This window comes from Bradyrhizobium sp. CCBAU 51745 (assembly GCF_028128715.1).
Classification (GTDB): Bacteria; Pseudomonadota; Alphaproteobacteria; order Rhizobiales; family Xanthobacteraceae; genus Bradyrhizobium; species Bradyrhizobium manausense.
Genome location: NZ_LBJP01000076.1, coordinates 57,672 through 99,990, shown reverse-complemented (window position 1 = coordinate 99,990; position 42,319 = coordinate 57,672). Strand labels below are relative to the sequence as shown.

Below are 42,319 nucleotides of genomic sequence, written 5' to 3'. Positions count from 1 at the left end.
ACCGGTGGCGCGTCGTCCACCGCCGCCGCCCCCGCCGCCGCGCCCGTCATCGACCTTCGAGCCGGCTGCGCCTCAACCCACCGCAGCTTCGCCTGCGTCCGAGCCGCCAGCCGAACAGCCGCAGGTGACGGTGCTGAAATCCGGCATCGTCGACGGCATGGCCTATTCGCTCTATTCCGACGGCTCGATCGAGGCGCAGATGCCCGAGGGCATGATGCGCTTTGCCTCGATCGACGAGTTGCGCGCCCATCTCGACCAGCGCGGTGGCTGAAGGTATCTCCCATTTCAAGTAAAGCCTCGCCGCTATTGTCGCCAGATCAGTAATCGGCTCATATTCGCCAGTCGTCGTATTTCGGCCAAACGTATTGTTGACAGAGAATACTTCATCGCCGCCAATGCAGCGCGACGGAGCCGGATTGGAGAGAGGTCGCGCCATGTCGGATGCCGCGGGCAAGAATTTCATCGAGCTGACGGCGAACATCGTCTCGGCCTATCTCAGCAACAACCCGACGCCGGCCGGCGAGATTCCGAACCTGATCAGCCAGGTGCACGGTGCGTTGACGCGGGTGTCGTCGGGCCGCGTCGAGGCGCCGCTCGAACCGGCAAAGCCCGCGGTGTCGCTGAAAAAGTCGATCGCGCCGGACTATCTGGTGTGTCTGGAAGACGGCAAGCGCTTCAAGTCGCTGAAGCGCCATCTGCGCACCCAGTACAGCATGACGCCGGAGCAATATCGCGAGAAATGGGGCCTGCCGGCCGACTATCCCATGGTCGCGCCGAACTACGCGGTGGCCCGTTCGCAACTGGCAAAGAAGATGGGTCTGGGACAGCAGCAGCGGAAGAAGGGGAAGTAGGGCAGCGCGCTGGATCTCGTAGGGTGGGCAAAGGCGCACTTGCGCCGTGCCCACGTATTCTCTCCGTCACACGCAAATGGTGGGCACGCTCCGCTTTGCCCACCCTACGGCAGCTAACCCGCCCTACGGGAGCCTCTTCAAGACGCCTCCGCCAACGCCTCTCTCGCATCGGTCTTGATCCGCTCCACCATCGAGCGCAGGCCGTTGGAGCGCTGCGGCGTCAGGTGATCGCGGAAGCCGAACTCATTGAACACGGAAATCGCATCGGTCTCGAGAATCTGCTGCGGCGTGCGGCCGGAATAAAGCGCGAGCACGATCGCGACGAGCCCGCGCACGATATGCGCGTCGCTGTCGCCGCGATACCGCAGGATCGGTGCACCACCGTCGCGTTCGACCAGCTTCTGGAGCCAGACCTGGCTGACGCAGCCCTGCACCTTGTTCTGGGCCGAATGTTCCGCCTCGGGCATCGGTTCCAGGGTGCGGCCGAGCTCGATGACGTACCGGTAACGGTCGTCCCAATCGTCCAGAAGCTCGAAATTCTCGCGGATATCGTCGATCGAAGTCATTGATGGCCTGTGGTTCCCGTTCAGGCCAATATAGGCACGCGAGGCGTCGAAATCGATAGGATTCGAGCCTAATTCGCCGTCGCCTCGGGGCCGCGCCATTCCAACGCAAGATCGTCCTGGGTCAGCGTGTCGCGAGGCGCCTCGCTCGCCATGGCATCGCCTTCGCCTGCCACCGCAATCGAGCCGGTATGGTCGGGCGCCTTCTTGTCGGTCTTCTCATTCTTGTCGTTGGTGATCTGCTCCTTCTTGTCGTTGATGATCTGGTAGATTTTCTTCGCGCCGTCCTGCGCCCGCTGGCCGATGATGGTTGCGGCCTGTCCGCCGACCTCGCAGGCCGCCGGCTGGCGCTTGCAGAACTGGCTCATGTCGGAGACGGCCGCGGTCGCAGCCTGCACCGCGTCGGCAGCGCCGATGTTCGGCAGCTTGCCCGATTCGGGCGTCTTGTCCCGCGGCAGGAGCACCAGCACCAGCCCGAGCCAGAATGTGATGCGAAGCAGAAAGCGCATCTTATCGACCTGTAGTTAGATCTGGCACGCGGCGATCTCCGCGCGGCGCCAGTGACCTAGCAACTCTCGATAAATCGCAAGTGATTGCCTTGAGCTTAATTCGCAGAAAATTTACGCAAAAAACTTCGCAGGGCGAGGTCGCGTCAATTTTCGATTGATCGGCCCGTCTGTGGTGTCCCGGACCTGCACGTCCACCAATTCGAAACCATGAAGGGCAAGGCGAAACCCTGTGTTCACCATCACCGATGATGACATCGCCAAATCGCCTAAAAATCTCAACGAAAATACGGCGTCCGGCCGCGCGCCGATCCGCCTTAGCACTCGTTTAAGGTCGCTCTGACACGGTGGCTCAACGACAAGGAGGCGTTCCGGCGCGTCTTTTGACGAGTGAGCCGAAGCGCGAGACCCGTGACAGTTTTGAGTATCATCCGCGATTGTCTCGATGCACTGCTGCATCCCTCCGCGCGCTACGATGCGCTGACGCGTGCGCGGCATCGGGCCTTCATGGCGCCGCGGCTTCTTGGAAGCCTGGCCGCTTTTGCCGCATTTCCCGTTTATCTTGTCCTGCGCGGCGCGCCGAGCGCGATCGAGGTCGCGGCCCTCGCCTGGCTGATCGCGCCGATTCTGCTGTCCTGGTTCCTGTCGCGCACCGGGCGCTATGAGGGCGCCCATGTGTTGTCGTCGCTGGCGCTTGCCGGGCTGATCATGGCCATCGCGGCCACGACCGGCGGTATCGAATCCTTCGCGGCGATCTGGCTGGTCGTGGTTCCCCTGGAGGCCGCCCTGTCGGCCTCGCGCCGTGTCGCGGCCTTCGCCTCGCTGCTCGCATTGTCCTGCGCGGCCGTCCTGATCCTGCTCAGCTTGCTCGGCTGGCTGCCTTCTGGGGAGCTCAGCGGAACCCAGCGCGGCGTGATGATGGCGCTCGGCGTTGCCTCGGCGACGCTTTATGCCGCGGGCCTTGCTTTCGGCGCCGAGTCGCTTGCGCGCACCAGCGTCACGCTGCTCTCGCGCGAGGAGGAGCGCTATCGCCTGCTCGCGCGCAACATGAGCGATGTGATCTCGCGGCATCAGCGCAACGGCGCGGTGCAGTTCATCTCGCCGGCCGCGGAAGCCATGCTCGGCATGCCGGTCGCGCAACTGCTCGGCCACGGCCTGTTCGATCGCGTCCATGTCGCCGATCGTCCGGCCTATCTCACCGCGCTGTCGGACGCCGCGCGTGGCGAGGTCCGCAGCGTCGAATTCCGGCTGCGGCGCGATCCCACCGGTTCCGAGCGCGGCCAGATCGACTTCATCTGGGTCGAGATGCGCTGCCGCCCGCTCGACCAGGATCAGCGCAGAAATCCTTACGGCGACCTCACCGCCGAGCTCGAGGTCGTCGCGGTGATGCGCGACGTCACCGATCGCAAGCTGTCGGAGCAGGCGCTCGATCAGGCTCGTAGCGCGGCGGAAGCCGCCGACGCCGCCAAGACGCGCTTCCTCGCCACCATGAGCCATGAGCTGCGCACGCCGCTCAACGCCATCATCGGCTTCTCCGAGATGATCGCGCAGGAGCAGACCCTGATGCTGGCCGCAGGCCAGCGCAAGGAATATGCCGAGCTGATCAACGCCTCCGGCCAGCATCTGCTGTCGGTGGTGAACGGCATCCTCGACATGTCGAAGATGGAATCGGGCAATTTCGAGATCGCCTCCGAGCCGTTCGCGCCGCGCGCCGCGCTGATGCATTGCTGCAATCTGCTCGCGCTCAAGGCGCGCGAGAGCGGCATCGACCTCATCACCGATGCGCCGCAGGATCTGCCCGTGATGACCGGCGATCCCCGCGCTTTCAAGCAGATCGTGCTCAATCTCGTCGCCAACGCCGTCAAGTTCACCGAGCGCGGCGGCCAGGTCACGGTATCGGCGTCGGCATCGGCTTCGCAGCTGACCCTGCGCATCAGCGACACCGGCGTCGGCATCGCGCCCGACGACCTCAAGCGCATCGGCGCGCCGTTCTTCCAGTGCGGCAAGACCTATGAGCGCCGGCACGAAGGCACTGGCCTTGGGCTTTCGATCGTGAAGAGCCTGGTGGCGTTGCATCTCGGCGAATTGACGGTACAAAGCAAGCTCGGCGAGGGCACCGCCGTCACGGTCAAGCTGCCGCTCGTCTACACGCCGCCGCAAGCAAAGCCGGTGGCGAGCAAGATCGCGACGTTGACGCCGGTGCTGCGTCATGACGTTCAGGACCAACCTGCTCTGGTGAAGAAAAGTGCCTAAGAAGTCTGCCAACGACGAAGCCGCTCCGCGCCGCCGTGGCGCCAAGGCCAAGGCTGCGGTCATCGATGTCGAGACCGAGCGCAACCTCGTCTTGCGCGTGCTCTTGCATAGTCCCAAGGACACGCTGGCCGGCCTCGTCGCCGCCGCCGCCATCAGCGCTATCGTCGCCAACGCGCTGTTCCTGCAGACCGGCCGGCATCCGGCGCCGATGTTCGGCACCGTGATCAATCTTCCTGCGCCGTCGCCGGCGTCGCTCTCGAGCCCCATGCCGCGGCCGCGCCCCGTCGGCGCCGATACCTCGCCGCTCGAGCCGAAGGCGACCGAGTTTCGCGTCGAGCCCAAACCGGCCGAGAAGCCGGCCGAGAAGCCTGCCGAGAGGGCGCCGGAGAAACCCGCCGAGACGACCGCCTCGACGCCGCGCTCGGGCGATCCCATGACCAATCTGGTGATCAAGGCCACGGCACCGACGCCGGCCCCGTCCTCGGTTGCCGTCGCGCGGCCGCCGGCGCCGATCCCGCAGCAGAGTCCGGCGGCGCGTCGCCTCGCCGGCGTGCAGCGCGCGCTGTCCGAATACGGCTATGGCAATTTGAAGATCACCGGCACGATGAGCGGCGAGACCCAGTCGGCGATCCAGACCTTCGAGCGCCAGCACAAGATGCCCGTCACCGGCCAGGTGTCGGACCGCCTGCTGCGCGAGCTCGCCGCCGCGATCGGTCATCCCGTCGAATAATCGTCATCGTTTCGCGAAGTTTGAAGGCTGGTGCCGCGCGCGGCACTCGCCTATCGTGCGTCCATGCGTTTGAAATCGAATATCTGGGTCTCAGCTTACTTGCGCCGGTGCCAGACCGAGGGCGTGTTCGGCGCGGTGCGCCATCGCGGCGCCGAGGAGGCGGGCGCGGTGTTCGTCAAGGTGTCGCTGCTGGACGGCAACGCGATGCTTTACGTGCCGGCTCCGCAGACCTCTTATGACGACGGCCGCCCGGTCGATCGCTTCTTCGTGCCGATTGCGCCACAGCCTGTGCCTGAGTCTGCCGTCGAAGAACGCCTGACCAAGGAGCTCCGCTTCGATCCGGATGCCTGGATCGTCGAGACCGAAGACCGCGCCGGGCGGCACTTTCTTGATCTGGCGAAGACCTGATCCATCCTCACCGTCATCGCGAGCGCAGCGAGGCAATCCAGAATCTTTCCGCGGAGGAATTCTGGATTGCTTCGTCGCAAGAGCTCCTCGCAATGACGTGGTTAGAGCGCGGTACGTTACCAAACGTCGGTGCCTGAAGAGGCAGGCGTTATCGCTCCGACGCCCCGCCTGAGCCCGTGCGCACCGCCGGGCTCGATCCCGGCTGCACGCTCGGCCGCGACGGGCTGGACGCGCCGCGTGCGCGCTGCCGGTCGCTGTCATGCAGCGACGGCTGATATTTCGTGCGCGTGACGGCGAGCGTCGAGCCGCGCCAGGCGGCGAGCATCACCAGCGCCGAGCGGTCGCTGATGCGGTCATAGAGCCGCGACAGCCGATAGACCTCGTTCACGGAAGTGCCGATCGCGGGCTTGAAGAACAGCAGGATACGCTGGAAGTTCGGGCTCGGCATGTCGAGCGCGCGCGCGGCAACCGCGAGCGCCTCGCCGCCGGCGTCCTCGACGATCTGGGTTGCGACGCGCGAGGGCAGGATCAGCGTGTCGCCGAGCTCGTAGGTGAAGCTGTCGACATCGCCCGCGATCGCCGCCATCTCCAGGACCTGGATCGCGCGCTTGGCATGCACGGTCGGAATCCGCGGCGCGGCCTTCAGCGGCGTCTGCGCCAGGTTTTGCAGCATCAGCGCGCGCTGGCTCGCATCGGCGCTGAAGAACGTGTCGTGGATCTCGGCCGCTTCCTTCGGCTGCATCGCCATGTTGGCGGCCATGTGCGCCTCCGTGTCCGTCGGCGCGCGGGCGGGCGAGGGGGCAAGCGTAGCTTCCGGGATTGTGCGCGCGAGCGGCACGCGGCGGCCTTCCTGCGCCGCGACCAGGCCGAGCTTTTGCAGCACGGGCACGGGCGTGTGCGGATAGATCGCAAGCTTCGCCTTGACGGCCGCGCGCGTCGCGTCGTCGACCTGATCGATCAGCCGCGTCGCAAGCTCGATGAATTGACGCTGCTCGTCCTCGGTGTGGGTGCTGGCCTGGACATAGAGATCGGTCAACACGCGCAGCAGGGTGGGGCGAACATCGACGCCCTCGCGGCGGGAGAGTGTCATCAGCCCGTCGAATCCGGGAAACAGCGACTTGGTCATGGAGGCGTACGCAACTTCGGAAGAACTGTCGTCTCAGCCTATCAAGGGTTCCTTTAAAGGTTGCTTAAGGAAAACGAAATGTGAAGCAAACCCGCTCAATTCAAGCTATCTCGTCTCGCTGCGGGACGGCGGCGAGGCAATGGTCCGTGCGGTTACGGTCCGAGAGCCGTGTTTACACCCCGTTAACCATAAACTGATCCTAATGACCCCCATGTTGCTGGGGCGCGTTCGGCCGCGCGGCAGTTGAGAGAGCTGACATGGGGACCATCATCGAATTTCCGGCCGGTCGCCGGGTGGGCTCGTCGGGGGACGTCACACCGCGCGCGGACATGGGAACGATCCTGATCCTTCCCGTCATCCGCATCGAGCGCGACAGCGACGAAACCAGCGGCGACCGTGGACCGGAGCAGGGCACCGCGCCGGGGCGCCGCCGCCGTCGCCGCTGAATTGCGGCTTTTGCAATGCCGGGCTCCATCCATCAGATCCGCACCATTCGATCGGCCATTCTGTTCGCAGCCCTGGGCACCGCGCTCGCTGGCTGCAGCGGCGGTGATTTCGGCCGCACCCGCGCCGACATGCGCAGCGACGATATGCACGGCTGGCTCGGCCTTGAGGCCACCGGGAGCCTCGGACTGAAGTCCTCCCAATTCCAGTTGACCGACGAGGAGCGCCAGCTTCGCGACCTCGCCTATCCCATGATCGAGCCGCCGCTGTCCCGGCCGGCCTGGAAGAGCGTGTTCGGCGATTACAAGGCCCTGCCGGCACCGTGGCGCCAGAAGGTCGTGTTCGACCGCACCATGTACGGCCGTACGCTGATCGACGAGCCGCATCGCTCGCACGCCTCGCGCTATGCGCAGCTGATCGAGGACGTGCGCAACGATATCACCCGCTTCGAGCCGTTCTTTGCCTGCGCGATCCGCGTCATCGATCTCGACAGGAAGCGGGACGCCAGCATGGCGCGCGTCTCCGCCCTGTCGCCACAGGAAAAGGCGGACGCCGTCGCGCGCATGCAGGAGAACTCGCTGATCGTCCAGTGGGTGCAGCAAAGCCTCGAGCAGCGCGTCTCGTCCTATCGCTGGGCGCTGGAGCGGCTGGTGATCCAGGCGCCGGACGGCATGGCCGCCGACGCCGACCGCCTGATCGGCGAACTCGCCGCGCAAACCGCCAATCCGCCTGTCATCTCGCAGCCGCCTTATGGCCGCGCGGTCGTCTCGAAGGGCTGAGCGCGGATCGCGGTCACCATCGCGGCCGGGGTGGCGTGACGCCCGCTGGTCGCGATCCTGCCGATCCCCTCATCGCCAAAGAAACGCATGAACGGACACAAGCCGATCTTTTTCTGCAACTCGCTGGATTTAAGAGATAAGGTGCAGGTCAGGGTCCTGCACAAGCATTCGAGCTTGTCGCAAGCGGCTCAAGGTGTCGAATGAACAGTTGACCAGCGTCGTTCGCTAGTCTGGCAGCTCGATTTCGGCCGTCGTCAAGGAAGCCGCCACTTTGAAATAGCGGATCGGCAGCCGCCGTTGCTAGCACACAACATCGGCACGGCAATTCGAGCCAGTGCAGTCGGAGTCAGGCCCCAAGCATGAAAATCGGTGTTGGCTTCGAAATGATCTACGACTTCGAGCAAGTCACACCGTTGATTGCTGTGGTCGGCACGCATTTTACCCGGGCATCCGACGTCATTGTGCCGGATTACCTCATCACCGAGCCTTCCGTACCGATCACGCCCTATCGCGACGGCTTCGGAAACTGGTGCAGTCGGCTCGTCGCGCCTGCCGGCCGCATGCGTCTTTCGGCCAACGGGACATTGCGCGACAGCGGGTTGCCTGACGTGATCGCGCCTTCCGCCACGCAATATCGGGTTGAGGATCTGCCACCTGATACCATCGTTTATCTGCTTGGCAGCCGCTATTGCGAAACCGATCGTCTTTCCGACATCGCATGGAAGCTGTTCGAGAAAGCCCCGCCGGGCTGGCCACGGGTCCAGGCGATCTGCAATTTCGTGCATAATCACGTCGCGTTCGGCTACGAGCACGCGCGCGCCACAAAGACGGCATGGGAAGCATTCAACGAGGGCAAAGGCGTCTGCCGCGACTATGCCCATCTTGCTGTTGCATTCTGCCGATGCATGAACATTCCGGCGCGCTATTGCACCGGCTATCTCGGCGACATCGGCATCCCGCCGCCCCACGCCCCCGGGGACTTCGCAGGCTGGTTCGAAGCTTATCTTGGCGGTCGCTGGTATACTTTCGATCCGCGCAACAACACTCCGCGAATTGGTCGCGTGCTGATCGCTCACGGCCGCGATGCGGCAGATGTTCCGATTACCCAGACTTTCGGACCCAGCACGCTCGTCAGCTTCAAGGTGTGGACTGATGAGCTTGCGTAAGGCGCTCGCCCCGCGGCGCCGATTGTTTGAGATTGATCTCGCTAGTTGGCGAGAAGACTGCTAGACAACTGGCATCACCGCGCGCTTCGTGGCTGTTATCGGTGACTGAGAGCGTTGCGCTCCCGCCTGAGCCCAAGAGGAGGCGGAGAGATGTCAAATCCCGACAAGTTCGACATTCGTGAGTGGCTTGTACCACCGTTGTTGGTGCCGATCTTTCTCGTATTGCTGATTGCCGTCGCGGCCAATCTATAGTGGCAAGTCCGTTCAATCAGCACACGTCGAAACAGCAGACCGGGGCGCCGGGGCCAGTTCCAGCCAGACGGGAGCCGACAATGGCAAACACCGCGATCATCAGGGATGCCTACGGGGTTCCGGCAATCTTTGTCGGCTCGAAAACGGGCCGAGAGGATGCGCCCTTTGTTTTCGTGCGGGTCGGAGGCGAAGAACGCCGGATGCGTTGGTCCGAGTGGGATGCTCTTCCGGCCTGGACCGGCGAGCATCCGTCCTGGGCCAGCAAGAGCAAATAGCGATAGGACTTCGGCGTGAAGAAAGTTCGACCAGCCACCTGGCTAGCGGCCCTCTTGCTTGTATCGGCTTCGGGCGAATCCGCGTTAGCGGCTTCCGCTGCGGAACCGAATTGCCGTGCGATCGAGAGCACCAGTGCGCGACTCTCCTGTTACGATGCGGCGTTTCCACCAAAGATCACGAAACCTGCCGAAAACGGTATCGCCGCGTCGTCGGGATACAAAGACCCCTTCCTTGTGGAAGAGGCCCGAACCGCCGCAAAGCTGAAGAACATATGCCGCGGTTGCTGAGGTTCGCCGCTCGCGGGAGCTATGATAGCGCATGGAACATCAGGGCATTGAATACACGGTCGTCCAGACGATCAATCCGTCAGGCTGGAAATGGTCGTTTGAGCGAGATGGTCGGTCCCCCAAAACCGGAATCGCCTTCGACCGAGCGGAGGCCATCACCGCAGCTCAACGCGCGATCGGCCAATTGCTCAGAGATCGGCAGCGCCAATAAGCACGCTCGGTTCGCAGCGGCTTTGCCCGACGCGATGAACTTTTGTACGTGACGTCGAGACCAACCTTCATCGGGATTTTACTCTCACCCTCCCGGGGCTGGTAACCCGCCGCCTGCGCTCTATTTAAGCGGGCGGCGTTTTTGTTTGCGGTGACGCTCCTGCAGCGATACCGCGGCTGACGAGAGCAATTTTTTGACTGCGTTTGGGAACGTTGTCGAAGAGGCGGCTTTGAGGGTCATCACCTTTTCGGACCCCGGGCTATTATCGGTGACTGAGAGCGATTGCTCCCGCCTCCAAGCTGCGGGATGCACGTGTGCAGTAGGTGCGATCAGATCGAGATTGAAATTGAACAGCTCCGTCGCCTGATATCGCCGGGAATGGAAGCACTCAGCTTGGTCATGATCCGATGTGCCATCGAATCGTTGGAAGCTGACAGGGAGGCAGTCAAGCACCACGGCAGCCCGCCTTCATGAAGCACATTCGAGAACAAGGTGTTGGGGGCGATTGTTGCCCTGCGGTAGACAGCTTCGGTATCCCAGGCCGCTGCCGTCCATTCTGGCACGTCCGCTTCGCTTTGCGAGATCCGCAGCAGCAACCAGCCCGATAACCCGCGGTCCGCCGGCACGGGTGCCCCAGGAACCTGTACCCGCCGCAGCCCTTGCCGTTCAGCATATGGTCGAACAGCCCTGATTGGCGCTTGTTCTCCCAAGCCATATCGATAGGATTGGGCTGTTATCTAAGTCATTTTGCACGAAGGTCTTTTGGGATGAGCAACAGTTCCGGGACGCTGCGTGACACCCGTCGAAATTCCACGCCTTCGCGAAAACTTCTGGTCCTTGCCCTCCTGCTGGGATCGACCGGGACGGCTGCCGCGCTGACCAAGGAGGCGGCAATCGAGAATTGCAGGATGACCGTCGGCAAGCCGATCGTGCAGGCCTGCATGCATGCGGGCGGCGGTGCCGATCGGGAAGCATGCCGCGCCAAGGCCTCGCCGCAGGTCAAAGCCTGCGTGATGGCGGCGCTCAATGCCGCCAACGGCCGCGCCAATGTCGCGGTCGAGGTACCGAAGGAAGAGGCGCCCAAGCTGGCGCCGGGGACTGCGCTGCCCAAGGATTTCATCGCGCCGCCGCGCACCATCTCCGACATCACCGCGATCCTCGACAGCGAAAAGCCGAACGAGAAGCTGATTGCGGAGCTGAAGGCGGACGCGGATTCGACGCCCACGGGCAAGGAGTCCCGCGAGGATCTCGCCCAGTTCTATTTCGATCGCGCCAATGCGCGCGCCCAGCTCGGACGGCTTGCCGAAGCCATCGCTGACGCCAACAAGGCCATCGAGGTCGGACGCGGCGCCATCAGCGCAAACATGATGGGTCGGCTGACACAGCTTGCCGCCCTGCAATATTCGAACGCCGGCGATCCGAAGCGCGCACTCGAGATCATGCAGAGGCAGTTGCGCGAGGTCGCCACCGCGCCGGGCGCAAAGGGGTATCTATTCAACGCCAATCGCTCGATCGCAGGCATTCTCATTCAAATGGGCGACATCCCGCAGGCCGAAGCCTATCTGCGCCGCAGCCTGGCCGGGATCCAGGAGGCTCGCACCAGCGGCCTCCCCGCATGGCGCGCCTCCTATGCGAAGATGGGGCAGAATTGGGAGGGAGAAATCGAGAGCACCCGCGCCATGATCTTCGAGGCGCGCGGGCAGTTCAAGGAAGCCGAAGCCTCCTATCGTCTGGCCGAGCAGCGCAAGCGCGCCGGCATGAAGGCCGTGATGGAGTCGGACAATCCTCCCGCTGAAACCGTCGTCTTGCAGACCATCGACTATCTGGTTCTGAGCCAGGCGCGCATGAAGGCGCGGCAGGGCAGGCTCGCCGAAGCCGAGGTCGACGCGCGCCGGGCGCTGTTGTCGCGCCTGAAGGACACCGGCAAGTACAATCCGGTGACGCCGCGTTATGTGATGGGATTGGCCGGCATCCTGGTCGACGAGGGCCGTTACGAGGAAGCGGAGCAGCTTGGCCGCGTCGCGCTGGAGATCAACAAGACGGTCGGCGTGCCGGAAGACTCGCAATCGACCGTGCAGCTGCTGTCGCAGCTCGCCGGCATTCTCAACCTGCGGCGCAACAATGCCGAAGCCAGCGACCTGTTTGCGCGGATCGACAAGGCGGTCGCCAATTGGGATCCGCAGCGCCGCCAGGTCATCGAGCTCAATCCAGCGCGCATTCTGGCGCTCTACAATTCCGGCCAGCTCGACGCCGGCATCGCCGCCGCCGAGCAACTGGTCAAGAAGCAGGTCGGGCGGGTCGGCGAGAACCATTTCGATGCCGCGTCGGCGCGCGGCACCCTGGCGATCGGCCTGATGCGCGCACGGCGCGATACCGACGCCATCAGGGAGTTCAAGGCCGCCATTCCGATCATGATGGCAAATGCGAACGAGAACGCCGACGACGAGAACACGACCGTGGTGGCCGCGCGCAGCCAGCGGCTGCAGACCATCGTCGAGAGCTACCTGCTGCTGCTCGCGCGGGCCGAGGGCACCAGCGGCGCCGTGGGCGAGGAGACGTTCAGTCTTGCCGATGCCATCCGTGGCCGCTCCGTGCAGCAGGCGCTCGCGGCCTCAAGCGCGCGTGCCGCCGCCAAGGATCCCGCGCTGGCCGAGCTCGTGCGCAAGGAGCAGGATCTGACAAAACAGGTCAACGCCCAGCTCGGCACGCTCAACAACGTCCTCGCCATTCCCTCGGCGGAGCGCGACGAGAAGGGGGCGCAGCAGATCCAGGCGTCGATCGCGGCCTTGCGCGGTGAACGCGACAAGGCGCGCCAGGAGATCAAGCAGAAATTCCCTGTTTATGCCGATCTGGTTTCGCCGAAGCCGCCGAGCGTTGCCGAGATCCGCGCCACGCTCGCCGACAACGAAGCGATGTTGTCGTTCTATTTCGGCCAGAACGGCAGCTTCGTCTGGGCCGTGCCGAAATCGGGCCCGGTGGCCTTTGCCGCCGTCAATGCCAGGGGCGGCGACATCGAGACCAAGGTCCGCAAGCTGCGCGAGGCGCTGGAGCCGCAGGCGGCGATGATCTCGGACATTCCGCCATTCGACCTGAAGCTCGGTTATGAGCTCTACGAGCTGTTGCTCAAGCCGGTCGAGAGCGGATGGAAGCCCGCCAAGAACCTGATCGTGGTGACCAACGGCGCGCTCGGCCTGCTGCCGCTGTCGCTGCTGCCGACCGCACCCGCAGAGGTGGCTGTGGAGGAGGATCCGCTGTTCGTCGGCTATCGCAACGTGCCGTGGCTGGCGCGGACCCATGCCGTCTCGACCGTGCCATCGGCCGCGGCGCTGCGCACGCTGCGGCAGCTGCCGCCCGGCAAGCCCGGCCGCGGCGATCTCGTGGCATTCGGCGATCCCTATTTCAACAAGGATCAGCAGGCCGAGGCAGAAAGCGCCGACGGCAAGGTGCAGGTCGCCGATGTCGGCGGCAATGTCACCCGCGGCATGCCGCTGAAGCGTCGCAGCAGCCCGAAGCTCGAAGGCGTCGACAGCGCCGAGCTCGGGCTCTTGCCTCGTCTCCCTGATACGGCCGACGAGCTCAAATCGATCGCGCTGGCCTTGCAGGCGGATCCCTCCAAGGTGCTGTTCCTCGGCAAGAATGCGACCGAGAGCGCGGTGAAGACGATGAATCTCTCCGGCTTCAGGATTCTGGCGTTCGCCACCCACGGTCTCGTGCCGGGCGAGCTCAACGGCCTGACGCAGCCCGCTCTCGCATTGTCGTCGCCGGCGGTGACGGGCGAGGGCGGAGACGGCCTCCTCACCATGGAGGAGATCCTGGGCCTGAAGCTCGACGCCGACTGGGTGATCCTGTCCGCCTGCAATACCGGCGCCGGGGCAGGCGCCGGTGCCGAGGCGGCCTCCGGTCTTGGCCGCGCGTTCTTCTATGCGGGAACGCGCGCGCTGCTGGTCACCAACTGGTCGGTGCATTCGCAATCGGCCCGCCAGCTCGTGACCGATCTGTTCAAGCGGCAGGCCGACGATGCAAAATTGTCGCGGAGCGAAGCGCTGCGGCAGGCAATGATGGCTCTGGTCGATGGTCCCGGTTACCTGAACGGCGAGGGCAAGACCGAGTTCGCCTACGCGCACCCGCTGTTCTGGGCGCCGTATACGATCATCGGTGATGGCGGCGTGCGATGATTGACGTGGGGAAGGTTGGAAGGACAATGACGCGGGATATCTGGCTTGGGCTTGTTGCCGCTGGTTTGTTGTTTTCAGGAACCTCGCGGGCGACACAACTGATCACGGAAGAAGAAGCAAAACTGCCGCCACCGAAGGGCGCGGTCGCGGCTGACCGGCGCGGCATCCTGCGCGGTCCCAAGGTGGAGGTCGTCTCGCCCGGAGAGTCCGTCGCCTCTCCCTTGAAGCTGCAACTGAAATTCGAGTCGTTCGGCGGGGCCAAGATCGATCCGGAATCGGTCAAGGTGATCTTCCTCCGCACGCCGAACGTCGATCTGACGCCCCGCATCAAGCCGTTCGTCCAGGCCGACGGCATCAACATGCTGGACGCGGAATTGCCGCCCGGCGATTACACCATGCGGGTCGACATCAAGGACAGTGACGGGCGACCCGGCACGGCCATCTTCACCCTCAAGGTCGCACCCAAGTGATGTGTCCCTACTGCCAGGCCGAGAATGCCGATCGCGCGCTGGTCTGTGCGTCCTGTTCGCGCGACATCGCCGTGCCGGCGACACTGATTGCCGAGCGCGACGATCTCCTGCGCAAGCGCGACCAGCTGCGCGATGAGCTGGCGCGCGCCAGAGACGAGATCGAGACCATCATGCGGCGCAGGACGTCGCGCTGACGATGGAGTGTCCATTCTGCGCCGAGACGATCAAGGACGAGGCCATCGCGTGCAAGCACTGCTCGCGTGATCTGCGCGTGGTGCGGCCGACGCTGCTGGAGATCGACGACATCGTTGCCGAGCTGGACAGGCTGAGGCGCGATCTCGATCGCGTCAATGTCCGGCTCGAGCGCTACAAGAATCCGCTGCGCTATTACGGGACGCATGCCGTTCTCTACGTCGTCATTCCGTCCGTCCTGCTCACGCTCGCGCATGTTCTAATCACCATCACCTTCAATCTGTCGCCAATTCCGCTCCGCATCGCCTCGATCGTCATCCCGCTGCTGTTCGGGTTCGCAGCCTATCCCCTGCATCGGGTCTCGACATGGGGGGCGTTCGTGCTGGCGCTGCTGCTCGCCAGCGTCAGCATCCAGGCGATGCTGACGGTGACCGGATTTCACGACGACGTTCCGATCCTGCCGACGGTGTGGGTCGAGTGGCGCGAAGTGTTCGAATATGGCGCGAGCATCCTGCTCGCCTTCGTGTCCGGAAACATATTGGGGGTCGTGATCTTTCAGGTCTTGCCGCGCGTCCTGGGCCAGGGCGGCAAGCCCAATGCGTTCGCCTTCAAGATGGCGCGCCTGCTCGGGCAGCATGTCGGCGAGGAACAGCTCCGCCGCCGCGCCCGCCTGATTCAGGACCTGATGCAGACCATCGGCCCGCTGGCCGGCGTCGCCGCGACCGCGGTGGGCTCGATCTATGCCGGCCTGAAGGGCTTGCTCGGATAGTTATTGCTGGTTGCGCCGGCGGCTGGACTGGTTGCGGGGCTTTGCGCGCCGGCGCTGCGGCGCGCATTAAAGCGGAATGGAGATTGAATCGATTGCGCCGGCTTGTTCACCTCTCCAGCTTGCGGGAGAGGTCGGCGCGAAGCGCCGGGTGAGGGCTTTCCCCTCCTGGGGATTGTCCCGTTGCGGAAAAACCCTCTCCCCGACTCTCTCCGGCGAGCGGGAGCCCACCTCCGTCGTTGCGGCAATCAAATCCTCATTTCATCGCGCTTTGGCGCGGCTCACGAACGCGCGACGCGGGTCCCGTGCGACGTCATCAGTCATGTTGCAATCGCGAGAAGCGGAAATTGCAGTGGCTCGCGCCGCCGGCGAGTGTTTGCGTCCGTTCCAGACGGATGCCGCGCGTGGCATAGGCGTCGAAATCGAGCCCGCAAATATTCGGCAGGATCTCCTCGTCGCCGTGGCGGCCGGCGAATTTGCAGAAGCCGCAGGCCCGGTAGTTGATTCCGAATTCAAATTTGTCACCCGGCGCGGGCTCGACGAAATCGTAGACAAAATCCTCCGGAAATGCGGCCTGATGGCTCTCGCTCGTGCTCTTCGCCGCCTGCTCGCGCAGCAAGGCCTGGTTCTCCGGCGACATGAACTGATCTCCCGCGGCGAGGCGTTCCGCCTCCGGCTCAGTGAGCAACTGCGCCTTGTAGGTCTGCCGCTCGATCTCGCCGATCACGGGCACCGGCACACCGTGCCGCCGCAGCACGCGGCTGATGGCCATGAAGCCGGTGAGGCGGATGAAAAAATCGCTCATGCGGCTGGCTGCGCCGCCGACATAGGGCATCTGCGTGAGCACGATGGCGAAATCGTCCATCACCTCCTGCCTGACGGCGTCGACGTCGGACAAATGCGTGCGCTCGTGCAGCATCGGCCCGGCCAGGTCGAGGCGCTGGCGCATGGCGGATTCCATTGCGCCGCGATGCTGTTCGTAGAAGGGATGGATCTCGGCCAAGGGGGATCTCCTGATGTTGCGGACCGACCGTATCCGGCGACATCATTGCTGCGCAAAGCATCATTCCTGCAGTTCAGCGCAAGAAAATCTATTGCAAGACGACCGCCCATCGGTGTCAAACTTGCACCGCGATGACCTATGCCCTTCCGCCACTCAACGCGCTCCGTGCTTTTGAAGCCGCCGCGCGGCATCTCAGCTTCAAGCTGGCTGCGCACGAGCTGCACGTGACGCCCGCCGCCGTTGGGCAGCAGGTGAAGGCGTTGGAGGCGCGCCTCGGCGTGCAGCTGTTCGAGCGGCTGCATAAGCAACTCGTTTTGACCGCGGCAGGTCAGGCCTATCTGCCCGGCGTGTCCGCAGGTTTTCGCCACATCGCGGAGGCGACCTCGCAATTGAAGCCCGAAGGTGCGGTGCTATTGCAGCTGGGCGTCCACGCCAGCCTTGATCTGCGCCGTCTTGATCTCGCGGCATTTCGGAGTGCGCATGCGGAGATCGGCTTGCGCGTGCTCCAGCCCGCCGGCCTGCATGAGTTGGTCGAGGGCAAGGTCGATCTCCTGATCGCCCGCAGCCTCGGCCATCATCCTGGTTACCGCTGTGACAGGGTCACCGAGGGGACAGGGCTTGGCGACTGGCTGATCGCCCCCGAGGGCACCGCAGATTGCCCGGAGGTCGTCAGCTTTCGCGAATGGCTGCGCGCCGTGATGAATGAGAAGGCGCGCGCAAGCCGCCAGCCGCGGCTGGTCGGGGGCGTCGGACGCTGATTCTTATCGGCGATGAGACCGGCCATAAGCACGGCAGTCCGGATTGATCATCGCTGTCCCAGAAATGCATTGAGCGGTATTTGCGCTTCGTACTGGCGCGCCTTTTCCAGGAGAACATCTCGCAATTGTCCATCCGGCAGAAGCTGCGCCTGCGCGCGGGCTTCGCGCGCAGCCTCCGCGAGCCTTTCGCTCAACGTCTTCTCCTGCCGTATTCTTCGTCGGACCTGGCTCATTTGTTGCGTAACGCAGCATAGGCCCTTGCGTTCCCAGGTCACAGGATCTGCAGCGGCGGAACGCCAGCTTCGCCCACGCGTTAACTCCCATATCGAAGGAGAACGTCATGAGCGTTGAAGGCAAGATCAAGGAAGGCGCCGGCTACATCAAGGAAGAGATGAACGAGCACGGCAAGGATCCGAACAGCCAGCGCAAGGCCCAGGAGGGCCGTGATCTTCGCAACGAAGGTCGGATGGAAGACGGCAAGCCGCCGAAAACCACCAAGCCGGGCACCGGCCACTGATCCCTCTTGTTTTGAAACCGCCCTTGACCCGTGTCAGGGGCGGTTTCGTATGAGCGGAAAGCGGCGCACGGCGATCTCTGCCTCGGTCACGAACCCTTGATCATAATCAATGACTGGTTTCCCGGCCCGGATATGGTACTGAGGCCGTGGTCCCGGCCCGAGAGGCACGTCGTTTCGATGCAGTTTGTCCGTACCCTACTGGCCTTCGTCATCGCCATATCCTTGGCGATGCTGCCGGTTGGCGCGTCCGCGTCTAGCATCGCGATGTCGTCGGACGACATGCAGACAACCATGCACATGAGCGGCGATGCCGACATGTCGATGGACGATTGCTGTCCCGACATGAAGGAAACGGGCTCTCATACCGGCGGCGCCAAATGCGGTATGGGCTTCTGCTGCGTCGGCGGGATCATCATGCTCGCTGACATCAGGCCGGTCGCCTTTGCATATCTCGCTGCCCTCGCCGGCAAGATGGTCCTTCCTGAGGATCAGGTCGCCTCTTACCGTGGCGGCAGTCCTCCCTTCCGACCTCCTCGAATCTGATCCCGCAAAGCCTGAGACGTGAGCGGCAAGCGATGACCGCTGCTCGCGACGACGACTGACGCGCGCGCGCCCTGCGCTACGGCGGAAGATCAATTCATGAGGACAGAAAGATGCTTTCCAAATTCAAGACGGCGGCTCTTGCCGCCATCGTTTCGCTTGCCGCTTCCGCCGCGATGGCGGGCGCGGGCGACTACACGTTCGAGCCCATCAAGGCGGAGATGAAGAAGGGCGATGACGTCACGCTCGCCGTTCGCCTGACCAACAAGCTATCAGGCAAGCCGGTGCCGGACGCGGTGATCTTCAAGACTCGCGTCGATATGGCGCCCGACGGCATGGCCGAGATGGAATCGGCGGTTGCGCCGCTGCCGTCGAAGGAGCCGGGCGTGTACGCCTTCAGGACGGACCTGCCGATGGCCGGCCGCTACCAGATGACGCTGTCCGCGAAGGTGCAGGGCGAAGCTGAGACTGTCACCGGCAAGGTGATCGTCACGGCGACCAAGTGAACCATCGGGCGCTGCGAGTCGGCGCCCGATAGTCCCTCTCCATTCACACGGACGCGCGCTCCCGGGTGCGCGAAAGACACGCCATGAAAACGCTGCGTCTTCTGACGGCCGTTGCGCTGGGCTCTGGCCTTGGCTTGATCGCTGACAGCTATTCGAACGGGGAGTTTGCCCCGAGCGCATCGGCCGCGGACCGAACGCCGCTCTATTATCGCGATCCCAGCGGCGCGCCGCTGTGGTCATCGGGTCCGAACAAGGATGACCGCGGGCGGGACTATCTGCCGGTCTACGACGACGATCGTGCGGCCGCATCGCAGGCGAAGCCGCCGCAGCAGGCGCCGTCCTCGCGGAAAATCCTCTACTACCGCAATCCCATGGGCCTGCCCGACACCTCGCCGATGCCGAAGAAGGATTCGATGGGGATGGACTACATCCCCGTCTACGAAGGCGACGACACCGACGACGGCGCCGTAAAACTGTCGCCGGGCAGGATCCAGCGCACGGGCGTCAAGTCCGAGCCGGTCGAACGGCGCGCGATCCGCGTCGCCGTGAAGGCGCCCGGCACGATCCAGCTCGATGAGCGCCGCGTCTCGGTCGTCGCGATGCGCGCCGAGAGCTTTGTGCAGAAGGTCGCCGACGTCACCACAGGTACCCGCGTCAAGGCCGGCCAGCCGCTGATGGACATTTACAGCTCGGCCGTCGCGTCGGCTGCTGCGGAATATCTTGCGACGATCACCTCCAAGGTGGTCGGCGGTGTCGAGATGTATGGCCGCGGTTCGCGCCAGCGGCTCGTCAATCTCGATGTGCCGGAGCCTGTCATCGCGGAGATGGAGAGGACGCGGACAGCGCCGGTCACCATCAACTGGTCGGCGCCGCGCGACGGGATCGTGCTGGAGCGCAACGCGATCGAAGGCATGCGCGCCAATCCCGGCGATGTGCTGTTCCGCATCGCGGACACCTCGCTCGTCTGGGCGCTGATTGACGTCGCCGAACGCGATCTTGGCGCCGTCGCGGTCGGGCAGTCGGTGGCCGTCCGCGCGCGCAGCTTTCCCGGCCGGACGTTCGCCGGCAAGATCGCGATCGTCTATCCGCAGGTCAATCGCGATACCCGCACCGTTCGCATTAGGGTCGAACTCGCCAATCCCGATGCCGTGCTGCTGCCGGACATGTATGTCGATGCCGACATCGACACGGCGGACGCCGCGCCCGTCCTGGCGGTGCCCGACAGTTCGGTGCTCGACGCCGGCAGCCGGCAAGCCGTTCTCGTCGACAAGGGGGAGGGGCGCTTCGAGCCGCGGCCGGTCAAGCTTGGCCGTCGCGGTGGCGGCTATATCGAAGTGCGGGAAGGGCTTGCGGATGGCGAGGCGGTGGTCACCTCCGCCACCTTCCTGATCGATGCGGAAAGCAATCTGAAGGCGGCGCTGAAGGGCTTTGACGCCGGCGCGATGGGAGATCGCAAATGATCGCCCGCATCATCGCCTGGTCGGCGCGCAACCTGCTGCTCGTCTTGTTCGGCACCGGTTTCGCGGCCGCTGCCGGATTCTATGCGCTGGTCCATCTTCCGCTTGATGCGATCCCCGATCTCTCCGATACGCAGGTTATCGTCTACACCGAATATCCCGGTCAGGCGCCGCAGGTGATCGAGGACCAGGTCACCTATCCGCTGACGACGGCGATGCTGACCGTGCCGAAATCGAAGGTGGTCCGCGGCTTCTCCTTCTTCGGCGTGTCGTTTGTCTACGTGATCTTCGAGGATGGCACCGACATCTACTGGGCGCGCTCGCGCGTGATGGAATTCCTCAACGGCGCGTCGTCCAGGCTTCCGGCCGGCGTCACCCCGACCATCGGACCCGACGCGACCGGCGTCGGCTGGGTCTACCAATATGCGGTGATGTCCAAGGAGCTGAACCTTGCGGATACGCGCACGATCCAGGACTGGAATTTGAAGTTTGCGCTGGCCAAGGCCGAAGGCGTTGCCGAGGTCGCCAGCATCGGCGGCTTCGTCAAGCAGTACAACGTGGTGCTCGACCCGCAGCGCATGCGCGACCGTGGCATCAGCATGGCAAAGATCCGTGAGGCGATCCGTGCCAGCAATGCCGATGTCGGCGGCCGCACCGTCGAGCTTTCCGAGTTCGAGTATGTCATCCGCGGCCGGGGCTATATCAAGAGCGTCAACGATCTCGGCAATATCGTCCTGAAGACCAGCAACGGCACGCCGGTGCTGTTGCGGGACGTCGCCGCTGTCGAGCTTGGCCCTGACGAGCGGCGAGGCATCGCCGAGCTGAACGGCGAGGGCGAGGTCGCCAGCGGCATCGTGCTGCAGCGGTTCGGCGTCAACGCCCTCGATGTCATCGAGAACGTCAAGAAGCGCTTCGAGGAGATCGCGAGCAGCCTGCCGAAATCGGTCGAGATCGTGCCGGTCTACGATCGGTCCAATCTGATCTATGCGGCGATCGATACGCTCAAGCATACCTTGTTCGAGGAGAGCGTCGTCGTCGCCCTGGTCTGCATCGTGTTCCTGTTGCATGTCCGCAGCGCCCTGGTCGCGATCCTGATGCTGCCGGTGGGCGTGCTGATGGCCTTCGGCGCCATGAAGCTGCTCGGACTCGGCTCCAACATCATGAGCTTGGGTGGCATCGCGATCGCGATCGGCGCGATGGTGGATGCCGCCATCGTCATGATCGAGAACGCCCACAAGCATCTCGAACGTGCCAGGCCCGATCAGCGGCGCATCCAGGTCCTGATCGACGCCGCATCCGAGGTCGGGCCGGCGCTGTTCTTCAGCCTGCTGATCATCACGGTGTCGTTCATGCCGATCTTCACGCTGGAGTCGCAGGAGGGGCGGCTGTTCAGCCCGCTGGCGTTCACGAAGACCTTTTCGATGGCGGCAGCAGCGCTTCTGTCGGTGACATTGGTGCCGGCGCTGATGGTGATCTTCGTCCGCGGCCGGATTGTCCCGGAGAGCAGGAACATCATCAACCGCGTTCTGATCTGGATCTATCGCCCCGTCATCAAAGGCGTGCTGCACGCCAAGACGCTGGTGATCCTGGCTTCCGTCGCCGTTCTCGCCGTCACGATATGGCCGGCGCGCCAGCTCGGCACCGAGTTCATGCCTGTTCTGAACGAGGGCACGCTGCTCTACATGCCGACGACGCTGCCCGGCATCTCCGTCACCAAGGCGGCCGAGCTGATGCAGATGCAGGATCGCATCATCAAATCGTTTCCCGAGGTCGCTTCGGTCTACGGCAAAGCGGGACGCGCTGCGACTGCGACCGACCCGGCGCCGACCGAGATGTTCGAGACCGTCGTCAATCTGAAGCCGAAGCAGCAGTGGCGCGCCGGCGTCACCGTCGACAGCCTGATCGCCGAGATGGACAAGGCCCTGCAGTTTCCCGGCGTCTCCAACGCCTGGACCATGCCGATCAAGGCGCGCATCGACATGCTCTCCACCGGCATCCGCACGCCTGTCGGCGTCAAGGTGATGGGTACGGACCTCATCGAGATCGACAGGCTGGCAAAGCAGATCGAACGCGTCATCAAGACCGTATCAGGGACGTCGTCCGCTTACGCCGAGCGCGGCATCGGCGGCTATTATCTCGAGATCGTCCCCGATCGCGAGGCGCTTGCCCGCTATGGCCTCCTGATCCAGGACGTCCAGGACACCATCGCGGCCGCGCTCGGTGGCCAGACGGTCACGACGACAGTGGAGGGCCGCCAGCGCTTCACGGTTAACATGCGCTATCCGCGCGACTTGCGCGACAATCCCAAGGCCATCGCCAGCGATGTCCTGGTGCCGATGCCGTTCGGAGGTGCCGTGCCGCTCGGCGAGGTGGCCAAGGTCGAGCCCGCGCGCGGTCCGACGTCGATCCGCACTGAGAACGGCCAGCTTGCGACTTACATCTATGTCGACATCAGGGATCGCGACATCGGCAGCTACGTCGCTGGCGCGCAGCGCGCCGTGACGGAAAGCATCCAGTTTCCCGCGGGCTATTACCTGGTCTGGAGCGGGCAGTATGAATATCTCCAGCGCGCCGCCGCCCGGCTCAGAATAGTGGTGCCGGTGACGCTGACGATCATCTTCCTGCTGCTCTACCTGAATTTTCGCGCCATGACCGAGACCCTGATCGTGATGCTGTCGCTGCCGTTCGCGCTGGTCGGCGGCATCTGGATGATGTGGTGGCTCGGCTTCAATTTGTCAGTCGCCGTCGCGGTCGGTTTCATCGCGCTCGCCGGCGTTGCCGCCGAGACGGGCGTCGTGATGCTGATCTATCTCGATCATGCGCTGGAAGAGGTGAAAGCCGCGTGCAGCAGCGAGGGAAGGCCGCTGACACGCCACGATCTCCACAATGCCATCATGGTGGGCGCAGTCGAACGGGTGCGGCCCAAGATGATGACGGTGGTCGCCATCACCGCCGGTCTGCTGCCGATCATGTGGAGCAGCGGGGCCGGATCGGAAATCATGCAACGCATAGCGGTGCCGATGATCGGCGGCATGATGTCGTCGACGGTGCTGACGCTCGTTGTGATCCCCGCCATCTTCGGCCTGGTGAAGGGGCGGGGGCTTCCTCCGGGGGAGCGACCGGCTCTTCATGATGATCGTCCCGTGCAGGCCGCGGAGGCGGCCGAATAGACCGATCCTCCGGTCACGGCGATGTCACCACTGCGCCAGTTGTCCACAGCCACGATACGCAGTGGCGGTTTGCGGATCCGACCTACCAGCCATCGATAATTTGCCAACGCGCGGTCACGTTGCTTTGATCGCGGCATGAGCACCAAATCACGTGAGGTCATCTGGAGCGGCCGCATCATGGGGGCGGAGATTTCCGCCAAGCATGCGCGGGAGCAAGCGAAGAAGGCGGTGCGCGAGGCCGATCGTGCCGAGGCCGAAGCCTGGTCGGTGCGCATGGAAGGTTACGGCGGTCCCGCGCAGCCATCGCCGACCATCGGGCAGTGCCTCAATGGCGGCATGGGCTGGCTCGAGGTCGAGTGTATCAGGTGCAAGTCGCGCGCGAGCCTGCCGCTCGATGCGATCCGCCGTCCCCGCGATACGCCGATCTGGAAGCTGGAGGCCTCGCTGAAGTGCCGCTCATGTCGCAAGGGCCGGTCCGCGCCGCCCGTCCACATGATCAAGCTGACGGAAGCGCGGAGCATCACGCCGTACAAATGGGTGCATCCGACCGAGGAGCGGTAGGATGACGCGGTGCGAGCCGCGCTGTCCGGAGGTCATCCATCCCCGAATGCGTGCCTTATCTGTATAGCAGGGATGCGAGGCACATGATGAGCATCGCAGTGCTCAGTGCAATCGTCACGAGGGCCCGCTCTGCCTTGTTGGATAAATCGTCTTCTGGCATTGCGCGCCCCACTGCGATGGCGCTGGGTCAACCTAACAAATATCAAGTTGTTCCTCCGCGGTCTCATTTAACGATCGCCCGGCCGCAACGAAGGTCTGAACCCGGATGCCGCACCATGGCGGTGCGTGCAACGCTCATGCAGCCCGCGAGGAGACCTCAAATTTGACCCGAGCGATTGGCTACGATCGACCGGTGATGCGATAGACCCGTGCGTTACCTTCCACGCCGCGCAGTGGCGCATCGAATTCCTCGACGTCGTGTCCCGTCAGCAACTGGCGAACACCAGGCGCCGTGTAGAGCGCTTCCGTCAGACAGATTTCACCGGCATCCGCGAACGACTGCACCCGCGCCGCTATATTTACCGTTTGGCCGAAATAGTCGAGATTTTCATTGAGGGTCACCGCGATTGAGGGCCCGCAATGTGCGCCCATTTTGAGGATAATGGCGGGCTGGTCTCGCTCGAAGTTGAACTGGCCGATTCCTTGCAACATTTGGAGCGCCGCTGCGACTGCGTCTGCCGGCCGGGAGAACGCAGCCATGACGGCATCTCCGATGGTCTTCACGATAGCACCAGCATGCCGTTGGGCGATTGCGTCGAGCAGAGCGAAATGTTCCCTGACCAGCGCATAGGCGTTGAGATCTCCGAGATGCTCGTAAAGAGCGGTCGAGCCCTTCAGGTCGGTGAACAGGAGGGTCACCTGCCGGACGCCGAGGCCTTCCTCCTCGTCCACCCGCTCGGAGCGGAAGAGCTTGCGGAAAGTCTGCCGCGTCAGCAGCATGCCGCCAGACACGTAGGGGTCAAACTCGAGTGTCGGCTTCTCTGGCATAGCTACGATCTCAGGTGGCCAGTTAATCAAGAGCACCGAGCCGCGCTTCGTGCCCGTATTGCTGATCTCGAAGACGGCACGTCCCGACGGCACAGCCGAAACAGCGGATGTGAAGCGTTGCCCATCGTAGGTGATGCGAATGACTGTCGGAGTGCTGGGCGGGGGTGCCGAGGAGTCCACGACTGAAAGTGCAAAGCCAGCCTGCGTCTGGACGTTAACGCCTGAGAGGGCGCCGGGGTTAATCTCGGTCTGCAGGGTCGTGGTCACGCCTGCTGGCAGATATGTCATGCCGCGCACGAGAGTGCGCAGAACATCAACAAATCGGGTTTGTCCGCCGGGCAGCCGCCCGCTGTCAGCAAATTTCAGCTTCCAATGCAGGTCTTCGATCGAGAGGTTGTCAACGTCGTGCAATGCGAGGCGCCGTACTTGCGGCGAGACGCAGAAAGAAGCTTGGATGAAGTCGTCGAGGTCCGTCTGACCGTCGATATCGCACAGCCCGCAGACGAAATGACTCCGGAGTGCTCGCAGCTTGCCGAAGCTTTCCAGTACCAGGCCGGAATGGGGGCACAGAATGTCCCAATGCAGGTCGACCAGTCCGGCGCGAGCGGCGTGGAGGAACAGGTCGATCGCTTCCGGCTCAGCCACACCGCGATCTCGAGCGAACGCCAAGGGGTTGGCGCGGAAGATGCTGACCTCGTCGCCGCTACGGATCAGGGTTTCAAACTTGGAAATGACCCGGGGGCTCCAGGCCCTGGCTTGCTCGATCTGGGTCATCTTGCTTTCGAGAAGCCGTTCGTCAATGGATGTCATCGACAGCTCCTGACGGTGCCGATCTGCAAAAAATATCAATCTCGCAGCGCGGGGCGATCCAAGCATAACACAACGGCAATACGTTGCTGTGCACCAATCCGGTCGGACAGGGCCGTCTTCGTCGCTAGAGCATGATCCGGAAAAGTGCGAAGCGGTTTTCCCTCGCGACAAACGCGGAACGCGTTTGCGCGGAGATCATGCTCAAACAAAGAGCTAAAGCGCGATGACGATTCAACCCAATCTCAGCGCGCTTCTGTCCGGGGCGAGCTTCGATCTTCCAAGCAAATAGTCTTGATTGAACTCCGCAATGGATTCCAGCTCTGCACGCTCCAGCAATTCCAGCGTTTGGCTTTGCCAGTCGATCAAGCGCCGACGTCGCAGTTCCTGGATTGTGCGATTGACGTGCACGGTCGAAAGGCCGCAAGCATCGGCAAAGTCAGCTTGTGTGAATGGCAAGTTCATTCTGCCACCGATTGCCAAGCCGACCTGCTGCAGTCGCGTCGCAAGTTCGCAGAGTAAATGGGCAACGCGCGGAAGGGCAGCGCGTGCTCCGAGGTTCTCCACCCAGTTTCGATAAATTGCCGCTTGGATAACGGTCTCTCCCCAGAGAGCGTAAGCGAGTGCAGGGAAATCCCGTAAGACCTGCCTCAGCGCAACGTGGCTGACGGTGGCGATCGTCGAGGGGCCCGTGCTGCACAGATCGTGATCCATGGTCGGTACATGCAAACCGTGAAGATCCGGGATATCGCCGGGCACGTAAAAAGCCGATATCTGATTTCGGTCTGAAATGACCCGTTGCAGCGACAGGAAGCCGGTCATCAATACGGTGCAGCAGGAGGCGCGATCACCCTGATGTACGACAATGTCTCCGTCGGCCAGATTGCGCACGGCGTACGGCAAACCGACCAGCGCTTTCTGCTCGCCATTCGACAGCCTGCTGACTGCAAGCAAACGTTCAATGAGCTTTTGGTGCGGCATTGGCAGCGCTCCCCGTTGCAGAAGCAGGCGGGAGCACGCTCGGTCTCTCAGCCACCGACGCCTATGGCAAAGCCTTGGCCGGTGATATCGGTAAACTAGCACAAGTCGTGTTGTTTCAAAGGACTTTCGACGGCGGCGAGGGCAGCGGAGAAGCGCTCAGCTTACTCATTTGGGTAAGAATACGCCAAGCGCTCAAGTCGTGTTGGGTCAAAGGGCCAGAAGCAGGTCAGGCTAAAGCATGATCCGGAAAAGCGCGCAGCAGTTTTCCGAAAAGATCATGCTCAAACAATAACCTAAAGCGCGATGACGATTCATCCTAATCTCATCGCGCTTTAGACGGGCCCAAAAGCTGGCATCAGCCTTCGGGACCGACAATTCCGAAAATCTCAGGGCGCGGTTCGAATTTATATTTCCAATATTCTAGAAATACCGTTGACAGCTAGTCTGGACGGGCGCACTATGGTCGTCATGAAGATCGACGATGCAGCAGCGCGCTTGGAAGCTTTGGGTAATCGGACCCGGCTGCAGATTTATCGTGCCCTGGTTCGGGCAGGACACTCCGGCATGCCTGTCGGCCGCTTGCAGGACAGGCTGAAGATCCCGGCATCGACGCTGTCCCACCACATCAAGTCTCTGGTTGCGGTCGGGCTCGTCAGCCAGATCAGGGAATCCACGACCCTCGTTTGTCACGCGAACTTCGACGCGATGCGCGGGCTGGTGGATTTCCTGGCGGCGGAGTGCTGTGCGGACGAAATCGGATGCGGAGGCTCTCAATCGGCGGCCTGATTTTTTTTGCTCGGTTGTTCGATGATTCTAGAATGATGGGACTAACGAAATGAGCGAAGCGAAGACGATTGCGATCATCGGGGCCGGGCCTGTCGGCCTCGCGGCGGCCGCGCACGTGCTGGAGCGCGGCATGTCGCCGATCGTTTTGGAAGCCGGGCCGGAGGCGGGACATGCCATCCGCCAGTGGCAGCACGTCCAGCTGTTTTCGCCGTGGGAATACAATGTCGACAAGGCCGCAGCGCGTCTGCTCGCGCCGACGGGCTGGAATTCGCCTGACCCCCAGGCTTATCCGACCGGCGGCGAACTGCTTGAGGGATATCTCAAGCCGCTCGTCACGCGGACGCCATTGCGCGAGGTGATCCGCACCTCGAGCCAGGTCTCGGCCGTCAGCCGCGTCGGCTTCGACAAGGCGAAGACGAAGGGCAGGGAGCAGGCGCCTTTCGAAATCCGCTACCAGAACGGCAAGGGGCCGGAGGTTCTGCGCGCTGATGCCGTGATCGATACGTCAGGCACATGGTTCTCTCCCAATCCGGCCGGCAGCAACGGCCTGCCGGCGATCGGCGAGGCGGAGTGCGCCAGCCGTGTTGCCTATGGCATGCCCGACGTGCGAGGTCTCAATCGTTCCAGATATGCCGGAAAGAAAGTTGCTGTGCTCGGCGCCGGCCACTCCGCGGTCGGCACGCTGATCGATCTTGCTCGACTCGCCGAGGAGGTGCCGGAAACGCAGCCTGTCTGGCTGTTGCGCGGCGCTGACCCGGCAAAGGCCTTCGGCGGCGGTCGCGACGACAAGCTTGCCGCGCGCGGTGAGCTTGGCAATGCCTTTGCCGCGCTCGTGACGTCAGGAAAGATCAGGGTCGAGACCGAGTTCGGCGTCACGCATCTTACGGAGTCCGAGGGCCGCCTGAAGGTCTCGGCCGGCGCCGGCTGCGCTGCGCGAAGCATGGTCGTGGACGAGCTGATCGTATCGACCGGCTTCCGTCCCGACTTTTCGTTTCTGTCCGAGCTGCGCCTGCGGCTCGATCCGGCCATCGAGGCGCCGGTCGCACTGGCGCCGCTCATCGATCCCAACGAGCACAGCTGCGGCACCGTGCGCCCGCATGGCGCGCGCGAGCTCTCCCATGATGAGCCGGGCTTCTACCTTGCCGGCATGAAGTCGTATGGCCGCGCGCCGACCTTCCTGATGATGACCGGCTACGAGCAGGTGCGCTCGATTGCGGCCGACATCGCCGGCGACAAGAGGGCCGCGGCGAGAGTCGAGCTTGTGCTGCCGGAAACCGGTGTCTGCACCCGCGGCGGCGTCGAGACGACGAGTGCCGCGGGATGCTGCGGCGGGCCGGCGAAGCAAGAGGCGTCGGCCTGCTGTGCCGCCGATGAAACGGCAAAGAAGGCCGGCGCATCCGGTTGTGGTTGCGCATGAGCCATGCCGGTTGGGACGCCGTCGTCTTGGTCGCAAGAGGGGGAAGCTATTCATAGTCTGAGCGGTCGGTCTCTGATCGCGGTCATGTGCATCGGCCAGGTCGGCAATTTGCTGCCGCATGTCACGTTGTCCGCGAATCTGGCGCAGCATCTGATGCCGGCGTGGGGACTCTCCGCCGCCGAAGGTGGATTGATGGCGAGTGGTTATGCCTTCGGCTACATGCTCGCGGTGCCCCTGCTGACAACGTTGACCGACCGCATCGATGCGCGGCTCGTGCTGCTCTGGGGCTCGATCGCCAGCGGACTTGCGACCGTGGCCTTTGGCATCTTCGCACAAGGATTCTGGTCGGGCGCGGCGATCTGGTCCCTCGCAGGACTCGGATTTGCTGGCGCCTACATGCCCGGTTTGAAGGCGTTGACGGACCGGCTGCCAGCCGGCGACACCTCGCGGGCCGTCACGTTGTACACGTCGAGCTTTTCGGTCGGCGTCGGCCTGTCGTTCCTGGCGGCGCAGCTGATCGCCGATCGCTGGGGATGGCGGACCGCCTTTGTGGTGACCGGGCTCGGTCCCGTCGCGATGGTCGTGGCGTGCCTTTTCTTGCTGCGGGAGCAGCAACCCGCCCCGAAGGCAGGGCGATTGCTCAACTTCGTGCCCGTCTTCGCCAACCGCGAGGCGCTCGGTTACATCTTCGGCTACGGCGCGCATTGTTTCGAGCTCTACGGCATCCGCACCTGGCTGGTTGGCTTCTGGACCTTCGTCGTTGCGCGTCAAAGCGCGCCCTCGTGGTTGACGCCCGTGCTGATGAGCTTTTGCTTTGCTGTGATCTCGATGCCGGCCAGCATCCTCGGCAACGAGGCCGCATTGAAATTCGGACGACATCGCGCCATCACGATCGTGATGCTTGCGTCGGCCTGCGTCGCGATCATCATCGGTTTCAACGCGTCCGCGCCGGCGTGGGTGGTTGCGTTGTTGCTGATGATCTATGGCCTGACCGTCCCGGCGGATTCCGGCGCGTTGACGGCCGGCATGTCCGCTGCGGCCGTATCCGAGCATCGTGGCGCCACGCTGGCCCTGCATTCCACCGTCGGCTTCGGACTCTCTGCCCTCGGTGCCTGGGGGACGGGCGTCGCGCTCGACGCCGCAGGCGGCCCGCAGAGTGCGCGTGGCTGGCTGCTGGTTTTCATCGTTCTTGCGGCTGGAATTCTGCTCGGACCATTGGCGCTGCTGTGGGCGCGAATGGCTCGCTGGGAAAAGCAGCCATCGTGAGCGCGGGGCTCTGAAATGAAGGCACCCGCGACGGACTTCTCCGCGCGGGTGTCAAGATCCTTCGATGATGCCATTCTGCCAGTGTTTTGCCCGACGTGTCAAAGCGGAAAAATGCGGCGGGCAGGAAGCTGCCTCGACCCCGCAAGCGTCCGCTCCGGCGCGAGGTCAAAATCGCCAATCGCTTCAACGGCCCCGCTACTGTGCATGGGGTTGTTTTCGAAAGTCTGGCTTCGAGGGCGTCTCAACGCCCGCGGGTCAGCGCCGGCCGCGCGGCGTCTCTGCCTTGGCGGGCGCTTCGGTCTGCGGCGTGCAGGTTGCGGCGGCAAGAGTCGCCTGCGCCTGCGGCATCAGGCCGGGCTCGGCGGCGAGCGCCTTCATCAGGATCAGGCCTGTCGTGCTGGGAGAGTCGATGATCAGTCGGTCGGCCGCGGTGATCTCTTCGTCCTCGGGCAATGCATCGTGCTGCGCCTGCGTCATCAAATCGAGCTCGATCACCTTCTTGCCGGCCGAGCGGTCGTTGATGGCGTAATAGGCGATCTCGTTGCGGGTGTAGAACGACACCGACGTGTAGGCCTGGCTCACCGGCACGGTGAGCTTGATCGGCCCGCCCGAAAGATCATAGCGGCAGATCGCGAGCGCGAAGGCCGGGTCCATGAACGGCATCGGCGAGGTCTGCGGATCGGCCAGCGGCAGCTGGGTCACGCCGTTGAGCTTGGTCATCGGCGTCAGGCGCGAATAGGCGTCCTGCGTTGCGATCCGCGGCAGCGCCAGCACGCTGACGAGATGGACCACGAGGCCCAGCACCACGCCGGCAACAATGGTGAACGCGAGGCGGATCATGAGCAGCCCACCGTGGAGATGCTGGGCATCGGCGCATCGCGCTGGGTGCGCGTCGCAACGCCGACCGGCGTGTCGTAGAGGCGGAACATCAGCGCGTAGCGCTCGATGCCGCCGGTCGGCAGCCAGTTGCCGGCGCGCGAGCGCGCGGCGATGTGGATCTCGAACGAGCCGTCGGAGGCACGCACGATTTCCTGGCTGGTGAAGCCGTAGCGGGCAAGCGAGTTGGCGACGAGATGGCCCTTGCGATCGTACAGCGTCAGCGTCCAGAACCGCGCCGGCGGGGTCACGCCCGACACGACGACGTCGCAGCGGCCGTCGAGCGCCTTCTTCTTGTCGTCGGTCGTCGCGGTGAAGGCGACGCCGTCGCCGGTGCCGATGGGCAGCTCGCCGTTGCGCACGATGGTGGCGCGCGAATAGGGATCGACGTCGGCGGTGCCGGTGCGCGGACGCGCGGTCCAGGCGCCGATGGTCAGCGCGCCGATCTCGGTGCCGCGCGTCGTCGTCATCCAGGTCGCACCCAAGCCGACCACGGTCGCGAGCAGAAGGGCCGTCAATGTGATCAGGAGCAGCCGCACGGGATCAGATCAGTTCTTGCGCGGGGTGGATGCGCCCGCGTTCTCCTCCGCCGCATAATTCTGCGGGAAGGCAAGCGCGCTCGTCGACGATGCCGGCTTGGCCGGCTTCGTGCTGTCGTCGGCAGCCGATTTGTTCGCGGTCTTGGCCGCGTCGTCGAGCAGCTTCTCGACGCGCACCAGGATGTCGGCGCCGCGCTTGGTCAGCACCGGCGGCGGACCGGGCTTGGTCTCCAGCACCTTCGGTCCTGCATTGGCCTGCGCGTTCGCAATCTGCTGCGGCGGCAGCTTCTGGCCCATGCCGATGCCGGGGATCTCCCTGACCTCGACGCCCTGATGCGCGGCGACCATGATGTCGTGCCAGGTCTGCGCCGGCAGCGAGCCGCCGGTCATGCGGTTGGTCGGCGAGTAGTCGTCGTTGCCGTACCAGACTGCGCAGGTGAAATTGCCGGTGTAGCCGACGAACCAGGCGTCGCGATACGCATTCGTCGTGCCGGTCTTGCCGGCGGTCGGAATGCCGTCGAGCGCGGCGCGGCGCGCGGTGCCTTCGCTGACAACATGGCTCATCATGCCGGCCATGTCGGCGGCGATATTGGCGGGAATGGCCTGCCTCGGCTTCGGGCCGTCGCGGTCCCAGCGCCAGACGAGATCGCCCGCGCCGGTGCGCACTTCCAGCACCGAATGCGGCGTCACCGACTTGCCGCGGTTCGGGAAGGTCGCATAGGCCACCGCGTGCTCGACCACGGTGACTTCGTCCGAGCCGATCGGCAGCGACGGCGTGTCGGGCAGGGGCGCCTTGATGCCGAAGCGGCGCGCCACCTCGACGATCTTGGCGCGGCCGATCTTGGCCGGATTCGGCGCCTTCGGCTGCTCCTTCTGGCCGATCGCGATCGACAGCTTCACCGGCACGACATTGATCGAGCGCGTGATCGCCTGCGTCAGGGTCACCGCGCCCGAATAGGAATGACCATAGTTCTGCGGGCACCAATTGCCGATGCAAACAGGACCGTCGACCACGACCGAGTTCGGCGTGAAGCCGTTCAGGAGCGCGGTGGTGTAGACGTAAGGCTTGAACGACGAGCCCGGCTGGCGATAGGCGTCGGTGGCGCGGTTGAACTGGCTCGCGCCGTAATCGCGGCCGCCGACCATGGCGCGGATGCCGCCGTCGAGATCGGCGACCACGGTCGCGGCCTGCGTTGCGTGGTAATCGCGGCCGAACTGGCGCAGCTGGTTCTCGATCGCGTCTTCCGCCGCCTTCTGCACGTTGGTGTCGATGGCGAGGCGGACGACGAAGACGCGCTCGGTGTAGGATTTCGGGAAGGTGTCGACCAGCTTGCGCATCTCGTCGAAGGCGTAGTCGAGATAATAGTTCGGCGAAGCCTCGTCGCGGCGGTCGACGGCGAAGGCGGGGTTGCGGCGGGCACCGAACACCTGGCCCTCGGTCATGAAGCCGGCATCGACGAGGTTGTCGAGCACGACGTTGGCGCGGGCGCGCGCGGCGGGCAGGTTGATGTGGGGCGCGTATTTCGTCGGCGCCTTGAACAGGCCGGCGAGCATCGCCGCCTCGGCAAGCGTCACGTCGCGCGCCGACTTGTTGAAGTAGAAATGCGCAGCGCCGTCGACGCCGAACGTGCCGCCGCCCATATAGGCGCGGTCGAGATAGAGCTTGAGGATCTCGTTCTTGGTCAGGCGCCATTCCAGCCAGACCGCGAGGAAGGCCTCGTTGATCTTGCGCTCGATGGTGCGTTCGTTGCTCAGGAACAGGTTCTTGGCGAGCTGCTGGGTGATCGAGGAGCCGCCCTGGCGGACGCCGCCGGCTTGCGCGTTGGTAACGAGCGCGCGCGCGGTGCCGGCGATGTCGATGCCGAAATGCTCGTAGAAGCGGCGGTCTTCGGTCGCCAGCGTCGCCTTGATCAGGACGTCAGGAAAATCTTCCAGCGGGATCGAATCGTTGTGCTTGATGCCCCGGCTGCCGATCGGGTTGCCGTAGCGGTCGAGGAACGTCACCGCGAGATCGGACTTCTTCAGCCAGTCCTCGTCTGCGGTCTCGCGGAAGGCAGGGATGGCGAGGATCAGCATCAGCACCATGCCACCGAGGCCGATGGTTGCGGCTTCCGACAGCGGCTCGATGAACAACCAGCGCTTCCACCGCCCGACATAGAAGCGGTCCATGAAGGTCGAGTAGCGCTCGTAGAGCTCGCGGATGCCCTTCGCCGAGGAGAACAGCGAGGAGTCGATGCGTGCATCGAGGTCCAGGAAGAAGTTCCTGATACGACTCTTCCAGTTGGATGGTGTGTTCTGGACCACCTAGAACCCTTGAGGCTCGGTTCGAAAGCGTTCAAGCACCCGGCCGGGGCGGCATCGAGACGTCTTGCGGGATTGTTGCGGCAAACCCAAGGCGCCCGGTTTCGCGCACCAAAGGGGACTTGCTGTTCTTCTAGCCGAGCGGGGCCTATAAACCAATGGTCAGGCTCGCAATTTTGAACAACAGGCCTAATTGAACCCCGGTTCAATACGGGCCCCGCAAGGGTGTTCCTTGCAGTCTCACAGCCGCGCGCCCTAGATGGCGCTCGCCCTAGCTCTTTGGATTAGTATCAGGCGCATGACCGCAGCACGCAAACCACCTTCGGACCAGGATGGATTCTTCTGGAAAACCAAGAAGATGGAGGAGATGTCGACGGCCGAATGGGAGAGCCTGTGCGACGGGTGCGGCCGCTGCTGCCTGAACAAGCTCGAAGACGAGGATACCGGCGAGATCTATTTCACCGATGTCAGCTGCAAGATGCTCGATTCCTGCACGGCGGGCTGCAAGGACTACGCGAATCGCTTCGACTTCGTGCCGGACTGCGTTGTCATGACGCCGGAAAAGGTCCGCACCTTGTCCTGGCTGCCGCCGAGCTGCGGCTATAGGCTGGTCGCGCAAGGCCGCGATCTCTACTGGTGGCACCCGCTGATTTCAGGCGATCCCAATACGGTGCACGAGGCCGGCGTCTCCGTGCGCGGCCGCGTCGCGGGCACCGAGGACGAGATTCCGGACACCGAGCTCGAGCACTATTTGGTGCAATGGCCGGGGCAGGTGCCGAAGCGGGCACGCCTGAAGCGACGCCCCAAGGACTGATCGGCCGGCCCACTCTCATCACGTGTTCGGGATGGCCGCGACGCGGGATGCACCCATGCGCCGCGATGCCTGCCTGAGGAGAAGTTTGCTGTCTAGATTGTTCTGATAGAACGAATCCTTCGCGGCATTGCACCGCAACACGCCCGATCCGACAGTCCGAGATGAACCAGTTCACACGGCAGAGCAGCCAGGCTGCCGATATCCAGACGTTGCCCGACGACATCGCCGAGGAACTGACCCGTCTTCCGGGCGAGGTCATCAGCGTCAGCGACGCGCCCCCGATCTCGCCGCCGGTGCCGCTGACCTCAGATGAGGTTCGCACCATCGTCATCAGCCTGATGCTGACGATGTTCCTGGCCGCCCTCGACCAGACCATCGTCGCGACCGCGCTGCCGACCATCGGGCGCCAGTTCCAGGACGTCTCGAACCTGTCCTGGGTGATCACCGCCTATCTGCTCGCCTCGACCGCGGTTGCGCCGGTATTCGGCACGCTGAGCGACATCTACGGCCGCAAGGCCATGATCATCGTGTCGCTGAGCCTGTTCGTCGCCGGCTCGATCCTGTGCGCGATCGCGCCGAGCATGCCGATGCTGATTCTCGCGCGCGGTCTTCAGGGACTGGGCGGCGGTGGCATCATGCCTGTCGTGCAGACCGTGATCTCCGACGTCGTCTCCCCGCGTGAGCGCGGCCAGTATCAGGCCTATTTCTCCAGCGTCTGGATGGTGGGCGGCATTTTGGGCCCCGTCATCGGCGGCGTCTTCGCCGAGCATCTGCACTGGTCGATGATCTTCTGGATCAATCTGCCGCTCGCAGCCGCAGCGCTCGCGCTGCTGCTGCCGAAGATGAAGAAGATCCCGGTGTTCCACCGCAAGCGCAAGGTCGATTGGCTCGGCGGCGTGCTGCTGATGGCCTCCGCTGTCGTCTTCATGCTGGTGCTGACCTGGGGCGGCACGCGCTATAGATGGTTGTCGCCGACCGTGCTGTCGATGGTGGGCGGTGCAATCGCGCTCGCGTTCACCTTCGTCTGGCACGCGCGCCGCGCCGACGAGCCATTCCTGCCGTTGCCGTTGCTGAGCGGATCGGTTGCGCCCTTTGCGCTGACCGCAGGCGGCTGCGGCCTCGGCGCCATCACCGGCCTCACCGTGCAGTTGCCACTTTATTACGAGTCGGTCTATCACCTCAGCGCCAGCGAGGCGGGACTTGCACTGATTCCGCTCGCGGCGGTCTCGACCATAGGTGCGGCGGTCGCTGGTCGCACCATGGCGCGCGCCAAGCACTACAAGCGCGTCGCCATCATCGGCACGTCCTGGGCCGCGATCTGCGCACTCGGCCTCACGCTGACGACCTTGCCGTTGTGGGGCCTCTTGACGCTGATGGCCGCGTTCGCGCTCGGCCTCGGCACGACGTTTCCGGTCTGCGTGGTCTCGCTGCAGAACTCCGTCGCCCGTCCGCTGGTCGGCACCATCACCGGCGCGATGAATTTCTTCCGCTCGCTGATGTCGTCCTTCACGGTCGCAGCCTTCGCCGCCATCCTGCTGATCGCGCTCGGCGCCGACATTCCGCTGGCCGGCGAGCATCACGCCGCAGGCAGCATCCCGGCGATCCCGGCCGACGACATGCGGCACGCGTTCCGCTACGTCTTCGCCGCTGCGACCGCGCTGATGGCCACCGCCTCGCTCTGCCTGATCCTGATGGAGGAGCGGCCGCTGGCCGGTCCCTCCAAGGCGCAACCGGTGGAGATGGCGGAGTAGGGCGCTTTATCCGCCGCGATCGGGATCGTCGCCAGGTGCCTGTCGTGCTCGGGCAGCAAGATGGCTCTTGAGCTTCGCCAGCGCCTCAGCCGACCAATCATTGACATCAGTGACCGCGACCCAGGCATCGACGTAATGCTCGGGCGCGTAGACATGGCCAAAGCCCATCGGCGTGTGAGTTGCGACCGCCATGTCGAGCGCGAGCTGCAGCATGGTGACGATGGGATACCATCGCAACTCTTGTGCCACGTCGGGCCCGCGCGGCGCGTTCATCCAGGCAGGCGCCTGATAGGCGTCGCGGTAGGCGAAGAACGTGATCGCGTCGCTGGCATATTGCAGATAGACGACCCGCATCGCTCCCCAGGGCCTGTCCGGCGGCACCGTCGGCCCGTTCTGGTTCATGAAGCGCACGAAGCGGCTGTCGCGGAATTCCGGCAGCCAGGCCGGTGTATCAGGATTGCGGTTGTCGGTGATCGAGCGCCAGATGCGGCTCTCGAACGGCGTACCGCTCCACAGCGCGCCGGCAATGGGATCGCCGATCGTCTCGAACAGCTCTGCTGATTTCTCCGAGTTCATGGCGCCGAGGCTGAGCCCATGCAGATACAGTTTCGGCCGCTGGTCCCTCGGCAGCGTCGTCCAGTAGCCGTAGATTTCGGCGAACAGGGCACGCGCGGCTGCTGCGCCGTATTCGGGCTGAAACAGCAGCGACAGCGGACTGTTGAGATAGGAGTACTGCATGGCGACGCTGGCGACATCGCCATGATGGAGATACTCGACCGTATCCATCGCTGCCGGATCGATCCAGCCCGTGCCGGTCGGCGTGATGACGATCAGAATCTTGCGTTCAAAACCCCGCTGGCGCTTGAGTTCGTCGAGCGCAAGCCGCGCGCGTGCCTGCGCCGTGTCGCGGGCCGCGAGGCCGACATAGACGCGCACCGGCTCCTGCGCGGGATGCTCCGTGACGGTGCTGATCTCGGCTGCGGTCGGACCCGAGGCAATGAACCGGCGCCCCATGCGCCCGAGCTCCGTCCACTTCACCAGGGATGCCGGGCTTCCTGTCTTGCCGGCCGAGGTCGGCTGCGCCCGCTCGGGCTCGAAGAGGACGTCGAGCTCGCGGAAGGAGGAATCGAGGGCGTTGAAGGCGGTGCGGATCAGGAGATTGTTCGCGATCGACCAGAACAGCAGGCCTGCGACGATCACGCCGATGACAGTGGCGACCTTGCGCGGAATGATACGCCGCGCGCCGACAGCGAGAATGTAGGCCAAAAGTGCGAACAACCGCCCCAGCACCAGCAGCACGACGAACGTGATCAGCGCGATGAGGCACACTTTGAGCGGATGCGCGGTTTCGACCGGCGCCATCTTCATCACGCTACGGATCGCGTTCTGCCATGCGGTCGTGCGCCAGAGCGCGACGATGACGACGAGCAGGCAGCCGGCGGCGACAAGCGCGTTCGCGACGGACCTTGCGCGCGCCGAAGGCTCGGGCAGTTCGAGATAATGCCACAGCCGGCGCCACAGCACGCCGGTGAAATAGCCGATCGCAAAGCAGCCGCCGGCCAGCGCTCCTTGCGTGAGATAGCTGCGCGGAATCAGCGTCGGCGTCAGCGCCGCTGCGAAGAACAGCGCGCCCAGCATGAGGCCGACGCCGGACAGTGAGAGCAGTTGTCGCCGAACCGTCAGCGCCAGATTCACCAGAGCCCTCCCGGGCGACGCTATCCCGCCTGCGCGAGCCGCGCGTCGATCTCCTCGCGCAGCAGAGCGAAGTCGATCGGCTTGGTCAACAGTCCGCTTGCGCCGCGGGCCAACGTCCTGCCGCGCGTGTCGGCATCGCCATAGGCCGTAATCATGATGGCAGGCACGTCAGGGCGCATCTCCTTCACCTTCGGCAGCATCTCGATCACGGTCACGGCTAGCCTCTGGTCTCGTGAAAATTGCTTTTGCGCGGCAATCGGATCGTGAACTCGGTAAATTCGCCCGGCAGGGTTTCGACGTCGATCGTGCCCCCATGCTGTTTCACGATGATGTCGTGGCTCATGGACAGGCCAAGCCCGGTTCCCTCGCCGGCAGGCTTGGTGGTGAAGAAGGGGGTGAACATCTTCTTGCGGACGTCCGGCGGAATGCCGCTGCCGTTGTCGCGAATGCGGATTTCGACATGGCTGTCGTGCCCGCGCGTCTGCGCGATCAGGGCCGGCTCGTAGTCCCCCGTTCCGCCCTCGGCCTTGCGCCTGACGACCGCGTAAAACCCGTTGGAGATCAGGTTCAGCAGCACGCGGGTGATCTCCTGCGGGAACACTTCGATCGTGCCGGCCGCGGGATCGAGGTCGCGCTTGATCGTGACGTTGAACTGCGACTTCTCGGCGCGGGCGCCGTGATAGGCGAGGTTGAGGCTCTCCTCGACCAGCGTGTTGACGTCGGTCGGCCGGTGCTCGCCGCTGCCTTCGCGCGAATGCAGCAGCATGTTCTTGACGATGGAATCGGCACGCTTGCCGTGCTGGACGACCTTTTGGAGATTGTCCTTCAGCAAACGCGTGAGCTCGCCGACGTCCTCCCTGGTTTTGTCGTTGAGTGCGGTGGTCTGCAACAGCTCGTTCAGCTCCTCGATCAGCTCGCTCGACAGCGCCGCGAAATTGTTGACGAAGTTGAGCGGGTTCTTGATCTCGTGGGCGATGCCGGCCGTGAGCTGGCCGAGCGAGGCCAGCTTTTCGGTCTGGACCAGGCGGTCTTGCGTGGCGCGCAAATCTTCGAGCGATTTCGACAGCTCGGCCGTGCGCTGCTGGACCTCGTCGAACAGCCGCGCGTTCTCGATGGCGATCACGGCCTGGTCGGCAAATGTCGAGACGAGTTCGATCTGACTGTCGGAAAACGGCCGGATGACTGACCGGGTCAAGGTCAGGGCGCCGATCGGCGTCCCCTCGCGCAGCAACGGCACCCCGAGAAAGGTGCGGGGATTGCCACTGAGCTGCTGCCCTTCGAAATCATACTCGGGATCGGCGAGGACGTCGTGCACGTGAACGATGCGTCCCTCCAGCAGCGTCCTCCCGGTGATGGTACGACGTTCGGGATTGACGGGCGTTGACCTGGCGTATTCGACGAATTCATGCGGGAAGCCGTATGAGCCGGCCCTGTAGAAGACCTCGCCACTTTTCCGGGTGATGGCGGCCATATCGGCTTCGCAGAGACGCGCCGCGGATTCGACAAGCGTATCCAGCACGGCCTGCAGGTCGAACGCCGATCGGCTGATCACCTTGAGCACATCGGCAGTGGCGGTCTGCTGTTGCAGGGATTCCTCCAGGTCGCGCGTCTTGGCTTGCACCTGTTCGAACAGCCGGGCGTTCTCGACGGCGATGACCGCCTGGTCCGCAAAGGTTTGCACCAGATCGATCTGGCTTTTGGTAAACGGCCCCGGTTCGGGTCGCGTCAAGACCAGCACGCCTTCGACCTTGTTGTCCCTCAGCATCGGCACACCCAGCGCCGCACGGATCTTGACCAGCGAGCCGGCCGGCATTTGCATTTCCGGATCATCGAGAACGTCCGGGATGATTTCGACCCTTCCCGAGGCGATGACGCGTGAGGTCGCCGAACCGCGGCCCGACCGCGGCGGATTTGCCGCCCAATATTGCAGGAATTCCGGAGTGGTGCTGGATGCCGCCTTGAGCGGAAACACGTCCCCTTCGCGAAGAAAAATCGAACCACGATTGGCGCCGCTCAACTCGACGGCGGATTTGATCAGCGTTTCGAGAACGGCTTGCAGGTCAAACGCCGAGCGGCTGATGACCTTGAGCACGTCGGCGGTGGCGGTCTGCTGCTGGAGTGATTCCCGCAGGTCGTCCGTGCTTGTGCGCAGTTCGCGAAGCAGTCGCGTGTTCTCGATGGCGATGACGGCTTGCGCAGCAAACTGCTTGAGCAGCGAAATCTGCTTGTCTGAAAAGCGCCGGTTCTCCTGCCGGAAGATCATGACGTTGCCGACCACGCGCTCGTCCTTGACGAGCGGGACTGCCAGCACCGCCCGCGCGCCGCCGAGATCGACCAGAGCGCGACGGTTGGGTTCGCCCGTGCGATAGGCCTCCGAATCCATGAGGTCGACCAGTTCCACGTAGGGCTCGCCTTGCAGCAGGCGCACCGGCGCGGTACCCGGGCCATAATCGAGGGGGCGGCTCCCGCGGTATTCGTCGTAAGCGGGCGGAAGCCCACGGGTGGCGGCAGTTTCAAAGCGCTCGCCATCATACGTGTTGAGGACGCCAAAGTCCGCACCGCACAGCTGCATGGCCTTGCCGAGCATGGTGTCGAACACCGGCGCGAGGTCGCCGCCGGAACTGCTGATGATGCGCAGGACTTCCGACGCGGCGGTCTGTTGCTCCAGCGCTTCCCGCGCCTCGTTGGAGAGCCGCGCATTGGCCGCCGTACTCGCCTGCAATTGCTGCTCGAGCTCGGCAATCCTGGCTTTGAGCTCGGCCACCACGTTCTGCACGAGGGCGGTCATCCGGAAATCCATAGGGCCGACCCCAGCGGGGCCCCATTCGCTGAAAGCCGGATTATTCCATTCCCGCACCGTCTCGACCAGCCCTGTCGCAGTGCATATCGAAAGCAGCCCGTGGAACCGCTCACGTGCCCGGCCGCGACACCTCGGTCTCCTTGCTGGTGATGAACTCCAGCAGCACCGGCACGCCTTCCCTGGTCTTCTGGATACCGCGCTTGATCGCGGGGATGATGTCCTCGGGCCTCGTCACGCGCTCGCCATGGCCGCCGAAGGCGCGCGCCATCGCGGCGTAGTCGCCGGAGATGTCGGTCGATCGATATTTCTCGGTCGAGATCGGCATCACCTTGAGCTCGATCGCCATCGAGAAATTGTTGAGCAGGATCGACATGATCGGGATGCGCTCGCGCACTGCGGTCTCGAAATCCATGCCCGTGAAACCAATGGCCGCATCGCCCCAGACGTTGATGCAGAGCTTGTCGGGCCTTGCCAGCTTTGCACCCATCGCAAGGCCAAGGCCGTAGCCGAGCTGCGTCGTCTTGCCCCAGCCGAGATAGGAGAGCGGCGTCACCGCCTTCCAGAACGGCGAGAGCTGGTCGCGCGGGCTGCCGGCATCATGGGTGATGATGGTGTTGTCGATGTCGACGGTGTGTTGCAGATCCCACAGCACGCGATAGGGATTGAGCGGCGCGTCATTACTGGCGAGCTTTGGCATCCATTTGGCCAGCCACTCCTTGTGCGAAGCCGCGATCTCGGCCGCGACCGCCGAGGCATCGCGGTCGGCAGTGACGGTCTTGCCGATCTCCTCCAGCAATGCATCGAGCACGAGGCCGGCATCGCCGACGAGGCCGATCCTGGCTTCGACATCCTTGTTGAGATGGTTCGGATCGAGCGTCGAATGGATGATGGTCTTGCCCTTCGGCATCGCGATGCCAAAGCTGGTCTCGGTGAAGGAGCAGCCGATGCCGAAGATGACGTCGGCTTCGGCCAGGAATTTGGGCACGGCGCGCGGCACGGCGAGACCGCCGGAGCCGAGCGAGAGCGGATGCGTCTCGGGGAATGACGATTTGCCCCCCAGGCTGGTGGTGACAGGAATGGCCAGCCGTTCCGCCAATCGCTTCAGTTGCGGCCACGCCTGCGCGTAGTGCACGCCCTGGCCGGCATAGATCACCGGACGCTTGGCATTGAGGAGCAGGCTTGCTGCTTCCTTCACATGCACGGGGTCGGCGCCGTAGCGGGTGCGCAGCACCGGCGTGTAGTTCAGCGGCTCGGGCACCTCCTCATTCCACATGTCGGAGGGGATTTCGACGATGACCGGCCCGCCGCGCCCGTTCTTCAATTTGGTGAAGG

39 protein-coding genes and 2 pseudogenes (1 of these 41 running past the window's edge) are annotated in these 42,319 nt (G+C 64.0%); 26 read left to right on the top strand and 15 right to left on the bottom strand.

The window, feature by feature from the left end:
• Together XH98_RS19930 and XH98_RS19925 are read left to right on the top strand one after the other, a co-directional pair.
• Positions 1–271: pseudogene (locus XH98_RS19930) on the top strand (DUF308 domain-containing protein); the annotation flags it as partial.
• A 163-nt stretch (positions 272–434) separates the two neighbouring features.
• Complete coding sequence (locus tag XH98_RS19925) at positions 435–851, top strand: MucR family transcriptional regulator (RefSeq protein WP_057753042.1); 417 nt, start codon at positions 435–437, stop codon at positions 849–851.
• Between the two features lie 137 nt (positions 852–988).
• Here XH98_RS19925 and XH98_RS19920 read toward each other — a convergent pair whose 3' ends face one another.
• Positions 989–1,417 (bottom strand): SufE family protein, encoded by a 429-nt coding sequence (locus XH98_RS19920; RefSeq protein ID WP_271619644.1) that lies wholly within the window; start codon positions 1,415–1,417, stop codon positions 989–991.
• Positions 1,418–1,485: 68 nt separating this feature from the next.
• Positions 1,486–1,923 (bottom strand): DUF5330 domain-containing protein, encoded by a 438-nt coding sequence (locus tag XH98_RS19915; RefSeq protein WP_271619643.1) that lies wholly within the window; start codon positions 1,921–1,923, stop codon positions 1,486–1,488.
• A gap of 408 nt (positions 1,924–2,331) precedes the next feature.
• Here XH98_RS19915 and XH98_RS19910 point away from each other — a divergent pair, with 408 nt between their 5' ends.
• The 3 genes from XH98_RS19910 to XH98_RS19900 all read left to right on the top strand — a co-directional run bounded on the left by XH98_RS19910 (position 2,332) and on the right by XH98_RS19900 (position 5,311).
• On the top strand, positions 2,332–4,173 hold the full coding sequence (locus tag XH98_RS19910; protein ID WP_271619642.1) for a PAS domain-containing sensor histidine kinase: 1,842 nt from the start codon (positions 2,332–2,334) through the stop codon (positions 4,171–4,173).
• Positions 4,166–4,903: a peptidoglycan-binding domain-containing protein gene (locus tag XH98_RS19905; RefSeq protein WP_271619641.1), complete on the top strand. Its 738-nt coding sequence runs from the start codon at positions 4,166–4,168 to the stop codon at positions 4,901–4,903. The genes XH98_RS19910 and XH98_RS19905 overlap by 8 nt, the downstream gene beginning before the upstream one ends.
• A gap of 63 nt (positions 4,904–4,966) precedes the next feature.
• Entirely contained in the window at positions 4,967–5,311 is a 345-nt protein-coding gene (locus tag XH98_RS19900) for a DUF1491 family protein (RefSeq protein WP_271602275.1), read from the top strand.
• Between the two features lie 148 nt (positions 5,312–5,459).
• On the opposite strand, the gene XH98_RS19895 is transcribed toward XH98_RS19900, so the two are convergent.
• Positions 5,460–6,437 (bottom strand): DUF2336 domain-containing protein, encoded by a 978-nt coding sequence (locus XH98_RS19895; protein WP_271602274.1) that lies wholly within the window; start codon positions 6,435–6,437, stop codon positions 5,460–5,462.
• Positions 6,438–6,694: 257 nt separating this feature from the next.
• Here XH98_RS19895 and XH98_RS19890 point away from each other — a divergent pair, with 257 nt between their 5' ends.
• The 5 genes from XH98_RS19890 (at position 6,695) to XH98_RS19870 (ending at position 9,852) form a co-directional block, all read left to right on the top strand.
• Entirely contained in the window at positions 6,695–6,883 is a 189-nt protein-coding gene (locus XH98_RS19890) for a hypothetical protein (protein WP_057753048.1), read from the top strand.
• A 15-nt stretch (positions 6,884–6,898) separates the two neighbouring features.
• The gene (locus tag XH98_RS19885) at positions 6,899–7,660 is read left to right on the top strand and encodes a hypothetical protein (RefSeq protein WP_271602273.1); all 762 of its coding nucleotides are present in this window, start codon (positions 6,899–6,901) and stop codon (positions 7,658–7,660) included.
• 359 nt (positions 7,661–8,019) lie between these two features.
• The gene (locus tag XH98_RS19880) at positions 8,020–8,826 is read left to right on the top strand and encodes a transglutaminase-like domain-containing protein (protein WP_271602272.1); all 807 of its coding nucleotides are present in this window, start codon (positions 8,020–8,022) and stop codon (positions 8,824–8,826) included.
• Positions 8,827–9,158: 332 nt separating this feature from the next.
• Positions 9,159–9,353, top strand: coding sequence for a hypothetical protein (locus XH98_RS19875; protein WP_271602271.1), 195 nt, complete (start codon positions 9,159–9,161; stop codon positions 9,351–9,353).
• Between the two features lie 319 nt (positions 9,354–9,672).
• The gene (locus tag XH98_RS19870) at positions 9,673–9,852 is read left to right on the top strand and encodes a hypothetical protein (RefSeq protein WP_271619640.1); all 180 of its coding nucleotides are present in this window, start codon (positions 9,673–9,675) and stop codon (positions 9,850–9,852) included.
• A gap of 329 nt (positions 9,853–10,181) precedes the next feature.
• Here XH98_RS19870 and XH98_RS19865 read toward each other — a convergent pair whose 3' ends face one another.
• Complete coding sequence (locus XH98_RS19865; RefSeq protein WP_271619639.1) at positions 10,182–10,478, bottom strand: hypothetical protein; 297 nt, start codon at positions 10,476–10,478, stop codon at positions 10,182–10,184.
• Between the two features lie 141 nt (positions 10,479–10,619).
• Here XH98_RS19865 and XH98_RS19860 point away from each other — a divergent pair, with 141 nt between their 5' ends.
• Genes XH98_RS19860 through XH98_RS19845 form a run of 4 tightly spaced genes read left to right on the top strand, consistent with a single transcriptional unit; the run spans position 10,620 to position 15,458 of the window.
• Entirely contained in the window at positions 10,620–14,027 is a 3,408-nt protein-coding gene (locus XH98_RS19860; RefSeq protein ID WP_271619638.1) for a CHAT domain-containing tetratricopeptide repeat protein, read from the top strand.
• Positions 14,028–14,053: 26 nt separating this feature from the next.
• Positions 14,054–14,497, top strand: coding sequence for a hypothetical protein (locus XH98_RS19855; protein ID WP_271619637.1), 444 nt, complete (start codon positions 14,054–14,056; stop codon positions 14,495–14,497).
• Positions 14,497–14,691, top strand: coding sequence for a hypothetical protein (locus XH98_RS19850; RefSeq protein WP_057753052.1), 195 nt, complete (start codon positions 14,497–14,499; stop codon positions 14,689–14,691). The genes XH98_RS19855 and XH98_RS19850 overlap by 1 nt, the downstream gene beginning before the upstream one ends.
• A 2-nt stretch (positions 14,692–14,693) precedes the next feature.
• A complete protein-coding gene (locus tag XH98_RS19845) occupies positions 14,694–15,458 on the top strand; it encodes a hypothetical protein (protein WP_271602266.1) in 765 nt (254 codons plus the stop codon).
• Between the two features lie 313 nt (positions 15,459–15,771).
• On the opposite strand, the gene XH98_RS19840 is transcribed toward XH98_RS19845, so the two are convergent.
• The gene (locus XH98_RS19840; protein ID WP_271619636.1) at positions 15,772–16,458 is read right to left on the bottom strand and encodes an L-2-amino-thiazoline-4-carboxylic acid hydrolase; all 687 of its coding nucleotides are present in this window, start codon (positions 16,456–16,458) and stop codon (positions 15,772–15,774) included.
• 131 nt (positions 16,459–16,589) lie between these two features.
• Between XH98_RS19840 and XH98_RS19835 the strand changes: the two genes are divergently transcribed.
• Positions 16,590–17,216, top strand: coding sequence for a LysR family transcriptional regulator (locus tag XH98_RS19835; protein ID WP_271602264.1), 627 nt, complete (start codon positions 16,590–16,592; stop codon positions 17,214–17,216).
• A gap of 47 nt (positions 17,217–17,263) precedes the next feature.
• Here the strand turns inward: XH98_RS19835 and XH98_RS19830 are convergent, their stop codons facing one another.
• A complete protein-coding gene (locus tag XH98_RS19830; RefSeq protein WP_245317157.1) occupies positions 17,264–17,410 on the bottom strand; it encodes a hypothetical protein in 147 nt (48 codons plus the stop codon).
• Between the two features lie 146 nt (positions 17,411–17,556).
• Between XH98_RS19830 and XH98_RS19825 the strand changes: the two genes are divergently transcribed.
• The 6 genes from XH98_RS19825 (at position 17,557) to XH98_RS19800 (ending at position 23,967) form a co-directional block, all read left to right on the top strand.
• Positions 17,557–17,733 carry a hypothetical protein gene (locus XH98_RS19825; RefSeq protein WP_237859342.1) on the top strand — a complete coding sequence of 59 codons (177 nt, stop codon included), beginning with the start codon at positions 17,557–17,559 and terminating at the stop codon, positions 17,731–17,733.
• Between the two features lie 177 nt (positions 17,734–17,910).
• Positions 17,911–18,276 (top strand): hypothetical protein, encoded by a 366-nt coding sequence (locus XH98_RS19820; RefSeq protein ID WP_271619635.1) that lies wholly within the window; start codon positions 17,911–17,913, stop codon positions 18,274–18,276.
• A 110-nt stretch (positions 18,277–18,386) separates the two neighbouring features.
• On the top strand, positions 18,387–18,779 hold the full coding sequence (locus XH98_RS19815; protein ID WP_271619634.1) for a FixH family protein: 393 nt from the start codon (positions 18,387–18,389) through the stop codon (positions 18,777–18,779).
• Positions 18,780–18,862: 83 nt separating this feature from the next.
• Positions 18,863–20,239 carry an efflux RND transporter periplasmic adaptor subunit gene (locus tag XH98_RS19810; protein WP_271619633.1) on the top strand — a complete coding sequence of 459 codons (1,377 nt, stop codon included), beginning with the start codon at positions 18,863–18,865 and terminating at the stop codon, positions 20,237–20,239.
• A complete protein-coding gene (locus XH98_RS19805; protein ID WP_271619632.1) occupies positions 20,236–23,406 on the top strand; it encodes an efflux RND transporter permease subunit in 3,171 nt (1,056 codons plus the stop codon). Before XH98_RS19810 ends, XH98_RS19805 begins: the two co-directional genes overlap by 4 nt.
• Before the next feature lie 135 nt (positions 23,407–23,541).
• Positions 23,542–23,967: a hypothetical protein gene (locus XH98_RS19800; RefSeq protein ID WP_271602259.1), complete on the top strand. Its 426-nt coding sequence runs from the start codon at positions 23,542–23,544 to the stop codon at positions 23,965–23,967.
• 339 nt (positions 23,968–24,306) lie between these two features.
• On the opposite strand, the gene XH98_RS19795 is transcribed toward XH98_RS19800, so the two are convergent.
• Both XH98_RS19795 and XH98_RS19790 read right to left on the bottom strand, forming a co-directional pair.
• The gene (locus tag XH98_RS19795) at positions 24,307–25,764 is read right to left on the bottom strand and encodes an adenylate/guanylate cyclase domain-containing protein (protein ID WP_271619631.1); all 1,458 of its coding nucleotides are present in this window, start codon (positions 25,762–25,764) and stop codon (positions 24,307–24,309) included.
• Positions 25,765–25,995: 231 nt separating this feature from the next.
• Entirely contained in the window at positions 25,996–26,742 is a 747-nt protein-coding gene (locus XH98_RS19790) for a Crp/Fnr family transcriptional regulator (protein WP_271602257.1), read from the bottom strand.
• A 468-nt stretch (positions 26,743–27,210) separates the two neighbouring features.
• On the opposite strand from XH98_RS19790, the gene XH98_RS19785 reads away from it, so the two are divergent.
• The 3 genes from XH98_RS19785 (at position 27,211) to XH98_RS19775 (ending at position 30,211) form a co-directional block, all read left to right on the top strand.
• A complete protein-coding gene (locus XH98_RS19785; protein WP_057753110.1) occupies positions 27,211–27,528 on the top strand; it encodes an ArsR/SmtB family transcription factor in 318 nt (105 codons plus the stop codon).
• Between the two features lie 49 nt (positions 27,529–27,577).
• Complete coding sequence (locus XH98_RS19780) at positions 27,578–28,945, top strand: NAD(P)-binding domain-containing protein (RefSeq protein WP_271602256.1); 1,368 nt, start codon at positions 27,578–27,580, stop codon at positions 28,943–28,945.
• An 84-nt stretch (positions 28,946–29,029) separates the two neighbouring features.
• Positions 29,030–30,211, top strand: coding sequence for an MFS transporter (locus tag XH98_RS19775; protein WP_271619630.1), 1,182 nt, complete (start codon positions 29,030–29,032; stop codon positions 30,209–30,211).
• Positions 30,212–30,466: 255 nt separating this feature from the next.
• Here the strand turns inward: XH98_RS19775 and XH98_RS19770 are convergent, their stop codons facing one another.
• The 3 genes from XH98_RS19770 to XH98_RS19760 are packed head-to-tail and all read right to left on the bottom strand — an operon-like array spanning position 30,467 to position 33,930.
• Positions 30,467–31,051 carry a DUF1254 domain-containing protein gene (locus tag XH98_RS19770; RefSeq protein WP_271619629.1) on the bottom strand — a complete coding sequence of 195 codons (585 nt, stop codon included), beginning with the start codon at positions 31,049–31,051 and terminating at the stop codon, positions 30,467–30,469.
• A complete protein-coding gene (locus tag XH98_RS19765; RefSeq protein ID WP_057753060.1) occupies positions 31,048–31,626 on the bottom strand; it encodes a DUF1214 domain-containing protein in 579 nt (192 codons plus the stop codon). Before XH98_RS19765 ends, XH98_RS19770 begins: the two co-directional genes overlap by 4 nt.
• Positions 31,627–31,635: 9 nt before the next feature.
• On the bottom strand, positions 31,636–33,930 hold the full coding sequence (locus tag XH98_RS19760) for a transglycosylase domain-containing protein (protein ID WP_271619628.1): 2,295 nt from the start codon (positions 33,928–33,930) through the stop codon (positions 31,636–31,638).
• Positions 33,931–34,225: 295 nt separating this feature from the next.
• Here XH98_RS19760 and XH98_RS19755 point away from each other — a divergent pair, with 295 nt between their 5' ends.
• Positions 34,226–34,741, top strand: coding sequence for a YcgN family cysteine cluster protein (locus tag XH98_RS19755; RefSeq protein ID WP_271602249.1), 516 nt, complete (start codon positions 34,226–34,228; stop codon positions 34,739–34,741).
• A 161-nt stretch (positions 34,742–34,902) separates the two neighbouring features.
• Positions 34,903–36,492, top strand: a complete 1,590-nt coding sequence (locus XH98_RS19750) for an MDR family MFS transporter (RefSeq protein ID WP_271602248.1) — start codon at positions 34,903–34,905, stop codon at positions 36,490–36,492.
• A 6-nt stretch (positions 36,493–36,498) separates the two neighbouring features.
• Here XH98_RS19750 and XH98_RS19745 read toward each other — a convergent pair whose 3' ends face one another.
• From XH98_RS19745 to XH98_RS19730, 4 genes and pseudogenes are all read right to left on the bottom strand, one after another.
• Positions 36,499–38,130, bottom strand: a complete 1,632-nt coding sequence (locus XH98_RS19745) for an alpha/beta hydrolase (protein ID WP_271619645.1) — start codon at positions 38,128–38,130, stop codon at positions 36,499–36,501.
• 77 nt (positions 38,131–38,207) lie between these two features.
• Positions 38,208–38,393 (bottom strand): annotated as a pseudogene (locus XH98_RS19740) (response regulator); the annotation flags it as partial.
• An 11-nt stretch (positions 38,394–38,404) separates the two neighbouring features.
• Entirely contained in the window at positions 38,405–40,975 is a 2,571-nt protein-coding gene (locus tag XH98_RS19735) for a GAF domain-containing sensor histidine kinase (RefSeq protein ID WP_271619627.1), read from the bottom strand.
• A gap of 121 nt (positions 40,976–41,096) precedes the next feature.
• A protein-coding gene (locus XH98_RS19730; RefSeq protein WP_271619626.1) for a thiamine pyrophosphate-requiring protein crosses the window boundary here: on the bottom strand, positions 41,097–42,319 show its 3' portion. The gene runs 523 nt beyond the window's last position; 1,223 of the gene's 1,746 nt are visible here — the last part of the coding sequence; its start codon lies off the right edge, out of view; its stop codon occupies positions 41,097–41,099.

Excerpts from the sequence above, each read along its gene's own strand:
- XH98_RS19825 (WP_237859342.1), top strand. The coding sequence starts at position 17,557 with ATGAGCGTTGAAGGCAAGATCAAGGAAGGCGCCGGCTACATCAAGGAA.
- XH98_RS19795 (WP_271619631.1), bottom strand. The coding sequence starts at position 25,764 with ATGACATCCATTGACGAACGGCTTCTCGAAAGCAAGATGACCCAGATC.
- XH98_RS19845 (WP_271602266.1), top strand. The coding sequence starts at position 14,694 with ATGGAGTGTCCATTCTGCGCCGAGACGATCAAGGACGAGGCCATCGCG.
- XH98_RS19745 (WP_271619645.1), bottom strand. The coding sequence starts at position 38,130 with ATGCTGGGCGCGCTGTTCTTCGCAGCGGCGCTGACGCCGACGCTGATT.
- XH98_RS19820 (WP_271619635.1), top strand. The coding sequence starts at position 17,911 with ATGCAGTTTGTCCGTACCCTACTGGCCTTCGTCATCGCCATATCCTTG.
- XH98_RS19895 (WP_271602274.1), bottom strand. The coding sequence starts at position 6,437 with ATGACCAAGTCGCTGTTTCCCGGATTCGACGGGCTGATGACACTCTCC.
- XH98_RS19750 (WP_271602248.1), top strand. The coding sequence starts at position 34,903 with ATGAACCAGTTCACACGGCAGAGCAGCCAGGCTGCCGATATCCAGACG.
- XH98_RS19800 (WP_271602259.1), top strand. The coding sequence starts at position 23,542 with ATGAGCACCAAATCACGTGAGGTCATCTGGAGCGGCCGCATCATGGGG.
- XH98_RS19855 (WP_271619637.1), top strand. The coding sequence starts at position 14,054 with ATGACGCGGGATATCTGGCTTGGGCTTGTTGCCGCTGGTTTGTTGTTT.
- XH98_RS19860 (WP_271619638.1), top strand. The coding sequence starts at position 10,620 with ATGAGCAACAGTTCCGGGACGCTGCGTGACACCCGTCGAAATTCCACG.
- XH98_RS19925 (WP_057753042.1), top strand. The coding sequence starts at position 435 with ATGTCGGATGCCGCGGGCAAGAATTTCATCGAGCTGACGGCGAACATC.
- XH98_RS19785 (WP_057753110.1), top strand. The coding sequence starts at position 27,211 with ATGAAGATCGACGATGCAGCAGCGCGCTTGGAAGCTTTGGGTAATCGG.
- XH98_RS19900 (WP_271602275.1), top strand. The coding sequence starts at position 4,967 with ATGCGTTTGAAATCGAATATCTGGGTCTCAGCTTACTTGCGCCGGTGC.
- XH98_RS19875 (WP_271602271.1), top strand. The coding sequence starts at position 9,159 with ATGGCAAACACCGCGATCATCAGGGATGCCTACGGGGTTCCGGCAATC.
- XH98_RS19735 (WP_271619627.1), bottom strand. The coding sequence starts at position 40,975 with ATGACCGCCCTCGTGCAGAACGTGGTGGCCGAGCTCAAAGCCAGGATT.
- XH98_RS19790 (WP_271602257.1), bottom strand. The coding sequence starts at position 26,742 with ATGCCGCACCAAAAGCTCATTGAACGTTTGCTTGCAGTCAGCAGGCTG.
- XH98_RS19780 (WP_271602256.1), top strand. The coding sequence starts at position 27,578 with ATGAGCGAAGCGAAGACGATTGCGATCATCGGGGCCGGGCCTGTCGGC.
- XH98_RS19880 (WP_271602272.1), top strand. The coding sequence starts at position 8,020 with ATGAAAATCGGTGTTGGCTTCGAAATGATCTACGACTTCGAGCAAGTC.
- XH98_RS19775 (WP_271619630.1), top strand. The coding sequence starts at position 29,030 with ATGTGCATCGGCCAGGTCGGCAATTTGCTGCCGCATGTCACGTTGTCC.
- XH98_RS19755 (WP_271602249.1), top strand. The coding sequence starts at position 34,226 with ATGACCGCAGCACGCAAACCACCTTCGGACCAGGATGGATTCTTCTGG.
- XH98_RS19835 (WP_271602264.1), top strand. The coding sequence starts at position 16,590 with ATGACCTATGCCCTTCCGCCACTCAACGCGCTCCGTGCTTTTGAAGCC.
- XH98_RS19915 (WP_271619643.1), bottom strand. The coding sequence starts at position 1,923 with ATGCGCTTTCTGCTTCGCATCACATTCTGGCTCGGGCTGGTGCTGGTG.
- XH98_RS19885 (WP_271602273.1), top strand. The coding sequence starts at position 6,899 with ATGCCGGGCTCCATCCATCAGATCCGCACCATTCGATCGGCCATTCTG.
- XH98_RS19770 (WP_271619629.1), bottom strand. The coding sequence starts at position 31,051 with ATGATCCGCCTCGCGTTCACCATTGTTGCCGGCGTGGTGCTGGGCCTC.
- XH98_RS19810 (WP_271619633.1), top strand. The coding sequence starts at position 18,863 with ATGAAAACGCTGCGTCTTCTGACGGCCGTTGCGCTGGGCTCTGGCCTT.
- XH98_RS19870 (WP_271619640.1), top strand. The coding sequence starts at position 9,673 with ATGGAACATCAGGGCATTGAATACACGGTCGTCCAGACGATCAATCCG.
- XH98_RS19890 (WP_057753048.1), top strand. The coding sequence starts at position 6,695 with ATGGGGACCATCATCGAATTTCCGGCCGGTCGCCGGGTGGGCTCGTCG.
- XH98_RS19815 (WP_271619634.1), top strand. The coding sequence starts at position 18,387 with ATGCTTTCCAAATTCAAGACGGCGGCTCTTGCCGCCATCGTTTCGCTT.
- XH98_RS19850 (WP_057753052.1), top strand. The coding sequence starts at position 14,497 with ATGTGTCCCTACTGCCAGGCCGAGAATGCCGATCGCGCGCTGGTCTGT.
- XH98_RS19805 (WP_271619632.1), top strand. The coding sequence starts at position 20,236 with ATGATCGCCCGCATCATCGCCTGGTCGGCGCGCAACCTGCTGCTCGTC.
- XH98_RS19920 (WP_271619644.1), bottom strand. The coding sequence starts at position 1,417 with ATGACTTCGATCGACGATATCCGCGAGAATTTCGAGCTTCTGGACGAT.